General features: G+C 55.7%; 51 protein-coding genes, 1 other RNA gene and 5 pseudogenes (2 of these 57 only partly in view). 20 read left to right on the forward strand and 37 right to left on the reverse strand.

Annotated elements, in window-relative coordinates:
- Both thrC and JTM80_RS05980 read left to right on the forward strand, forming a co-directional pair.
- On the forward strand, window positions 1-600 hold the final stretch of the coding sequence (gene thrC, locus JTM80_RS05975; RefSeq protein ID WP_172357579.1) for a threonine synthase. Its footprint begins 708 nt before the window's first position; 600 of the gene's 1,308 nt are visible here — the last part of the coding sequence; the start codon falls outside the window, past its left edge; its stop codon occupies window positions 598-600.
- 108 nt (window positions 601-708) lie between these two features.
- Window positions 709-984: a ubiquitin-like small modifier protein 1 gene (locus JTM80_RS05980; protein WP_172357578.1), complete on the forward strand. Its 276-nt coding sequence runs from the start codon at window positions 709-711 to the stop codon at window positions 982-984.
- Between the two features lie 81 nt (window positions 985-1,065).
- Here the strand turns inward: JTM80_RS05980 and rnhA are convergent.
- The 3 genes and pseudogenes from rnhA to JTM80_RS05995 form a co-directional block, all read right to left on the reverse strand.
- Window positions 1,066-1,524: pseudogene (gene rnhA / locus JTM80_RS05985) on the reverse strand (ribonuclease HI); the annotation flags it as partial.
- 131 nt (window positions 1,525-1,655) lie between these two features.
- Window positions 1,656-1,949, reverse strand: coding sequence for an Asp-tRNA(Asn)/Glu-tRNA(Gln) amidotransferase subunit GatC (gatC, locus tag JTM80_RS05990; RefSeq protein WP_172357576.1), 294 nt, complete (start codon window positions 1,947-1,949; stop codon window positions 1,656-1,658).
- A gap of 41 nt (window positions 1,950-1,990) precedes the next feature.
- Complete coding sequence (locus JTM80_RS05995; protein WP_068511273.1) at window positions 1,991-2,512, reverse strand: photosystem I assembly protein Ycf3; 522 nt, start codon at window positions 2,510-2,512, stop codon at window positions 1,991-1,993.
- Window positions 2,513-2,759: 247 nt separating this feature from the next.
- Between JTM80_RS05995 and JTM80_RS06000 the strand changes: the two genes are divergently transcribed.
- On the forward strand, window positions 2,760-4,058 hold the full coding sequence (locus JTM80_RS06000; RefSeq protein WP_172357575.1) for a hypothetical protein: 1,299 nt from the start codon (window positions 2,760-2,762) through the stop codon (window positions 4,056-4,058).
- A 120-nt stretch (window positions 4,059-4,178) separates the two neighbouring features.
- On the opposite strand, the gene JTM80_RS06005 is transcribed toward JTM80_RS06000, so the two are convergent.
- The 7 genes from JTM80_RS06005 to JTM80_RS06035 all read right to left on the reverse strand — a co-directional run bounded on the left by JTM80_RS06005 (window position 4,179) and on the right by JTM80_RS06035 (window position 13,057).
- Window positions 4,179-4,964 (reverse strand): tryptophan-rich sensory protein, encoded by a 786-nt coding sequence (locus tag JTM80_RS06005; RefSeq protein ID WP_172357574.1) that lies wholly within the window; start codon window positions 4,962-4,964, stop codon window positions 4,179-4,181.
- Between the two features lie 5 nt (window positions 4,965-4,969).
- The gene (locus tag JTM80_RS06010) at window positions 4,970-6,865 is read right to left on the reverse strand and encodes a R3H domain-containing nucleic acid-binding protein (RefSeq protein WP_172357572.1); all 1,896 of its coding nucleotides are present in this window, start codon (window positions 6,863-6,865) and stop codon (window positions 4,970-4,972) included.
- Between the two features lie 265 nt (window positions 6,866-7,130).
- Window positions 7,131-8,540, reverse strand: a complete 1,410-nt coding sequence (ldpA, locus tag JTM80_RS06015) for a circadian clock protein LdpA (protein WP_172357570.1) — start codon at window positions 8,538-8,540, stop codon at window positions 7,131-7,133.
- A gap of 322 nt (window positions 8,541-8,862) precedes the next feature.
- Window positions 8,863-9,360, reverse strand: a complete 498-nt coding sequence (gene ndhN, locus JTM80_RS06020; RefSeq protein WP_172357568.1) for an NAD(P)H-quinone oxidoreductase subunit N — start codon at window positions 9,358-9,360, stop codon at window positions 8,863-8,865.
- Window positions 9,361-9,630: 270 nt separating this feature from the next.
- Window positions 9,631-10,938, reverse strand: coding sequence for an aminopeptidase P N-terminal domain-containing protein (locus JTM80_RS06025; RefSeq protein WP_172357566.1), 1,308 nt, complete (start codon window positions 10,936-10,938; stop codon window positions 9,631-9,633).
- Window positions 10,939-11,034: 96 nt separating this feature from the next.
- A complete protein-coding gene (locus tag JTM80_RS06030) occupies window positions 11,035-11,808 on the reverse strand; it encodes an MBL fold metallo-hydrolase (RefSeq protein ID WP_205370773.1) in 774 nt (257 codons plus the stop codon).
- Between the two features lie 223 nt (window positions 11,809-12,031).
- Complete coding sequence (locus JTM80_RS06035; protein WP_172357562.1) at window positions 12,032-13,057, reverse strand: long-chain acyl-[acyl-carrier-protein] reductase; 1,026 nt, start codon at window positions 13,055-13,057, stop codon at window positions 12,032-12,034.
- Window positions 13,058-13,532: 475 nt separating this feature from the next.
- Between JTM80_RS06035 and JTM80_RS06040 the strand changes: the two genes are divergently transcribed.
- A complete protein-coding gene (locus JTM80_RS06040) occupies window positions 13,533-14,147 on the forward strand; it encodes a ClpP family protease (protein WP_172357560.1) in 615 nt (204 codons plus the stop codon).
- Window positions 14,148-14,190: 43 nt separating this feature from the next.
- Here JTM80_RS06040 and JTM80_RS06045 read toward each other — a convergent pair whose 3' ends face one another.
- On the reverse strand, window positions 14,191-15,864 hold the full coding sequence (locus JTM80_RS06045; RefSeq protein WP_172359005.1) for an ABC transporter ATP-binding protein: 1,674 nt from the start codon (window positions 15,862-15,864) through the stop codon (window positions 14,191-14,193).
- 549 nt (window positions 15,865-16,413) lie between these two features.
- Here JTM80_RS06045 and JTM80_RS06050 point away from each other — a divergent pair.
- Complete coding sequence (locus JTM80_RS06050; RefSeq protein WP_205370775.1) at window positions 16,414-16,710, forward strand: hypothetical protein; 297 nt, start codon at window positions 16,414-16,416, stop codon at window positions 16,708-16,710.
- Between the two features lie 394 nt (window positions 16,711-17,104).
- Window positions 17,105-17,371, forward strand: coding sequence for a hypothetical protein (locus JTM80_RS06055; protein WP_205370776.1), 267 nt, complete (start codon window positions 17,105-17,107; stop codon window positions 17,369-17,371).
- A 107-nt stretch (window positions 17,372-17,478) separates the two neighbouring features.
- Here the strand turns inward: JTM80_RS06055 and JTM80_RS06060 are convergent, their stop codons facing one another.
- Window positions 17,479-18,453 (reverse strand): transposase, encoded by a 975-nt coding sequence (locus JTM80_RS06060; protein ID WP_205371237.1) that lies wholly within the window; start codon window positions 18,451-18,453, stop codon window positions 17,479-17,481.
- A 217-nt stretch (window positions 18,454-18,670) separates the two neighbouring features.
- Between JTM80_RS06060 and JTM80_RS06065 the strand changes: the two are divergent.
- Window positions 18,671-18,769 (forward strand): annotated as a pseudogene (locus JTM80_RS06065) (BrnT family toxin); the annotation flags it as partial.
- Between the two features lie 309 nt (window positions 18,770-19,078).
- On the opposite strand, the pseudogene JTM80_RS06070 reads toward JTM80_RS06065, so the two are convergent.
- The 8 genes and pseudogenes from JTM80_RS06070 to JTM80_RS06105 all read right to left on the reverse strand — a co-directional run bounded on the left by JTM80_RS06070 (window position 19,079) and on the right by JTM80_RS06105 (window position 26,780).
- Window positions 19,079-20,114, reverse strand: a pseudogene (locus JTM80_RS06070) (ISKra4 family transposase).
- Between the two features lie 131 nt (window positions 20,115-20,245).
- Window positions 20,246-21,370 (reverse strand): transposase, encoded by a 1,125-nt coding sequence (locus JTM80_RS06075; RefSeq protein ID WP_225906774.1) that lies wholly within the window; start codon window positions 21,368-21,370, stop codon window positions 20,246-20,248.
- Between the two features lie 488 nt (window positions 21,371-21,858).
- Window positions 21,859-22,110, reverse strand: a complete 252-nt coding sequence (locus JTM80_RS06080) for a hypothetical protein (RefSeq protein ID WP_172357556.1) — start codon at window positions 22,108-22,110, stop codon at window positions 21,859-21,861.
- Between the two features lie 245 nt (window positions 22,111-22,355).
- Window positions 22,356-22,556: non-coding RNA, 6S RNA (gene ssrS / locus JTM80_RS06085), on the reverse strand.
- Window positions 22,557-22,767: 211 nt separating this feature from the next.
- A complete protein-coding gene (locus JTM80_RS06090; protein ID WP_172357554.1) occupies window positions 22,768-23,364 on the reverse strand; it encodes a thioredoxin family protein in 597 nt (198 codons plus the stop codon).
- 143 nt (window positions 23,365-23,507) lie between these two features.
- Window positions 23,508-24,230, reverse strand: coding sequence for a bifunctional demethylmenaquinone methyltransferase/2-methoxy-6-polyprenyl-1,4-benzoquinol methylase UbiE (gene ubiE / locus JTM80_RS06095; protein ID WP_172357552.1), 723 nt, complete (start codon window positions 24,228-24,230; stop codon window positions 23,508-23,510).
- Between the two features lie 167 nt (window positions 24,231-24,397).
- Window positions 24,398-25,801 carry a TldD/PmbA family protein gene (locus JTM80_RS06100; protein ID WP_172357550.1) on the reverse strand — a complete coding sequence of 468 codons (1,404 nt, stop codon included), beginning with the start codon at window positions 25,799-25,801 and terminating at the stop codon, window positions 24,398-24,400.
- Window positions 25,802-26,267: 466 nt separating this feature from the next.
- Entirely contained in the window at window positions 26,268-26,780 is a 513-nt protein-coding gene (locus JTM80_RS06105; RefSeq protein ID WP_205371512.1) for a hypothetical protein, read from the reverse strand.
- 822 nt (window positions 26,781-27,602) lie between these two features.
- Here JTM80_RS06105 and ccsB point away from each other — a divergent pair.
- From ccsB to JTM80_RS06130, 5 genes are all read left to right on the forward strand, one after another.
- Window positions 27,603-28,601 (forward strand): c-type cytochrome biogenesis protein CcsB, encoded by a 999-nt coding sequence (gene ccsB / locus JTM80_RS06110; protein WP_172357548.1) that lies wholly within the window; start codon window positions 27,603-27,605, stop codon window positions 28,599-28,601.
- 125 nt (window positions 28,602-28,726) lie between these two features.
- Complete coding sequence (locus JTM80_RS06115; RefSeq protein ID WP_172357546.1) at window positions 28,727-29,125, forward strand: KGK domain-containing protein; 399 nt, start codon at window positions 28,727-28,729, stop codon at window positions 29,123-29,125.
- Window positions 29,126-29,176: 51 nt separating this feature from the next.
- On the forward strand, window positions 29,177-30,190 hold the full coding sequence (gene tilS, locus JTM80_RS06120) for a tRNA lysidine(34) synthetase TilS (protein ID WP_172357544.1): 1,014 nt from the start codon (window positions 29,177-29,179) through the stop codon (window positions 30,188-30,190).
- Window positions 30,191-30,367: 177 nt separating this feature from the next.
- The gene (gene ureA, locus JTM80_RS06125) at window positions 30,368-30,670 is read left to right on the forward strand and encodes an urease subunit gamma (RefSeq protein ID WP_068516556.1); all 303 of its coding nucleotides are present in this window, start codon (window positions 30,368-30,370) and stop codon (window positions 30,668-30,670) included.
- An 87-nt stretch (window positions 30,671-30,757) separates the two neighbouring features.
- Window positions 30,758-31,066 carry an urease subunit beta gene (locus tag JTM80_RS06130; protein WP_172357542.1) on the forward strand — a complete coding sequence of 103 codons (309 nt, stop codon included), beginning with the start codon at window positions 30,758-30,760 and terminating at the stop codon, window positions 31,064-31,066.
- A gap of 97 nt (window positions 31,067-31,163) precedes the next feature.
- Here the strand turns inward: JTM80_RS06130 and JTM80_RS06135 are convergent, their stop codons facing one another.
- The 3 genes from JTM80_RS06135 to JTM80_RS06145 all read right to left on the reverse strand — a co-directional run bounded on the left by JTM80_RS06135 (window position 31,164) and on the right by JTM80_RS06145 (window position 35,103).
- On the reverse strand, window positions 31,164-31,340 hold the full coding sequence (locus JTM80_RS06135) for a hypothetical protein (protein WP_172357540.1): 177 nt from the start codon (window positions 31,338-31,340) through the stop codon (window positions 31,164-31,166).
- Window positions 31,341-31,608: 268 nt separating this feature from the next.
- Window positions 31,609-34,326 carry an S-layer family protein gene (locus JTM80_RS06140; protein ID WP_205370777.1) on the reverse strand — a complete coding sequence of 906 codons (2,718 nt, stop codon included), beginning with the start codon at window positions 34,324-34,326 and terminating at the stop codon, window positions 31,609-31,611.
- Window positions 34,327-34,464: 138 nt separating this feature from the next.
- The gene (locus JTM80_RS06145) at window positions 34,465-35,103 is read right to left on the reverse strand and encodes a DUF1997 domain-containing protein (RefSeq protein WP_225906775.1); all 639 of its coding nucleotides are present in this window, start codon (window positions 35,101-35,103) and stop codon (window positions 34,465-34,467) included.
- Window positions 35,104-36,138: 1,035 nt separating this feature from the next.
- Here JTM80_RS06145 and JTM80_RS06150 point away from each other — a divergent pair.
- Window positions 36,139-36,741 (forward strand): 2OG-Fe(II) oxygenase, encoded by a 603-nt coding sequence (locus tag JTM80_RS06150; RefSeq protein ID WP_205370779.1) that lies wholly within the window; start codon window positions 36,139-36,141, stop codon window positions 36,739-36,741.
- Window positions 36,742-36,767: 26 nt separating this feature from the next.
- Here JTM80_RS06150 and JTM80_RS06155 read toward each other — a convergent pair whose 3' ends face one another.
- Both JTM80_RS06155 and nblR read right to left on the reverse strand, forming a co-directional pair.
- On the reverse strand, window positions 36,768-37,352 hold the full coding sequence (locus tag JTM80_RS06155) for a DUF192 domain-containing protein (RefSeq protein WP_225906776.1): 585 nt from the start codon (window positions 37,350-37,352) through the stop codon (window positions 36,768-36,770).
- A 19-nt stretch (window positions 37,353-37,371) separates the two neighbouring features.
- On the reverse strand, window positions 37,372-38,058 hold the full coding sequence (gene nblR / locus JTM80_RS06160) for a response regulator transcription factor NblR (RefSeq protein ID WP_172357530.1): 687 nt from the start codon (window positions 38,056-38,058) through the stop codon (window positions 37,372-37,374).
- A gap of 329 nt (window positions 38,059-38,387) precedes the next feature.
- Here nblR and JTM80_RS06165 point away from each other — a divergent pair, with 329 nt between their 5' ends.
- From JTM80_RS06165 to JTM80_RS06175, 3 genes are all read left to right on the forward strand, one after another.
- Window positions 38,388-38,987 (forward strand): hypothetical protein, encoded by a 600-nt coding sequence (locus JTM80_RS06165; protein WP_205370781.1) that lies wholly within the window; start codon window positions 38,388-38,390, stop codon window positions 38,985-38,987.
- Window positions 38,988-39,089: 102 nt separating this feature from the next.
- Window positions 39,090-39,773, forward strand: a complete 684-nt coding sequence (locus JTM80_RS06170) for a phosphatase PAP2 family protein (protein ID WP_205370783.1) — start codon at window positions 39,090-39,092, stop codon at window positions 39,771-39,773.
- A gap of 1,150 nt (window positions 39,774-40,923) precedes the next feature.
- A complete protein-coding gene (locus JTM80_RS06175; protein WP_205370785.1) occupies window positions 40,924-41,742 on the forward strand; it encodes a late competence development ComFB family protein in 819 nt (272 codons plus the stop codon).
- Here JTM80_RS06175 and JTM80_RS06180 read toward each other — a convergent pair.
- Together JTM80_RS06180 and JTM80_RS06185 are read right to left on the reverse strand one after the other, a co-directional pair.
- Window positions 41,739-42,680: a DMT family transporter gene (locus tag JTM80_RS06180; RefSeq protein ID WP_399367870.1), complete on the reverse strand. Its 942-nt coding sequence runs from the start codon at window positions 42,678-42,680 to the stop codon at window positions 41,739-41,741. The two genes, JTM80_RS06175 and JTM80_RS06180, sit on opposite strands and share 4 nt — an antisense overlap.
- 437 nt (window positions 42,681-43,117) lie before the next feature.
- Complete coding sequence (locus JTM80_RS06185) at window positions 43,118-43,828, reverse strand: cytochrome b/b6 domain-containing protein (RefSeq protein WP_172357520.1); 711 nt, start codon at window positions 43,826-43,828, stop codon at window positions 43,118-43,120.
- A gap of 510 nt (window positions 43,829-44,338) precedes the next feature.
- Here JTM80_RS06185 and JTM80_RS06190 point away from each other — a divergent pair.
- Window positions 44,339-44,860, forward strand: coding sequence for a pentapeptide repeat-containing protein (locus tag JTM80_RS06190; RefSeq protein WP_255548881.1), 522 nt, complete (start codon window positions 44,339-44,341; stop codon window positions 44,858-44,860).
- Window positions 44,861-44,922: 62 nt separating this feature from the next.
- On the opposite strand, the gene JTM80_RS06195 is transcribed toward JTM80_RS06190, so the two are convergent.
- Complete coding sequence (locus JTM80_RS06195) at window positions 44,923-45,369, reverse strand: hypothetical protein (RefSeq protein WP_172357518.1); 447 nt, start codon at window positions 45,367-45,369, stop codon at window positions 44,923-44,925.
- 203 nt (window positions 45,370-45,572) lie between these two features.
- Window positions 45,573-46,647 (reverse strand): annotated as a pseudogene (locus JTM80_RS06200) (IS4 family transposase).
- A 508-nt stretch (window positions 46,648-47,155) separates the two neighbouring features.
- On the opposite strand from JTM80_RS06200, the gene JTM80_RS06205 reads away from it, so the two are divergent.
- Together JTM80_RS06205 and JTM80_RS06210 are read left to right on the forward strand one after the other, a co-directional pair.
- Window positions 47,156-48,481, forward strand: coding sequence for an IS110 family transposase (locus JTM80_RS06205; protein WP_225906777.1), 1,326 nt, complete (start codon window positions 47,156-47,158; stop codon window positions 48,479-48,481).
- A gap of 154 nt (window positions 48,482-48,635) precedes the next feature.
- Window positions 48,636-49,250 (forward strand): transposase, encoded by a 615-nt coding sequence (locus JTM80_RS06210; RefSeq protein WP_225906778.1) that lies wholly within the window; start codon window positions 48,636-48,638, stop codon window positions 49,248-49,250.
- Window positions 49,251-49,255: 5 nt separating this feature from the next.
- Here the strand turns inward: JTM80_RS06210 and JTM80_RS06215 are convergent, their stop codons facing one another.
- From JTM80_RS06215 to JTM80_RS06250, 8 genes and pseudogenes are all read right to left on the reverse strand, one after another.
- The gene (locus JTM80_RS06215) at window positions 49,256-50,428 is read right to left on the reverse strand and encodes a transposase (protein WP_205370787.1); all 1,173 of its coding nucleotides are present in this window, start codon (window positions 50,426-50,428) and stop codon (window positions 49,256-49,258) included.
- A 245-nt stretch (window positions 50,429-50,673) separates the two neighbouring features.
- Window positions 50,674-51,798, reverse strand: a complete 1,125-nt coding sequence (locus tag JTM80_RS06220; RefSeq protein WP_225906779.1) for a transposase — start codon at window positions 51,796-51,798, stop codon at window positions 50,674-50,676.
- 257 nt (window positions 51,799-52,055) lie between these two features.
- Window positions 52,056-52,628, reverse strand: coding sequence for an IS630 family transposase (locus JTM80_RS06225; protein ID WP_205370789.1), 573 nt, complete (start codon window positions 52,626-52,628; stop codon window positions 52,056-52,058).
- Between the two features lie 120 nt (window positions 52,629-52,748).
- Window positions 52,749-53,809, reverse strand: a protein-coding gene (locus JTM80_RS06230; protein WP_172353248.1) for an ISKra4 family transposase whose coding sequence is annotated in 2 segments (ribosomal slippage) — window positions 52,749-53,653 and window positions 53,653-53,809 — 1,062 coding nt in all. Because the reading frame shifts where the segments join, the coding sequence is not laid out codon by codon here.
- Window positions 53,810-53,882: 73 nt separating this feature from the next.
- On the reverse strand, window positions 53,883-54,200 hold the full coding sequence (locus JTM80_RS23440) for a helix-turn-helix domain-containing protein (RefSeq protein ID WP_205370791.1): 318 nt from the start codon (window positions 54,198-54,200) through the stop codon (window positions 53,883-53,885).
- Window positions 54,201-54,396: 196 nt separating this feature from the next.
- A protein-coding gene (locus JTM80_RS06240) for an IS630 family transposase (RefSeq protein ID WP_205370793.1) occupies window positions 54,397-55,256 on the reverse strand; the annotation gives its coding sequence in 2 pieces (ribosomal slippage) (window positions 54,397-54,951 and window positions 54,954-55,256; 858 coding nt in all).
- A 65-nt stretch (window positions 55,257-55,321) separates the two neighbouring features.
- The gene (locus JTM80_RS06245) at window positions 55,322-55,909 is read right to left on the reverse strand and encodes a DEAD/DEAH box helicase (protein ID WP_172357516.1); all 588 of its coding nucleotides are present in this window, start codon (window positions 55,907-55,909) and stop codon (window positions 55,322-55,324) included.
- Window positions 55,910-56,026: 117 nt separating this feature from the next.
- Window positions 56,027-56,215 (reverse strand): annotated as a pseudogene (locus JTM80_RS06250) (transposase); the annotation flags it as partial.
- Window positions 56,216-56,319: 104 nt separating this feature from the next.
- Between JTM80_RS06250 and JTM80_RS06255 the strand changes: the two are divergent.
- On the forward strand, window positions 56,320-57,277 hold the 5' portion of the coding sequence (locus tag JTM80_RS06255; protein WP_205371237.1) for a transposase. 17 nt of this gene lie beyond the right edge of the window; only the first 958 of its 975 coding nucleotides appear in the window; its start codon is at window positions 56,320-56,322; the stop codon falls past the right edge of the window.

The following is a 57,277-nucleotide window of genomic DNA, read 5'->3' on the forward strand; positions in this document are numbered from 1 at the left end:
CTTGGCTGGCAACTGCCGGACCACATCGTTGCGCCGCTGGCCTCTGGCTCTCTGTTCACGAAAATATACAAAGGCTTCCAAGAATTTACCAAAGTTGGCTTGGTGGAGGAGAAAGCGGTGCGTTTCAGCGGCGCTCAGGCAGACGGCTGCTCGCCTATTGCCCAGGCCTACCGCGAAGACCGCGACTTCATCACACCCGTCAAACCCAATACCATTGCCAAATCCATCGCGATTGGCAATCCGGCAGATGGGGTATATGCACTGGACATTGCCCGCAAGACCAATGGCAATATTGAATCAGTCAGCGATCCGGAAGTGGTCGAAGGCATCAAACTACTGGCCGAAACCGAAGGCATCTTCACCGAAACCGCAGGCGGCACTACGATCGCCGTTCTGAAAAAACTGGCTGAAGCAGGCAAAATCAACCCCGACGAAACCACCGTCGCCTACATCACGGGCAACGGGCTGAAGACCCAGGAAGCTGTCCAGGGCTACATTGGCGAACCCCTCACTATCGAACCCAAGCTGGAAAGCTTTGAACGGGCGCTGGAGCGGGCGCAGACGCTGGGCCGCCTGGAATGGCAGCAGGTCACGGTTTAAGAGACCCAAATTCCTAGGGGCAGGGGCTAGACTGCTTGCTTCTCAGCTTCGATAACCCTCTGTTACCCCGTCAATCCGTTTACTCCTTCCACCCCAATTTTCTCAGCTATGTCTGTCAAAGTTCTCATTCCCACGCCGCTGCAACAGTTCACTGCCAATCAGGCGACTGTAGAAGTCGAAGGCGCGACGATCGCCGAATTGCTGGATAAGCTCGATGCGTCTTTTCCTGGGATTAAGGCCCGTCTGTGCGACGACCAGGGCAAACTCCGCCGCTTTGTGAACTTCTATGTGAATAGCGAAGACATCCGGTTTTTGGACGGCGCAAACACGGTGCTGAATGCAGGCGATGAAGTGAGCATTGTGCCTGCTGTGGCGGGCGGCTAGCTGGTCTAGCCAGTCTGTGCGGGGGCGATGGCGCTCTGCGTAGGTGCTAAGAATTCGACACAGCACTCAAGAGACGGGGCCGATTTGCTGCAAGTGGGGCACTTGTCCTTGGGCAAAGGCACGGGCGATCGCATCACAGCGTTCGTTCCCGGCGTTGCCCGCGTGGCCGCGCACGTAAGTCCACTGGATCTGACGAGAATTCAGCGCGTCGAGCCGCTGCCAGAGTTCCTGGTTTAATACTGCGCCACCGCTAGAGGTTGTCCAGCCTTTGCGCTTCCAGCCATTCATCCATTGCGTGATGCCGTTGATCAGGTATTGGCTATCGGTGTAGAGCGGGATGGGCTGCGTTTGTCCGGTGGCTTTCAGGTATTCCAGCGCTGCGATCGCCGCCTGCATTTCCATGCGGTTGTTGGTGGTTTGGCGATCGCCCCCGCCCATTTCATGAACGCTGCCGTCTTCAAACACGACGAGCGTTCCCCAGCCACCCGGGCCAGGGTTTCCCGAACAGGCCCCATCGGTGTAAATCGCTTGAATTTTCATGGTTTGTCCTGACGACTGGTGCTGTAGCGACTCGTGTTGTGACTATTCAGGGTTTAGCTGACCAGGACATAACTGGATCAGGACATAACTGTTCAGAACCGTTTAGAGCAAAACTGATGATCGGATCGGGGCTAATCGCCCCCGCCCATAATCTGCGGCACTTTAAAGAACTCGCCGTCGCGATCGGGGGCGCTATCGAGAATCGCCTCGCGGTTGGGATAGGGCTGGAGCGCATCAGGACGCACGACATTGCTCACGTCGATGGCGCGAGTCGTCGGCGGCACGTCGCGGGTATCCAGCTCATTCAGTTGCTCAAAATATTCCAAAATACTGCCAAGCTGCGTGGTGAACTGCTCCTCCTCGGCGGGTGTCAGCGCCAAACGAGCGAGGTGGGCAACTTTGTGAACCTGTTCGCGATCGAGCATTTTTAGGAAAAAGGAAAAACAAAGAGACGAGGGGGGAAATCTTAGAAAAATACGTCGATCTTCATGCGGCCGGTGGTTTTCAGCCAGTTTTGGGCTTCGATGTAGTTGTTGGGCGCAAGGCGGATGGCTCGCTCCCAGTATTCCGCCGCCTGGTCATAGTTCTTGTCGGCTTCGCTGGTGTTGTTCGCCAGTTCGGCCTGTTCGCCCAGGTAGTGGTAGATCACCGCAATATTGTTGAGCGCCTGCGGCATTCGAGGGTTAAGTTCCAGCGCTTGGTGGTAGCTTTCCAGGGCGCGATCGTGTTCGCCGTTGCTGGCGTAGATTAGCCCCATGTTATATAGCACAAAGCTGCGATCGTAGGGGTCTTGCTCCAGCTTCAGCGCTTCCTCGTAGTTTGCCAGAGCTTCGGCATATTCCCCATCCGCCTGAGCCGACATGCCATCTCGATAGTAGGCAAAGGCTTCTTTGGCGGCCTTGTTCGTCGGCAGTACCTTGAGAATCAGGTCTGCCATGACGGTAAAGGTCTTATCAATGAAGTTGTCGTTGCGTTGAGATCTGGGCATAGCTGCGTTTGGGAAAAGCCTGGAAAATCCTATTTGCTACTTTATCGCTGATTTGCAACCTTTGGCCGGAGCGTTGGCAGGGGTTCCGAAAATCTACGGATTTGTCGATGATGGGCATCACGACCGGAGGGGGAAGTGAGTCACGCCGCAGGGCAAAGTGCAACCTCTCAGCCTTGGCTCCGAAACATTGTCACTTTGCTTCAAAAATTTCTAGAGTGAAGATAGTTTCTGGCTTAAGGGAAACGCTATGGCACTGGATGCCGAATTGATGAAAGCCGTCGAGCGGCTTAATTATCGAGTCACCGCAGGCGACCTGGCTTCGCTGGCAGGGCTGGACGTGAAGCGGGCCGAGCAAGGTCTGCTGGCGCTGGCATCTGAGGCGGGCGGGCACATGCAGGTGTCGGACGCGGGCGATATTGCCTATGTCTTTCCGCGCAATTTTCGCCAAGTGTTGCAAAATAAATACTTCCGGCTGCGGCTACAGGCCTGGTGGAGCAAGGTCTGGCGGGTGATGTTCTACTTGATTCGCATCAGCTTTGGGATTGCGCTGGTGGCCTCGATTGTCCTGATTGCGATCGCCATTATTGCCGCCATGCTGGCCCTCAGCGCCGCCCAGGGCGACAACGACCGCGACTTTGACGGCGGCGGCATGGTGATGCTGCCCCGCATGTGGATTGGCCCCGACTGGTACTGGATTTTTCTGCCGGACACCGATCGTCGCCATCGCCGCGAACAGGCAGAAAACGCCAGCGATCCCAAAAATCAAATGAGTTTCCTGGAATCGGTGTTTTCGTTCCTGTTTGGCGATGGCAATCCGAATGCAAATCTGGAGGAGCGGCGCTGGCGGGCGATCGCCAATGTCATCCGCAACCAGCGGGGCGTAGTGGTTGCCGAGCAAGTCACCCCTTACCTCGACCAGATCAACACCGCAACCACCGACCTAGAAGACTACATGCTGCCTGTGCTGACCCGCTTCAACGGCCGCCCAGAGGTCAGCCCCACGGGCGAACTGGTCTACCACTTCCCCGAACTGCAAGTCACCGCCCAGCAGCAAAATCGCCTCTCGGTGGCGGCATACCTGAAGGAATTGCCCTGGCGCTTTAGCCAAGCGACATCTGGGCAACTGATGATGGCGGCTGGGCTGGGCGTGGTGAATATTGTCGGCGCGCTGATGCTGGGTTCCCTGCTGCGGGGCGGCGCGGCATCGCTGGGCGGCATCGTCGGCTTGGTCGGCGGTATTTATGGGCTGCTGCTGGCCTACGCGGCGGGTTTTCTAATTGTGCCGCTGGTGCGCTATCTGTGGATTCAGGGACGCAACAAGGCGATCGCCGCCCGCAACGAAATGCGCCAGCGTCGCGCCGAAGCGCTGAATCGCCTCGGGCCGAAAATTCAGGAAAAACTCGCCTTTGCCCAGCAGTTTGCGCTGGAATCTGTCGTGGATGAAGCCAACCTGGCCTACAGCACTCAGGAAGACCTGACCCCGCAGGAACTCGCCCAGGTAGACAAAATCGATGCGGAATGGCGCAGGCGGCTGGAGGGGCATTAGGGGTGATGGGGAGGGGCGGAAAAAGGAAGAGAGAAGAACGAAGAACGAAAAGCGAAAAAAGGAAAACCAGAACCTCTTCGTTCTTCTCTCTTCGTTCTTCTCTCTTCGTTCTTCCCTCCATCACTCAAACCGCTGCCTTGGCTGCCACAGGCTCCAGAGGACGACCCCTGCCAGCAGAACTGCGCCGCCGATCGCCCCAATTTGTACCAGCGGAAAGGCGGACTGTCGCACGGCGATCGCCCCATACGCCCAGATAAACACCAGCAGAAACGCGATGTCTCGCCGCTGGAAAAAGACGACAAGGGCGATCGCCGTTCCAATGACCAGCAGCAGCAGCGCCCACAGGTCTGGGGCAAGGCCGCCGCTCCAGTTGTTGGCAAACAGGGCCGAGGCAATGTTCACAATCGTCGCGACAGAAATCCACGCCAGGTAGATGCTGAAGGGAAGGTGGGCATTCCAGCGGCGATCGCGCCCCACCCGATCGCGCCCAATGCCCAGCCGCAGATAGGCAAAAATGAGCGACCCCAGGATGATCAGCATAGCCAAGACCGAGGCCCAAAACTGCCGAAATGTAAACAGATAAATCCACGCGATTTGGGCAACACAGGCGACGATCAACAGCGCGTCTGCCTGCACAATGGCAGTATCGCCAGTCTGGGCCGGGCGAATTTGGTAAATGCCGTAGGCAATCAGCCCGACGTAAATCACGCCCCAGATGATGAAGGCGTAGTTTGCAGGCAAGACCCGCACGTCCCTCAGCAGCGTGTTGGCTAGTTCGCCCACGTTCACGCCGCCGGGGGGGTTGGTGTTGGACAGGGTGTTTACCGCCAGGGTAGCCAAGATGGCAATCGGGGTGGCGATCGCCAGCACCGTTCCCCCCGTTGATTTCTGCGTTGATGATTTCATAGTGCCTACGCTGGATAAATCCGCAGCCGTCGGTTTGGCTCTTCGCCAAAACTGGAGGACTTCAGGTGATAGTGTTCCACCAGTTCATGCTGCATCTTGCGAACCTTGGCGGAGCGAGGCAGCAGTTCCACAGGTTGCCCTTTGGGAATCACAATCTGCTCCACAGCCAGCCGCGCTTCTTCCAGCGCCTCGATCTCGTCTTCGTCGCCGCTGCGCGAAAACAGGTTGAGGTTGATCGGCTCCTCCAAAAACGCATCTTCCATCTTTAGCATCCGCTGGAGGGCGCGGATAATCTGCGGCATACTATTTGACTTGACTGTAAAGATCGAAAGCTGGCGACTCTTGGCAATTTGCCGCAGTTTGGAGTGGTTCTTGATGTGCGATCGCAGCGCCAGCACCGCATCCGCCCCGTCTAGATCCTTCGTCAGCACGATGGGCAGGTTCATCGTGTGAATCACCTGTTCTACCAGATGCCGACTGACGGCGTAGGGGTAGATGTGCAGCGGCAAATCTTCGCCGTTGGGCCCTGCCGTGGGCACCTCACCGAAGGGGTCCGCTTCCTCGCTCATGAGCGATCGCTCTAGCGAGTCGTTCAGCATCTGGTCAAAGGACTGGCGCTCCGGCGACATCAGGCCGCTGAACGAATCCGTATCACGGGGAAACCGCGCTACCCGGTCATAGCGGGGCGACGGCAGCGGCATCATCTGTCCCGACGAGCGCCAGCCCGCCACCCGCGCCGCGCCCGTATCGCGCAAGGCCGTGCTGCTGTCGCCAAAGGGGAGCGATCGGACGGGTTTTGGGTCCAGCCCTTTGCCGCTCTGCTCATGGGTAATGGTGACTTCGCCTGCGTCGTTGACCTGGCGCACCTGGGGATTGGGCACGCGCCCGCGCAGCAGCGCATCCACCGTGTCTGCCACCGACTCATGCACCACCCACTTTTGCCGCTCCAGCATTTCCACCGCAATGTCGAAGGTCGGCGGCGCTTTGCGCTCCAGCACGCTCTTTTGGCTGCCCCGACGGCGGGCCTCTTCGTCGCCCAGCGTCACAGACTGAATGCCGCCCACCAGGTCGGAAAGGGTGGGGTTTTTCATCAGGTTCTCAATCTGGTTGCCGTGGGCCGTACCGATCAGTTGCACACCGCGTTCGGCAATCGTGCGGGCGGCCTGCGCTTCTAGCTCCGTACCGATTTCGTCAATGATGATCACTTCTGGCATGTGGTTTTCCACTGCCTCGATCATCACCTGATGCTGGTTTTCGGGATGGGCCACCTGCATCCGCCGGGCCCGACCGATGGCGGGATGGGGAATGTCGCCGTCGCCGGCCACTTCGTTGGAGGTGTCGATGATGACGACGCGCTTTTCTAGCTCATCTGCCAGCACGCGGGCGATTTCGCGCAGGGCCGTGGTCTTGCCCACGCCTGGACGCCCCAGCATCAGGATCGATCGCCCCGATTCTACTAGGTCACGAATCATGCCAATCGTGCCGTAGACCGCCCGCCCGACGCGACAGGTGAGGCCGATAATTTCGCCAGCGCGGTTGCGGATGGCGCTGATGCGGTGCAGGGTTTTTTCAATGCCCGCCCGGTTGTCGCCGCTAAAGATGCCCACGCGGTCGATACAGTGCTGCAAGTCTGCTTTAGTGATGGCATCTTCGGAGAGATACTCAGACGTGCCAGGAAAGCGGGCTTCGGGGCGGCGACCCAGATCTAGCACCACTTCCACCAGCACGTTGCGCTGGGGATGCTGTTCTAGGCGATCGCGAATTGGGTCAGGCAAAATCGCCAGCAGTTGATCCAGGTCGTCGGTGATTTGCAGCGGCTGGGCGGGCTTGGCATCCGCGCTGGCCGCAGCGGGGGTAACGGAGGGGCGATATTCGGCAGAATCGTTCCCGTTGAATGTCATAGGTGGTTGCTAATAAATAACGAACAACGTTGGGGGAAAAAGCGCAGGTCGCGAATTGGACACTGCTTCAAAACGAGAGCCAATAAAACGAGAGGCAATAAATTGAACAGGAAATTGAACAGGATTAAATCGAAACTGCTTGACGCTCATGGCCGGGTACCAAAGGATGTAAGAGGTTGGAAATCTAGGGGTAGCGCTGAACGTTAAAAAAACTTGTCAGGGCTGGAGGGGGATCGCGACACTTGTGGAAGCAGAATGCCAGTATTCATCCAGGCTTTAGCAAGACTGGCTCGACGGCAGGCGGGTGATGGAGGGAAAACTGCGAAGGAGGGGCTGATTCAGTTGCTAAATGCAGGTCGGCGGCGGGGGCAGGGGCGATCGCCAAGTCAGGCTGGGGCTTGAGTTGCGACACTAGGGCGATCGCCCGTGCTACGGCCTGCGTGAGTAAGTCTGGGTCACGTTCTAGATGTGCAACGTGTGCAACGTGTGCAACGTGTGCAACATGTGCAACATGTGCGACATGGGCAGGAGGGGGAGCAATTGATTCTGGCGGCGAACCTGAAAGCGGGTCATACCCCGCAGAATCCGGAGCAAAGTGAGGGAGAGCATCGGCGTGGGGAGGCGGGGAAGAAGCGCCAAGCAACTGGGGGGCGATCGCATCTAGCTGGTCGAGGATGGGCGACAGCAGCACCCTGGCATAGCTGCCGTAGGCCACGCCTGCAATGAAGGTGGAAGCAGCGGGTTGGGGCAGATCCTCAGCGCGAGGTGCGGAGTGATCCCGCCGGGCATCGCCCAGGGTAGATTCCTCAGACAACAAGCCCAGCGCCCGCAATTTCGGAACGGTGTGGTGATTCGTCCCGCCGGCCAACTGCACATAGCCCGGTAGCCCCGCCGCCAGCACCTTTTGTCCCAGCTTGACGGTGGCGCGAGTGGCTCCGGCGCCGATGTCGCCGCTCATGGGTCGCCCATCTGTCTGCCAGATCAGCGGACAGGGCAGCGGGCTATCCTCTGGTGAAATGTGCTGGTAGAGCGATCGCAGATAGTCGATCAGCCCGTCGCCGTCGGGACAGCTAATCGCCACTAGCTTGAGCCTGTGAACCACGGGGGCGATCGCCCGCCACAGTTGCCGAAATTCTGCCAGCCGCCCGACCTGCGTATGGATTTCCAGCGCGTCCACCTGCGCCAGCAGGTCCGGAATCATTTCTGGCGTAATGGTGGTGGACTGGGTGGCAATTTGCTGAATTGGGCACAGCGGCAGACAGCGCCCACAGCCATAGCAGCGGCTCTCGATCACGCCAGAGTAGCCGCCAGAATATCCCTCAGTGGGGCGATCGAAGGTAATCGCCTGGGCAGGGCAAATGGTTTCGCAGGGGCGGGGACAGTCTGCCGGACAGCGGGCCGGGTCGAAGACCGCTTTGCGGAAGTGGGGATCTTCGCCGTCGTTGAGGCTGACCATGAGCCAGGGGAGGCGATCGCACCCCAGCCCTGCCGCAGCGGCTAGCCCTTCCTTTGCCGCATGAATGACCGCCGGGTCTGCCGCCACATCCACACAGTCGGCACCCGCCAGCGCATAGGCCAGAGTTAAATTCCGAATTGCAGGGAGGTGCTGAAAGCTGGCTCCACAAATTAACTTGAACCAGCGACCCTCCCTTAAGGACTGCAAGGGAGTGTACAAATTGGTTGCCCTGACTCAGACCGCAGGGAAGCAAAGAACGAGGATAGCACCCTCTGGCGATGAACCCAGAGCTTGCTGTTAAACCATGCACCCGGATGGGGATCACCCACCTTGGCCCTCAGTGTACACCAAAAATGCCGTTTGCAAAGAGCGTCAAAACCTTTTGCAGCAAACTTTCTGGGTGGATTGACCCCAGCGATCCCCAAATCTAGAGGCGATCGCCCTAAAGCATCCCCAAAATGGCCACATATCGCGGCTCGATAGCAGCCTGGTCAGGTTCGAGAAACGATTGCTTTCGAGAAACAGTTGCTAAAGAATCTGGCTAAGCAGCCGCCAGAATGTCCTTCAGCGGTTTCCAGGTAAACTGGCGATCGCCCCCCATCTCCAGCACCACCTTGATGCGAGAGTCGGTCTGGGGCAGGGTCACCAAAAATTCTAGCTCGGAGCGCGACAGGATGTGCCCCTCCAGCATCCAGATCACCAGCCCCTTTGCGCCCTTGGGCAGCACCTCAGCCTCGTAGGTAGCCACGGGTGGCACGAAGTAGCGATAGCCGACGGCCCCTTCACGTCCCAGGTTCTTTTTGCCCAGGTGGGGCGGGCGTACCCCGTGGACATCTAGTAGGTAGGACGACAAATCGCCCAGCCCCCGCGCCGTAATGTTGAGAACCTTGTAGCCTGCGCCTCGCAGCCGTCGCTGATACCGCCCCTCCAGGCCGCCCTCCAGCGGCACGTATACGCCCAGCGTCCCGGCTGCTTCTAAAGCACGAATGAAGGGCTTGCCAGAGGTAATTAGCGTGAGCGGATTGCCGAGGATAGACATGGAAGGAATCGGGGGTAAGGACTGTGGATCAAAGGACTGTGGATCAAAGGAGGATCAAAGAATCAAACGCAGAGCGGGCCAAACGCAACGCTGACCCTAACGAAACTTGACTAAACAAAACTTTAGCATGGGCCCGATCTGCGGTGCGTGGGGCAGCGATTAGATTTTGCTAGAGTCATGGCAGGCGATCGCTTATCGATGCAAGTATCGGTTCAAGTCAAGTAGCGGTTCAAGTGTCGATTCAAATCCCCCCGCAATATTTCATGCCCGTCAAGATTCCAGATCTTCGATCAGCTTGGGAACGCCTGCCGTCAGCACCTCATGGCCAGTCGGCGTGACCAGCACATCGTCCTCAATGCGGATGCCGATGCCGCGCCAGCGTTCGGGCACGTCGGGCTGTCCTTCGGCGGGGGTGATGCCGGGGCCGATGTAGATGCCCGGTTCAACCGTCGTGACGTGGCCCGGCTCCAGGTTGTGGGCCGTGTCGCCGTGGGCATAGACCCCCACGTCATGCACATCTAGCCCTAGCCAGTGCCCGGTTTTGTGCATGTAGAAGGGCTTGTATTTCTCTTCTTTGATAATTTCTTCGATATCGCCCTGGAGCAGCCCCAAGTCCATCAGCCCCTCCACAATGACGCGCACGGCGGTATCGTGCATCTGGCTGTAGGGATTGCCGGGGGCTACTTGGGCGATCGCCGCGAGTTGGGCCCGCAGCACAATGTCGTAGAGGATACGCTGCTCCTCGGTGAACCTGCCGCTAATGGGGAAGGTGCGCGTAATGTCCGAGTTGTAATATTCGTAGGCGCAGCCCGCGTCGATTAGCAGCAGGTCGTGTTCCTGCATCTGGCGCGTGTTTTCGGTGTAGTGCAGGATGCAGGCGTTGGCTCCGGAGGCGACGATGGAGGGATAGGCCGGGCCCAGTGCGCCGCTGATCCGAAAGGTATGCTCGATTTCGGCCTGCACCTGGTATTCATAAACACCGGGTTTGGCGTAGGCCATTGCCCGGTTGTGGGCGGCGACGGCAATCTCGGCGGCTTTCCGCATCCGCTCTAGCTCTGCGGGCGACTTGGTCTGGCGGAGGGAGTGCAGCGTCGGGGCCGGATCTTCGATGGCGATGGGGCCCGTGCCGCGCCGGGGATAGCCGCGCATCAGCCGCTGCCACAGTCCAAGGATTTTGTCGTTAAAGCGGCGATCGCGCCCCAGTCGGTAGTAAATCCGGTCGGCTTTTTCGACGTATTGCGTCAGCTTTTCGTCCAGTTCCTCAATCGGATACACCGCGTCGGCCCCAAAGCGCTCCTGGGCAGCCTCCACGCCCACGCGATAGCCCGACCAGGTTTCTTTTTCTGGGTCTTTGGGTCGCACAAACAGCACAAAGCGATGCTCTTCATGGTGCGGAGCCAGCACGGCCACGGCTTCTGGCTCGTCGAACCCGGTCAGGTAGAAAAAGTCGCTGTCTTGCCGAAAGTTGTATTCGACATCATTGTGCATCACGGCCTGGGGCGCACTGCGGAAAATCGCCGTGCCCTTGCCAATTTTGTCCATCAACTGCTGGCGACGCTGGGCAAATTCTGTCTGCATGGGAAGGGGGGAACGGAGGGATAACTGGCTGAGCCGCCCGACGCGGCGACCGGGACAACTCAGCCGCTGATAAATCCATGCTAACGAGCGATCGCCCTAAAATCTGTAGCTCAGCAGTTCAATTCGGGCCCCTTCCGACGGCAGTTCCGAGCGACGCAGCGTGATCGTGTCACCGGGTCGCCGCACGGGTACGCCGTCCATCAGCGACAGAAATTCATCTACTGGCGAAATATCGCAGGCATTGGCATCAGCAGCCGCCGTCCGAAAGTGCGTCGGCACAATGATGCGCGGGTTCAGCGCCAGCACGGCCTGTCGGGCTTCCGTCGCGTTGTAGGCCTTGGGGCCGCCGCCCACAGGCACAAACAGTACGTCCGGGCGACCAATCAGGATTTGCTGCTCCACCTCAATCGGAGCCGCCGCGCCGCCCATGTGCGCCAGGATCAGCCCGCTCTGGTTCCAGCGCCAGGTGACGTTAAACCCAAAGCGCCGCCCGCCCTGGCGATCGTGGGGCGATCGCACGCCTTGGATCTGCACACCGCGATACTCATAGATGCCCGGTTCTGCCAGCAGGCGCGGACTGCCGGGGAGTCCCTCCAGGGAACCCTCGTCAAACAGACGGCTGCTAATCATCACCAGGTCCGCAGGAACACGGGGGGGGCGATATCCCTTGGTGCAGCCAATCGGGCGAAACGGGTTAACCAAAATTCGCAGACCGCCGCTTGTAAACAAAAAGCAGGTATGTCCCAACGCCTGAATCGTCACCGCGTTGCTGGTCTGGGCTTGGGCTTGCTGGCTCTGGGATAGGCCGACGGTGGCGGCCGCCGCTGCCAATCCGCTGCCTGCATATTGAATCAACGTGCGCCGCTTCATGGTCTCCTCAGGGAAATGGGTAAGGCGTAGGGTGAGGGCGAGGGGATTAGGCTGTAGGTGAGGCCCGGCTCTTGGGTCTGGCTGGTGCAGCCTAATATTCCTGGGCGATCGCCCCAGCCCATCCTCGCCGCAAAATTTGCATCTTTAAGCTTACAGTGATTGAGGCGATCGCCCAAAAGTTCCAATCGACAAGCAATTTGCCCCAGATCCCCGGCCCTTTACCTCAGCCTTCCATCAGCAGCGGTCGGAAGCCGTGCTTCAGCGACACCTGCCCAATCAAATCCATCTTTTCCAGCGTGATCTGGTTTCGCCCCCAGGAAAAATTGGTGTAGAGCTTCTCAAACTCCAGCAGCATGGACTCGGCAAAGCAGGCAAACAACTGGCGGGCCGGCACGTCCATGTTGACGATGTTCATGATTTTCCAGTCGATATCCAGCGAATGCTCCACGATGCCGCCGTTCAGCACATGCACGCCAGGATGCTGAATCTTCGTACCTAGGTTTTTGGGATAACCGCCGTCGATCAGCAGGCAGGGCTGCTTCAGCGTGGTCGGGTCGATCTCCACGCCCTTGGGCATACTAGCCACCCACACGATAATGTCGGCTTCGGGCAGCGCCTCTTCTAGCGCCATGATTTTGCCGCGCCCCAGTTCTGCTTGCAGATTTTGCAGCCGCTCCTGATCTCGCGCAATCAGCAGCAGTTCTTTCACATCTGCACGTCCATTCAGCCAGCGGCACACCGCACTGCCAATGTCGCCCGTCGCGCCGCAAACCGCCACCGTCGCCTCCGATAAGTGAATCCCCACTTGCTTAGAAGCCTGCTCGACCTGGCGGCAGATGATGTAAGCGGTGTGGGTGTTGCCAGTGGTGAAGCGGGCAAAATCTAGCGTCACATCACGCACCTGCTGAATTTGCGACAGGTTAAAATTCTCAAAAATAATCGAGGAAAAGCCGCCCAGTGCCGTAATGTTAATGCCGTGCTTTTGGGCGTGAGCCATGGCATTAATCACTTTTCGAGTGGCGGCTTTGATGCGGCGCGTTGCCAGCATTTCCGGCAAAAAGCAGGATTCCACATACTTGCCCTCGATCACCTGCCCGGTGGCGCTGGTGACCTTGATGTGATCGACGATTTGCGGCGGCGCGCTGCACCAAAAATCAAGCCCCTGATCGGCGTATTCGGGATAGCCCAGATCGCGGGCGACGGCTTGAGCGTGTTCCAGACTTGTCAGATGACCAATTAGACCAAACATTCAATATGCTCTAGGTTGCGAAAGGTAGGGCCCGGTGGGGCGAGAGAGGGGAAGATTGCGCCTGCGGCAAAGGGTGATTCCCGTAGGGAGTGCTTCGAGAATCGCCCTTTTTACAGACACGCCAAACAGACAGGACTGACGCACTTGCAATCAGTTTCCTAGATTTTTCTAGATTCTGGACGATGTCTCTTGGGCTGTGCCTGCGAGAAGTCGTCCAACTGCGTAAGTCCTAACAGAAATCAGGGGACTTAACGTTCAGTGTCAAGCTAGGATGCACCGTCGCGCCAAAAAACAAACTGAAGGTTAAGAAATCTCAAAGAGAATACTACACAAAAATGATTCCCACTGGCAGGGGCCAAAGGATAGAGTCGGCCATCAACTCAGATCAATCGGTTCAGATTGGTCAACCCAGATCAATCAACCCAGATCAAGCTGTCTGTAGATTAGGATAGGGACACATTTTAGTCTCTCGTCAATGCGTATCCAGTACACCACCAATGCTCGCGCAGAGCGTGAAGCGTTAGAAAAACTTGCCCCTCCCCCAGCCGTCGTCTGGGTAAACGAATTTAAGTCCGAAGCCGTCAAGCCTTTTTTGGAGCAATTTAACCGAGCAGTAGAATCCCTCCAGCCAGTGGTTCCGGTGTTGATCGATTCCTATGGCGGCGAAATCGACACCCTGATGGCGATGGTCGATATTTGTCGCTCGTCGCCCAAGCCGATCGCCACGGTTGTCATGGGCAAGGCCATGAGCGCGGGAGCGATTCTCCTTTCTTGCGGCTGGCACGGCTACCGCTATGCCGCTCCCAATAGTCGAATCATGATCCACGACTGCCTCACCGTCACCTTTGGCAAAGCTGGCGAGATCATTGCCGATGCCGACGAAGTGAAACGGCTGAATGCCCTGCTGTATCAAATCCTGGATGAAAACTGCCAGAAGCCGCCGGGCTACTTTGTCGAGCAGGTGCATCAGCGGGGCCATGCCGACTGGTATCTCACCCCAGAGCAAGCCCTGGCGCATAACCTGGTGAATCACGTAAAAATTCCGACGCTCCAGGTGAATTTGTCCACGACCTATGAGTTTTTGGGGTAGAGAGTTTGAGATGATGAGCGCGTTGCGCTCGTCATCTCAAGTTTTAAGCGCCCACCCGACTGAGCAGTGGTGCAGCGTTCAGGAGCGTTTGCGTGTAGGGGTGCTGCGGGTTGGCAAATAGCTCAGCGGTGGGGCCGAGTTCGACGATTTTGCCTGCGTTCATGACGGCAATGCGATCGCACAAAAATCGTGCCAGCCAGAGGTCGTGTGTGATGAACAGGTACGTCAGGTCAAATTCCTGCTTCAGGTGCAGCATCAGCTCTAGCACTTGCGACTGGACGCTGGCATCGAGCATACTTACGGGTTCGTCGCAGATCAGTAGCCGGGGGCGGGTAATTAGGGCACGGGCGATCGCCACTCGCTGCTGCTGCCCACCTGACAAATCGCCCGGATAGCGCTGGGCATAGTCTTCTGGCGGCGTTAGCCCCACCCGCTCCAGCATTTGCAACACCTGCTGCCTTGCGCCTACTGTGTCTGCCAGATCGTGAATCAGCAGCGGGTCGGCGATGCTCTCGCCCACCGTCATCAGCGGATTCAGGCAGGCGTGGGGGTCTTGAAACACCATCTGCATCTGCCGTCGCTGTTTTCGCAGATCTTCCCGCGAGAGGTGCGTCAGGTCTTGACCCAAAAACTCAATCCGACCGCCCGTCGGCTCCACCAGCCGCAGGATCGTTCGCGACAAGGTGCTTTTGCCGCAGCCCGACTCGCCCACCAGTCCCAAAATTTCTCCCGGATACAGATCGAGCGAGATGCCGTCTACGGCGCGGATGACGGTGTCTTGCTTGCCTGCTAGGAGTTTGGCAACGAGGTTAGATTCCAGGGTGTAGTGTTTTTGGAGGTTTTCGAGCTTGAGGAGGGGCGCTTCTGTGGGTTCGGGGGTAAGCGGTTTGGAGGATTGGGGGGTTGCCTGGATGTGGAGGGCAGACTGGAGGAGGGACTGGGTGTAGGGGTGCTGGGGCTGGGTGAGGACGGTGGCGGTGGGGCCTGTTTCCACCACCTTGCCGTCGTACATGACGGCGATGCGATCGCAGTATTCGCCCACCAGCGCCAAGTCGTGGGAAATCAGCAGCAGCGCCATATCGCGTTCCTGGCAGAGGCGGGTGAGTTCCTGCAAAATTTGGGCAGACACGGTAACATCCAGGCTGGTCGTGGGTTCGTCGGCGACGATCAGCTTGGGGTTGAGCAAGAGCGCCAGGGCGATCGCCACGCGCTGCCGCATCCCGCCGCTAAATTCGTGGGGATATTGGCTCCAGCGGCTGGGGGGAATGTTGACGGCTTCTAGCGTGGCGATCGCCCGTTCTCTGGCCGCCGCCCGCGAGAGGTCTGGGACGTGCGATCGCAGCGTTTCCACACAGTGGTCGCCGATGGTCATCAGCGGATCGAGCCGGGTCATCGGGTCTTGAAACACAATGGACACGACCTCGCCGCGAAATTTCCGCAGTTCCGCCGGGTTTAGCTCGAAGACATTGCGTCCCTGAAACAAGACGCGCCCCTCGATGCGCGTATCCGTCGGCAGCAGGCGAACAGCGGCCCGCCCCAGCGTCGATTTGCCGCAGCCCGACTCGCCCACCAGCCCAAGGCGATCGCCCGCCTTCAGCACCAGCGACACATCATCCACCGCCCAGTCCAGCGCGTCTGCCTCCGTCGCAACCTGCTGCCCCCGCTGAAACGGATAGGCCACGCGCAGACGCTCAATTTCAAACAAAGACTCACCCACCGAGGATAGCTGTACCAGGGTGTCACTCATTTCGCCAAACTCGCCTCACCAGAAGACACGCCGACCCGCATCAGGGTCATTATACGCGCAACAGAATAGGGCTATGGGTCGAATCTTTCTTGCCTGTAGCTGTGGATCGCAAGTACGTAATTCCTGTGGAGCGATTGCCACCCATGAAAGCGGCGGCCGTTGTGGAATTGTACTACCGGATGATTGAACATTCGCACCGGGCGATCGTCAGGATAAATAAGATTGCAAGCGTAAGTCATCAGGACAATTGACGGGGGCGATCGCATCCAGTACAATCGTCCATCAAGCTGCCCGTTGGTTCCCTTCGACGCAGCCCACTTTCCCCCGAAATTTTGGTCGTTTAGTCACCTACGGTGTCGGTAGATGCGGCAAACATCTACCAACACCTGACCCCTCGACAGTCCTAGCCTGTCTCAGGGCTGCGTCCATTGTAGGCCGCCCTGTCCCAGCGCTTCACGTCCGTGGGCGGCCAACATTTCGGGGTTTCCTACCCCACTCGTTTCCAGGAGGAAACCCCAAATGCTGACAATTCAATACACCTGGTCGTCCCCACGCTCGGAGGCGACCCAGTTTTCGCTGCCCCCGCTCACCTGCGAACTGCCCCACCGTCGCCGCCTGCGCCACTGCATCATCGGCCTCCCTGAAGATGCCCAGATGGCGATTGACCGGCTCCACCTGCTCCGCTATGCCGAACGCTTCGAGTGGACGCACGCCCTGGATTTCCCGCCCCACGGCATCGTCCTCGACGGTCGCCCTGGCGAAGTGCTGCGCTATCTGCACCGCGACATCCGCAGCAATCCTGGTGCAAACGAGTAAGAACAGATAAGGAGGATTTTGGGTTTTGGATTTTAGCAGGGCATCCCTTCAATCCAAAATCCAAAATCCCCACTCCAAAATCCCCCATTCCTAACCAAAGACCTCGCAGCCTCGCTTGTCTAAAGCCTTTGTGAACCCATCTGCCTAACTCCCCAAAACAGAGATATTATGCAGACAACTGTCAGTCTATTTCCCCGATTTGGGATCTTAGACAGACAATCGTCAGCCTATTTCCCCGATTCGGGATCTTAGACAGACGGCTGTCAGCCTAATTCCCCTCCTAGATGTAGATAGGCAGACGGGATCAGTCTAATTAGTAGTTAGCCTGTCAATGTGGGAATCCTTTGGGTGCAAGAGTGTTGTTTTTGGCTCATTACTAAAGGAAATAGAGAGTATGGATCAACTTGTTGATAAGATTGCTGCACTTGGTGTACCTGGTTTAGTGCTCATAGTTGCTATGGCAGTTACAGGTTGGGCAGGTGCTGCTGCATTAACTGCGGCTTTAGCCTTTCTTGGCGGTTCATTTGGGATGCTTGGAGGAATCGCAGTACTTGGAATACTTGGACTAATCTCAAAGGGTTTGTCAGACTATGGATTTGAAGCTATTTTTAAGGCAACTGTAGAGGAGCTAAGGAGAAAAGGTAATCCAAAGTCGATATAGAACGGGAGGTTGAATCATATCCAATTTCACGAGAGCTAAAGCTGAAGATCAAGGATTACCTTCGGACCAGAAGTGTTGAATTGAGACATAAAACTTTACATTCAACCCTACGAAGCTCCTACGAGTGTCTCTGGCAGCAGATCGTAGCTCCAATGGACAATCGAACAACGACGACTCAATTCAAGTTGCAAATAGCGCAACTTATCTAGTAATTGATGACCATAAAACTCTGGAATTTCTATCAATTGCAGAATCAGATAGGCAATCAACACCATGTAGATTTGAATGGTGACTCCATTGACACTCTTAGAGATTAGTTTATCTAGCTTCAAGTGCATCTTTAGAAACTTCCACAGCACTTCTATCTGCCACCGATGGCGATAGACTTCACTAATCTCTTCATTCGTCATCAGTTCTACATTGGTCGCCAGCCGAAACTCCGTTTGGCTCTCTAAGTCACAAAACCAAACCACTCGATATCGCTCATGCTCAAACTCGGTCTTCATCGTGTTCTTAAGGCGGACAACAAAGCGAGTCTGATCCTGGCTTAATTGGTCAAGGAAATCCCAACTGGCAAAGCCTCTATCCATGACGCCGATGGCATCTTCAGGAATCATTCCTGTCACTCTGTCAGCAAATTTTGCGTCATGTCCTTGACCAAAATGAATCAGGCATTCACTGGGATTACCTTGCGTTAAGTTGACTCCATTAAGCAATTTGACTTGATGATAGCCTTGCATCCAGAACAACTTGCTTGTCAATGTGATGACCGTTGAATCAATGGGAAACAGCATCTGTGCTGTCGCTGGATTTTTTTGTTTTAGCTGTCTTATGAGCTCAGCGTAGATGCGACAAAAGTGTTCATCCTGTCGAGTCTTGCAGGCTTTAGAAAAGGTGGAAATATCAACCTTGATTCCTGCTTTGTTGAGACGATAAAACAGGCTTCTCATGCTCGTTAAACCCTGGTCTAAAACGAAGGTCAACCAGATTTCAAAGAATAAGCGAGAGTTCAAAACAGGATAGTTATGTGGGCACAACTGCTTGAGTATCGGTTTGACAAGCGCAGGAAATGACACTAGCATCTTAAACATTGTTTTTGTTTGCTGGGGGCTAGAATACAATATTCTGCCCCCATTTTTTGTATGTTGAGCTATCTTTCAACACTTCTGCCTTCGGACAATGGCATAGTTATAGATTTAGGGCTGCTGGATAGTATTATCAAACTTAGTGGGTTGGGCTTTGCAGTGATACCCAACCCATAGGATTGGAGGCTAATAAAGGCAGTGGTATAATCAATGTATGCAGTTTGAGTGGAACAACGACAAAGCGGCGAGTAATCTATCGAAGCATAAAGTTTCGTTTGAGAAAGCAAAAACTGTTTTTGATGATCCTCTTTATTCATAATCAACTTCTCAACCAGTCTCCATAATTAATGGAAATCCTAGGGTGGACAATTACACGATGAGTAAACCTTACAAATTAATTACTGCGACAAAAACCACAAAATCTTACAGTTTTGACTGCTACCTACTAAACTTGAGGTATAGGGCTTTAAGTTTGGAGACCCCATATGACTTTGTCTGAAGTTCTTCCATCTGTTCGCCAACTTTCTACTACTGAAAAGCTAAAGCTAATTCGGATTCTGGCAGAAGACCTAGAAACAGCCAAGGAGATCTCACCAGGAGCATCCCACTTTCGATGAAACAGTCAACTGGCGAGCTGTCCATTGAGGTAGGCACAGCGCAGACTCAACATGGCATTAACGGAGGCCGTATTCCAGCGAGCACCCGAAATTTGGAGGCGTCGCCCAATCTGTTTGACAGCCGATTCTACGGCTCCTGATCCAATAGAACAGAGTTGCTCAGCCTGGTAGAACCCATAATTCACGATGCGAGAGCGATGGGTGCTCAGATAGGCTTCAAAATTGCGGGCTTGCTCGCGCCGACAGTCGGCAAAGAGGGCCCTGGCGGCTTCCACTTGACCTTGCCATAACAGCATTTCCGCCGCTGCTAAGCGCTTGAGCGACCCACCGACTTTGTAGAGGTTTTCTTTGAGATGGTACCAATCGAGGATTTCCCAACGGGTCTCAACGGTAGTGAGTTGAGCAAACAGATTCCACACCCCAGCGTGACCATCGCCCAGACAGACCAGTGGGGAGAGCAAGCGTTGAGCGCTGAGATAATCAATCAAGCTGTCATTGTCTTGGAAGAAGGCGTTGTAATAAATCCCCTCCACCCGCACCGCTTTGTAGTCTCGCCACGGGCTATCGGACTCTAGCAGGTCACGCAGACGGACTTTGCCGCCATCAATGCTGACCTCACTGACGCCTTGTTTAGCCTCGGCAGACTCGAACGACTGACGCCCCACCAGACGTTGTTGGGTCGAGTGCCCGACCCGCATCCCGGTCAGGGCTACGATGTCATCCTCTGCATCTTGAAACGATTCGTTGGCACTTAAGCGTAGGTTGGCTTTCTCTAGGCCACCACTGAGACGGCTGTAAGCCTTTACGCCTAACCGTTCTGCCTGACTTTGACGAATCGGACCCCTACCAAACTCTTCAATCGGCGAACCCGGCCTCGGGCGGGGTAGGCTTTCTGGTTGACAAAAAAAGGGCAACTCGAGGGCTCACCTCCTCTAGCATTTGCCGTCGTACAGTCTGCTCGATGCCTTCTAGACTATCGAGCCCCTCTCGGTTGCTATTGCGATACAAAATCTCGGCGATCTCTGCTGTACAAGTTTCCAATCGCTTTTGGTCTTCAGGTGTCCTGGTGAGTCATCCCTGGGGCTACCCTCCCATTCTCACCCTTCGCACTGTTTTCGCGAAAGTGGGATGCTCCCGATCTCACCTCTAGAACCCCTGGTTGACTGACAAAACTAATCGGCGACATAGCAGTACGTGTGTACTTTGAATTCGATTCGATAGGTGCGTTGCTCATGCTGTTTGCGAGATGCCATCGCGGGTTCAGGATCGCGGTTATGAGTGAAACAGACATGACGGATGAGTGGCCACCCGTTCTCTAGGGCGGCTTTCAGCCAATCCCATCCAATGCGGAAGTAGCTATTGCCACGAAACCAATGGGGGTCAACCCATCGCCGTTTGCCTGTTGCGACGACCTCGAGACCTTGAGCGGTGACGTAGAGCGTCGCGACGGCCAAAAGGAACCAAAGCCGGGATAGGGCGCAGAGAGAGCGAATTTCAGACTTCTGGAGATTCCATCCGTTGGATTGGTCATCGAGAAACGCCTCTTCTATATCAAAGCGGAGACCGTATTCCTCGAAGGTGTGCAGGTTGGTGGGTTCATCGCTGACGATAGCCCAAAACTCACCATTGACGTTGTTGTAGCCAAAGGTGATATGCACCGGACCATACCACTCCCCTGTGTGGAGCTTAACGGTGTGCCAACAGCGGGCTTCCCCACGCTGAAGGTGAATGTCCTTCAATTGACACCATCCATGACCCGCCCGCCAAATCCAGCTATCCCGCTTGATGCGGATGCGGTAGTGCCACCCGAGTTCAGCCGTGATAGCGGTCATGGCATCGGTGTGAATGAAGCCCCGGTCGGCCAACACGACCACCTTCACCCCCTGAGGCAATCGATGGGCGGCTTGGTGGAGCATTTCCCGATACGCATCGAAGGTTACAGACGCACTGCGGTGCTTCAGGACTCGCCACACCACGGGCAACGCCCGGCCTCGATGCACCACTGCCAGACGGATCAAGCAATACTCATCCCAGAACAGCGAGGTGTCCAAGCTTAGGTACAGACACTCCTCATCCCAATGGGCTAATGCCGCTTGAATCAGGGGCTTGTACAGGCGATGGACGTTCAGGCGACTGTTGTGCAGCCAGCGGCTTAGCCGTCGTTGTTTGCTTTGTGCCTGCACCCCTCGACACGGCACATAGGGCAGCCAGCGAGTCAGGTTGATTTCTCCGCGCTGGAGCAAAGCCACCACCATCCACAGGCAGGTCGTCAGATGGCTACGATGAGCCCAGGGCACCGATTGACCCAGCCAAGCGTTCAAGGCATTGTAGAGGGGGGAGTTTTTTTCACAGCATCTACGCTTTTGAGTGGTATCTAAGCTTAGAACGTTGGTGCGGACGGAACAGAGGTTATCTGTGAGAGTTAGAGGTTATCTGCCGCCGCACAACTTCATCGTTAGACCGCTTTGCCCCTTGGTGGTGGAACAGTTAAAGTCCTATCAACAAGCTATGAGTACCAAATGGCTAAAATCTTTTATGTATAATTTGTCTTGACAAGACGGGCACCTCGAAAAATTCAGATCCTCTTGAGAATGGCTACGAGAAAACAAGGGTTTTAGGCTCCTAAAATTCTCAATAAGGCAATTGATCGAGGTGCCCCTATCTTATAACTTTTCCTGTCTAGCTACTTATTGCCGCACAATATGGATTTGAAATTGTTCTCAAATCATTGCCCAGCTTGACTTATTGGGAAAGGTGCAAGATCTGAGTTTTCCTTGCTTTTTCCCTATCGCCAGCGCAGATAAGGCACGCCGCGATAGGTCAGCCGCATGGCGGTGTCCGGTGCTGTTGTCGGCGTTGCTGTTTCTTCTTGAAGCGATGCGCCAGTTTGCAAGTCCGGATGGCTTGCGGCTTCGCCCAAAGGAGCCGAAGAAACGCGGGCACTCCAGCGAGCGATATTGCGCCGCGAGGCCAGCGCCAACGCCCCCAGCACCAGCCCCACCAGCGTCACCGCTGACCATTGCAGCACATCATCCATCCCAAAACGCTCCCCAGCCCTGCATACAAAAATTCCCCCGCCCAACAGACAGAGGAATTTTGATTGAAAATTGCTTAAAAGTTTTTGGGCATTGCTTTAAAACTTCCTAGGTCGGTGATTGCCCTGAGTCGATCCCCCTAAATCCCCCTTGAAAAGGGGGACTTCCGGAGCGGCTTGGCCCAGTTCCCCCCTTGTTAAGGGGGGCTAGGGGGGATCAAAGGATTCTAAAACATGCCCTAGCTTAAAAGTTCCCCACAACGCCGTCTTACCTCAGTTTTTGACCTGGATAAATCCAGGTGGGACTCTCGGCCTCGATTTAAAGTTTCTGAGTACACGCTTGTTGCCAAGACAGGCTCAGTCTACTGCCATCGAGACATCACGACTCCCGTTTAGTCGAAGCATAGATCATAAAACGTTATTGGCAGTCACCAACGCCGCAGTAGAACTAAGCCCCATTGTAGCGATATTCGACACGCCGCTGGCAAGACGGAAAACCGAAACTCTACCTGTGGGCTGAGTTCTTTGGGCTGAGTTTTGGGGCTGAGTTTTGGGGCTGAGTTTTGCAAATTACGGGCTTTCCTTGAGCGGCAACGCCTCTAGCCCCATACCGCTAGGGCAGTGCCTTCTAAATTCTTAACCCCGTCCTTAACCCTGCTCTTAACCCCGATTTACCTGGCTGCCGTGGCTACGCGGGTCGTCGGGTGTAGCTTTGGCAGCGGCAGTGTTCACTTTAGAAACCTGACCGCTGGCGGGCGCGTAGGGCAGGGGGGTATTGTTCGACAGCGCCTCTAGGTTCGCAGCCATCACGGCGCGGGGCTGTTCGCCGATGATGCTGGCGATCGCCTCTCCCTGCCGATCTAAATACACAAAATGGGGAATGCCATCGACTCGATAGGCCAGCATCTCTGGCAGCCAGCGGTCGTTGTCTACATTCAGCATGACAAAATTGACGCGATCGCCATACTCTTCTTTCAGTTCGCCCAGGTCTTGCGCCATCGCCTGACAGCTTGTACACCAGTTGGCATAAAACTCCATCAGCGTGGGTTTGTCATTGGCCAGCGCTTCCTCCAGGGGCACCGCAGATTCGGCCAACAGCGCCAAGTTGCCCGATCCGTTGGAAGATTGCAAGCCGAAGAAGATCGAGGTGCTGAGGGCGATCGCCACCATTGCAATCAGGAAATTCCGAATGCGGGCAGCATTTCCTGGCTCAGACGGCGGCAGGGGGGAGGCGGGTTTGGGAGATTGGGCGGTCATAGTGGGTTGGGGGAGATAGCGATTTTGGATTTTGGGTTTTGGATTTTGGATCGCGGGTTTTGGATTGCGGGTCTAGCCTGCCCGGTTCAGGCGGTGTCAATCGCGTTTCTTCTATCCTACCCTCAGGGCTGCGATCGCCCAGATCACCAGTCGCGGGCTTTGGTGGCAACCAGCACGCCCATCATCCCTCCGGCGATCGCGTGGTGTTCGGCGTAGGGGAACCCGGCTTGTTTCGCCAGGCGCACTTGCTCCGGCCCCTGGGGAAACCGCTCCAGGCTGGGAAAGATGTAGGCATACTCATCCTTCATGCCCAGTCGGGCGGCAGTAGGCACGACGAGCGTATCCAGATACCACTGCTGGAAGGCTTGCAGTTGAGGAGAGTCGGGGCGGTGAAAGTCGAGAATGGCGACCGACGCACCCGGTTTGAGGACGCGATGCAGTTCCGCCAGCGCCCTGGGAATATCCACCACGTTCCGCAGGCCGTAGCCCATCGTCGCCGCGTCAAACTCGTTGTCACCAAAGGGCAAATTCAGTGCGTCGCCTTCGACCCAGGTAACGTTGAGGGGAATGGTCGATTGGGCGGTGCGTTCCTGGGCGATCGCCAACTGGTTTGCCGAAAAATCTAGCCCCACGACTTCGCCAGTCGTGCCCGCCCGCCACGCCAGCAGCCGCGCCAGATCGCCACTGCCACAGCACACATCCAAACAGCGATCGCCCGGTTTTGCGCCGCTCCAGCCGACGGTCATACGCTTCCAGACCCGATGAAACATCAGGCTCAGCCCATCGTTCAGCAGGTCATAAACGGGCGCGATGCGGTTAAAGATGGCTTGAATTTCGGAAGATTGAGAGTTGGAAGATTGAGACACAGCGAAGGGAGGTTACGAGAGACGGTGAACCGGGTATCCGTCGTTTGGGATTGAGGGACTGGATTGACTGGCTAGGTTGACTTGCTAGGTTGGCTGATTGGGTTGGCTTGCTGAATTGGCGGACTGGGTTAGCTTGTTGAGTTGGCGGATTGGGTTAGTGTGCAGGCCTATTCTTCGGGCACTTCGCCGCCGACGACGATATTGCGAATGCGGAGACTAGGGCCGCCGCAGCCCACGGGTAGCCCGCTCTGACCGCCCTTGCCGCAGCCGCCCGACTCGTCCCACAGAAAATCATCGGCGATCGCCTCAATATCTGCCAGCGTAGTGAATACGTTGCCCGATAGCGTCACATCGCGCACGGGTTCCGCCAGTTCCCCATTGCGGATCATCCAGGCTTCGCCTGCGGTAAAGGTAAACATTTCGCCGTTGGTCATGCCGCCAATCCAATTGCGAGCGTAGACCCCTTCCTGAATATCGGCACAGAGGTCGGCGACAGGCGTGGTGCCAGGGGCAATCCAGGTGTTGGTCATGCGGACAATGGGCGGATAGTGATAGTCCAGACAGCGGGCGTTTCCGGTAGCCGCTTCACCCAGCTTGCCCGCCGTTTCGCGGGAGTGCAGCCGCCCGACCAGCACACCGTCCTGAATCAATTGCGTCGTGGTCGCAGGCACGCCCTCATCGTCGTAGGCATAGCTGCCGCGATGTCCCTCTGGGGCCGCGCCGTCAAAAATTTGTAGCTCTGGCGAGCCAAACCGTCGCCCCAGCGTCATCACTTCCATTAGATCGGGGTTTTCGTAGGTCATGTCGGCTTCCGACAGATGCCCAAACGCCTCATGCACAAACAGCCCCGTCAGGATGGGATCAATGACGACGGTATAGGTATTGCCCTTGACGGGGGGCAGCGAAAGGGCGTGAACGGCCCGCTGGGCTGCGCCACGCACCTGTTCATCCAGGTTTTCCAGGTCTTCATAGCCCTTGCGGGAACCTGTGGTTTCGCGACCTGTTTGCACGGTTTCGCCGTTCCGGGCAGTGGCAGCAAAGCGCATTTCCATATCCGCCCAAGACTGCTCGATCAGCGTTCCGTCGGAGGTGGCCAGCAGCATGTGCTGAATGCTGTCGCCATAGCGGACGGAGGTGGTGGTAATGCGATCGTCTACGCTGCGAAGAATGTCGGCGTAGTGGCTACAGAGTTCCTTTTTGCGGGCGAGGGGAACATGGCGCGGGTCTGTGCCTGCTAGCACGAGGGAACGGATATCGCGGACAGGATCGACCGGGGCCAGCAGGGTTTCATCGTCGCCGACAAGCCGGGCCGCGGCGATCGCCTCTTCAATTCGCTCCACCAGCGTTTCCAGCCGATTGAAGCTGGCAAAGCCCCAGCCGCCCCGATAGCAAGCCCGCACTTGCCCGCCCACGGCAATGCCTTCGCTGAGGGTTTCCACCTTGCCCCCCCGCAGCAAAATGTCGGTGGCTTCCGATTCTTCTAGCCGAATCGAAAGATAGTCCACACGGGGACTGTAGCGGGCGATCAGGTCGCTCAACAGGTTTTGGGCATCGGGGAGACGGAGAGACATAGGAATGGAAGGTGAGGGGCTGGGGGTTGGAGGAGTGCCAGCACGCCTTACCTTGCAGCATAACTCGGACTGAGTTCGGTGTACCGATTTTGGATTAGGACTTACGCAGTTGGATGATTTCTCGCGGGCGCAGCCCGCGAGAAATCATCCAAAACCTAGAACACTTATTGCCAGTGCGTAAGTCCTGTGGATTTTGATTGCGCTTGGATTGCTCTTGGATTGCGCTTGGATTGCTCTTGGATTGCGCTTGGATTGCCAGTCCAATGCCTGAATTCTGCTACAAAAGCTAAACCCCGATTGACACGAGCAGGCAATCGGGGTTACGGGGAGATCGGGAGATTGTTGGTATAGCGTGGGTAGACCGTGTTGCAGGGTGCAGCAAGGCGTAGTCGTAATGCACCCCCCTATCAGGCTTGGATGCAATACGCTGACGCGAAACACATCCTCCGAAAATCGTAGCGCGGCTCTACCACAAACCAGGAATGGGCGCAGGGGCAGGGGCGGGGGCGGGCGCAGGAGCGGGCGCAGGCCGTGGGACGGGCTGTGCCTGGGGTTGCTGCACCAGCGTCGGTCGGTTAAAGCGGGGCACGTTGGCGGGGCGGGTGGTCACTTCGACTTCGCTCACTTCGATCACTTCGGCAACCCCAATGAGGCGAGCCACGCAGCGTGTGGAGTCAGTTCCGCCTTCGACATCTATAGACGCAGATTCCAAATCGTCCCCGGTCGATAGGGTATAGGTGCCATCGCTGTAGGTGTCGTTGCTAGTTTGAGGTAGCTCGATAATGTCGCCATAGATGCCGTCTGTAACGGGATCGACGAAGGCAATCCGAGCGCGATCGCTGTAGTATTCTGCTCGGAAGCTCTGCCCTCTGGCACAGTCGTAGCGGACAGTGGTGACGGTTTCCGCCTGAGCGGGCACAGCGGCGATCGCCGCCAGGGTCAATATTGAAAAACCAGTACCGATCAGATGTTTTTTCATGAGGCTCACACCTATAGTTTCAAGGAATTCCAAGGAACGTCTACAAGTCACGTTTGGGTAACGTCTTGGTTACGTTTCATGGGTTATATTTCGTGGGTCATGTTTCAATGGGGCGGTCGATGCTTAGCCAACTCTAATGAACTAGCCTATCCCCCTGAGGCAATCCGGCAAGCTCGAACGGGCTGCATTGCTGCTGCATTGTAGCTGCATTGATTCAATGAAATGCCACCTTTTCAATTGAATGCCCTCTATGCAGCTAGCCGCTTGTCTGATGAAGCTTGCGGAACAATACCGGATGATTATAGAAGAGATGTCTTGTTTCGCAACCCTGTGCTGAAATTCTGTCGTAATTCTTAAGTAGACGGCGGTTGACTGGGGTTATGGGGTGCGATCGCCCGTTTCCATTTCCCCATCTACGATCTCTGCGCGATTCCTGAAAGCCTGGAATTCTGGAATCTCTGGAATCTGTAGACGCAACGAGTGGCTTTGCAGGCTTTTCGGGCGATTGCCCCGCTAGTTCGGTAGGATAGAGAACGGAAGCGATGGAGCGCAAAACCCTAAGCGCGATGCCATTCAGAGCAATGCTGTGAGCAATGCCGTTCGGAGCAATGCCGTTCGGAGCAATACCGTTCGGAGCAATACCGTTCGGAGCAATACCGTTCGGAGCAATAGTCTGAACCGCTGTTTCCACCACTTGGAGAGCAGATTGGCGAATTCAACGCTGCCTCTGCTTCCATCTGTGGGTCGTCTGGGTCGTCCTTTCGCTCACTGGCATCTGTCTTGCTGGAGCTTGTTGGATCTGTGTTTGGAGAGGTTTGCTGAATGAATCTGGTTTCACTCCAGGGCTGGCTGGATAATGCCGCCTTTGCGGTGTTGTTTGTGACGATGCTGGTGTATTGGGCAGGCGCGGCGTTTCCCACCGTGCCCTACCTGCAAACGGCGGGAACGACGGGGATGGCGATCGCCAATCTCTGCATCGCGGGGCTATTGGGCGCTCGCTGGATCGAGGGCGGCTATTTTCCCCTCAGCAATCTTTACGAATCACTGTTTTTCGTTGCCTGGGGCATTACTGCGATGCACCTGCTGGCGGAAAACATGAGCCGCAGCCGCCTAGTGGGAGCCGTCACTGCACCCGTGGCGATGGGCATCGCGGCCTTTGCGGCGCTGTCTCTGCCCGATGCCATGCAGCATTCCGAGCCGCTGGTGCCTGCGCTCAAGTCCAACTGGCTGATGATGCATGTCAGTGTCATGCTGCTGAGCTACGCTGCGCTGATGGTGGGGGCGTTGATGGCGATCGCCTTTTTGATTGTGACGCGGGGGCAGGAGGTCGAGTTACGCGGCAGTTCTGTGGGCACAGGGGGCTTCCGGGATGCCCGGTATCGCATCAAGCGGGCAGGCCAAGCGGTGGACACCCTAGAGCCACTTACTGCCAGCACTGGCAACACCGCTGTCTTGGAAACTGCGCCTGCCGTTGCCGCCGCGCCCTTGTCGCCCCAGCGCCTCAGCCTAGCCGACACCCTCGACAATATCAGCTATCGCATCATTGGGCTGGGCTTCCCGCTGCTCACCATCGGCATCATCGCCGGAGCCGTCTGGGCCAACGAAGCCTGGGGTTCTTACTGGAGTTGGGACCCCAAAGAAACCTGGGCGCTAATTACCTGGCTGGTCTTTGCGGCCTATCTCCACGCCCGCATCACACGCGGCTGGCAGGGTCGTCGTCCGGCGATTCTGGCGGCATCGGGCTTTTTGGTGGTGTGGGTGTGCTACCTTGGCGTGAACCTGCTGGGCAAGGGACTGCACAGCTACGGCTGGTTTCTGTAGCAAGACTCCTGCCAGACGAGTCCATCTGCCAAACCCTGCCCGCAAAGCCCTGCCACCAAAACCCTGTAAGCAAAACCCCTTAAGCAAAACCCTGTAAGCGAAGTTCTATAGAAACTCCAAAACCTATGAATCAACTGCCAACGCCGCTGAGTGACGACGAAGTAATCTACATCAGCGTGGGACGAGTGCTGATGAGCAATCCCACGTTTAAGGTGGGCGAATTTTTGGACGCGCTGGCGCAGGCGGTCAGCGAGCAGCAGGGCGAATGGTCGGACGAGTGCGAAGACTGGTTTGGAGATGGCGCTCGCTGCGAAGTGCTGCGGTTTGGCAATCAGGGCTGGCAGCGCGGCCGCATCCGGATTCGCCTAGAGTTTTTCCCCGAAAACCAAAAGCTGCTCCAGGCAGAACGACCCCGGCAAGAGCGCAGCGGCGGGCCGCGAGAACGGGCCGGTCGCCCCCCCCGCGACGAAATCTACAGCCGCCGGGATGAGGTGTACGAGGTGTATCGAGAGGACGATTATTAGAGAACTCAGGGGAATTCAGGGAAATTCCCGGCTCTGCTTCCTGCTACACCCATGACTCTTTCCCCCTGGACACCGCTTCATGCTCAGTTGCACCGGGGCATCCGGCAGCGGCAGTTGTTTTGCAGGGGCGATCGCCTCTTGATGGCGGTGTCGGGCGGCCAAGACTCGCTGTGTCTGGCGCAACTGCTGATGGACTTGCAGCCCAAGTGGGGGTGGGAACTGGCGATCGCCCACTGCAACCACCGCTGGCGACCGGATGCCGGGGCAAATGCCGACTACGTGCGATTGCTGGCGGAATCCTGGGGCGTTCCGGTGTTCATTGAAACGGCAGCAGATATTCCGGCGAGCGAGGCGGCGGCGCGGGCGTGGCGCTATGACGTGCTAGGGGCGATCGCCCGTGCCCACGGCTATTCCCGCGTTGCAACCGGCCACACAATGAGCGATCGCGCCGAAACGCTGCTGTATAACCTGGTGCGCGGCAGCGGAGCCGACGGACTGCAATCCCTCACCTGGCGGCGCGAACTGTGCCCCGGCGTGGCGCTGGTGCGGCCGCTGCTGGACGTGCGCCGGGTAGAAACCGCCGAGTTTTGCCAGTCGCGGGGCTTGCGCGTGTGGGAAGACAGCACCAATCAGGATTTGCGCCATCCCCGCAACCGCATCCGCCAGGACATCTTGCCCGCCCTGAAAGCGCACTTGAATCCCCAGGCAGAGGCGGCTCTGGCCCACACCGCCGAACTGCTCCGCGCCGACGTGGACTACCTGGAATCAGCCGCTGCCGATCTGCTGCACCGGGCACTGCCACCCGCCGCCCCGCCAGACGAACATCCCCAACTCCATCGACCCACGCTGCAAATTGCGCCCCTCGCTCTCCAGCGCCGCGCCCTGCGCCAGTTTCTCGCCCGCCATCTGCCGGAAGCCCCCGGCTTTGAGCCAGTGGAAAAACTGCTGGCCCTGCTCGACGCACCCAACCGCAGCCAAACCGATCCGTTTGCTGGTGGGGCGATCGCCCGTGTCGCTGGAGACTGGATCGAACTCGTTGATCCTGCCAACCGCGCAAAGCAATAAACCGCAAAGAAATAAACAATTTCTCGCGGTTTAGATTGCGTATAATGCCGTAGAATCTGGCTGGGCTGGGCGCTGGTCTGCTAGGTGGAGCCTGGTTATGCCCGCATCCCCCTGACCCGCGCTGCTGCCCGATGATCCGATGCTTTTGATGATGCTGACGCTGCGATCGCCCACACCATGCAATTGACTCCCCAGGAAAAAGACAAACTCCTCATCTTTACTGCCGCCCTGCTGGCCGAGCGCCGCAAAGCCAAAGGCCTGAAGCTCAACTATCCCGAATCTGTTGCCTACATTTCCGCCGCCATCCTGGAAGGCGCACGGGAAGGGCGCACCGTCGCCGATCTGATGACCTACGGCACCACCCTCCTCAGCCGCAGCGACGTGATGGACGGCATCGCCGAAATGCTTCACGAAGTACAAGTCGAAGCGACCTTCCCCGACGGGACGAAGCTAGTGACCGTGCATGATCCGATTCGATAATGCTCGATGAGGGTGGATGAAGTGGTGGCATCGCTTCATCGCTCTCATCCATCGCGCCCTGCTATCCCAACCCCACAACTCCTGCCCATGATTCCTGGCGAACTCTTCATCGAACCTGGCGACATCGAACTCAACGCGGGCCGTCCGACGGTGACGCTGATGGTGGCAAATACGGGCGATCGCCCCATCCAGGTCGGCTCCCATTTCCACTTTTTTGAGGTGAACGCAGCGCTCTCGTTTGACCGCAACCAGGCGCGGGGAATGCGGCTAGACATTCCCGCAGGAACGGCAGTGCGCTTTGAACCGGGCGACGAAAAAGAAGTGACGCTAGTGGCGCTGGTGGGCAGCCGTCAGGTCTATGGGCTGAATGCACAAATAAACGGGCCGCTGGATTAGAACGGCCCGTTTGTGCCCGGTCGAAATTGGGTCGAAACTGGGTCGAATATTGGGGCGAAATTGGGGCGAAACTGGGCTGAATTCGCCCATTTCTGGATTAGCCCTTCAGCGCCCGTCTGAAGTTCTGCCGATAGGATGCATTGAACAGCATCACCGGCCAGAATAGCGTCAGCATCAGACGATTTTGGTTGAAATTCGTGCGGTTAAACCCGGTCCAAAATTTCCACGCGCCCCCGATGTAAATCACCAGCGCAAGAAACGTAAAAAGGCTCATCTTGACCTCTCAATAATGCTCAATAACTTAGGACAATAACTTAGGACGTTGAACGAACGAACGTAAACCCGGATTGCGCTTGACCTGAATTGCATCAACGCGATCCCTGCTAAGGATTACAACACCACAAGAAACCTTTTCTCCAGTCTAATTCGCGGCTTTGGGGTTGAAGCGGTTCGGTTTTACGGATATCCCAGAGATCAGGCAGGACGGGCGATCGCCCCACCCCAGTTTCCCCAACTTTCTGCGTGAACCCCAGCACCGTTCCCTAGCCCGGTGCAGCGCATCCCGGCGGCAACGGCTGAACATCCTGAAACCTCGATGGTTCCGGCAGGTTCGCCAGCAGAATCACTTCGCCCGTTGCGGTCTGCCGCCAGCCCCGCGCTTCTTGCAGCGGCCTGGACGCTACCGACAAGGCAGCATCCGATGGCTCTCGCAAGGTCAGCGGCGAGGTTCGGGAATCTGGGTCATCGGGCGGGGGCAAGACCGTCAGATTGGCGGTGTGTAAGCTGGCAGCATCCTGATTATTAGCAGCGTCCCGATTGGCAGCATCCAGATTGGCAGCATCCAGAGCCGCTGCCTGTGCCGGAGGGCGGGCATGAATCGGTGCGTTCATGCTGCTGGCCGGCGCGGACTCTGCCCAGGGAACCCGAACCGATGGGAGATTGAACGCATGATTGGGGCCGGGGGGCAGACCGCCGCGACCTGTGGCTACGAAGGCGCTGCGATCGGCGGCGATCGCCGAACTGGCCGCACACCGCTGGGCAATCAGCCGCGACGCATCCACGGGTGCAGCAGGCAACTCGGTTACACCCTGCGTCGGATCGGTGCTAGGCGGCGTGGTAATGGTAATCGTGCCGCTGTTGCCCCGCTCGGAGGTTGCCGTAATGTCGCTCTGGGGCGTGAGTTGCGGCTGCGGCAGAATGCCCGTAATGCCCCTGGTAAAAATATTGACCGCGCCACCATCGCCCGTAAAGGCATTGGCCGTGATGTCATTGTTCTCCGTCAGCACCGACAGAATGAAATCTGCTTGCAGCGTGATGTTGCCGCCATCGCCCCCCTGCCCTGCAATGCCCGCCGAAGTGCTGATCTGGCTGTTGCGCCGCAGCAAGAGATAGTCTTGCGCCGTCAGGCTCAGGTTGCCGCCCACACCAGAGTTGGTATTGGCGACGATGTTGCCCTGGTTTTCTAGCGTTGCGGAGCGAGTCGCTAGGGTCAGATTTCCCGCTCCCAGGGCATTTGGGTTGGCATCAAAGCTGCCCGTGGCGATGTAGGCTCCGTCTCGCACTACGAGTTCCCCCGTGGCGATGGACAGGTCGCCCCCCCGTCCCGTCGCCCCCGGCGCAAAGATGTAAGGAGTTCCCGGTGTGCCGCCCGACTGACTAAAGATTCCTGCGGGCACGGCTCTCGTATCTGGCGTTGCCGGAGAGAGTCCCTGCACCTCGACCCGCTCACTCGCCCAAATGCTCAGGTTGCCTGCATCCGCAACGCCAAAGGTCGAGGTCTGAATCGTCGCGCCGTCTTGCACCCGCAGCCGTCGCGTTTGAATCTCGATCTGGCTGGGAATTGCGTCGGTGGATTGAAACGACTGGGAGCCAAAAATCGCTGCCGACAGCGTGCTGGGAACCGGAAAATTTAGATCACCCGCAAGATCGCCCGCAATCGGATTGCCCTGCCCATCGAGCGCTACGCCTGCAATGTTGATCTCATCGGCCAGGATTTGCAAACTTCCCGGACGGCCGTTGCCAATCGTGTCGAGGCTGATCTGCCCGCCGTCCAGCAGGTTTAGCTGCCTGGTCGTCAGCACGATGCGCCCGCCGTTGCCAGTCGCGCCGTCCTGCACTCGCACGAATACACCGCTGCTTTCCGGGCCGTCGCTGCCCACCACTGCCCCTAGGATTTGGATTTGACTCGTCGCCAGAAGGTCAATGCGTCCAGCCGGGCCGCTGCTTCGGGTATTGGCAAAGATCTGGGAGCCGTTGAGCAGGGTGAGGCGATCGCCCCGAATCGTGATGCGCCCGCCTGCCAAACTGCCCAGCGTGTCGGCGCTGATGTAGGATGCCTCATCCAGTCGAATCTCGCTGGCCCGCAGGCGGACTGTGCCGCCGCGATCGCCATTGGCGCTGATATCGGCAAAGCCCGCCAGGTGAATCTGCCCAAACGCCCGCACATTGGAATAATCCACCGACCAGCCCTGTGCTGTGGGAACCAGCCCGACCGTGCCCGCCTGGGCCACGCTGCCCAACTCGATGCGCCCGCCCGGTGCGGTGATTTCGCCGCCTGGAAAATCCAGATTGCCGCCGATCAGGGCGATCGCCCGATCCGGCAACACGCTTAGCCCAGCGTATCTAGATGCCCCGAAATAGCCCGTTCTCCGCAGCGGACGCGAAAAATTTGCCGCAAGACTAAACGAAGCATTCACAATTGGCGCAGGCGCAGGGCCAAATTGTAGCCCAGTGGGAATGCTGACGGTCAGCAGCGGCGACGCTTGCGGATTGCGGGCGCTGAACTGAGTGCCATCGGCAAAGCGAATTCGTTCGGCGGTGCTGAAAATGACGGAGCCACCCACGTCTAGGCGAGCGTTTTCTCCAAATAAAATGCCGCTGGGGTTGATCAGAAAAAAATCGGCAGGGCTGATCTGCCCGTCGCTCTGCAACAGGCGGAGGATGCTGTTAATCTCCGAGGGAGTACCGCCCGTGACGCGGGTGATCAGCCGCTCTACAGTGTCCACATTGCGAAACGTCACCGTGCGATCGCCCGGCGAAAACCGCTCGAAGCTGTGGAACAGGTTACCGCCCTGCTGCGTGCCGCCCGTAATCTCAAACTCGTTGCCCTGGCGCTGCACCTGGGTCGGTGTGGGCAGCGTGGTGTCGCCGCGCACCTGGGCAGTGGTGGGCAGGGCAGCGCTGAGCCATAGCCCAAGGCACAGCCCAAGGCGAAGCGGCTGAACCGCAGAGGATTTCAGGAAAGAGAAGAAACGTGACATGATCCCCAGCACTGAATCCAGCCCTGTCAGGGCGGACGTTCCACACCATAGTATGGCAAGAGGGAAGCGGGGATCAGGGTGGGAGTCGGAATTCGCTTGCCTCAGAAGCAGCACCGTGAGAAGGGCAGGACTTTACCCCTAGCTCCACTTCCGCTTGCGGCTAAAGGGGATGCCGTGGCTGCTGTGAAAATCGTCCTGCACTTTGTGGGTGAGGCGGCGAGAAACCTGGCGCACAATCTGGTTCAGCAGGCGATCGCCCGTTGTTTGCACCAGCGCCTTGGGAAGCGCCTGGATAAAGCGAGGGAACTGAATCGAAACCGCCAGGTCAAGCTCCCACTCTACGCGGGTTAGCACGGGTTCCGCAAGATTGTCCGTCGCTGCATCTGCGGGCTGAACCATGTGCAGCGCGGCCTGAAAATCCACCTCGTAGCCCGGTGCAACGTAGTCCGGAATGTCGATCGTCTCAATCCGATAGAAGCCGCGTTGATCCTGAGGCAGCAGGTTCAGGCCAATTTTGGGTTCCACCTCATAGCCAAATGCGCCAAAGCGACCGATTGTTAGGGCATAGCCATTGTCTCCCAGAGGAGCCGCGTCCATCGGCTGGGCACAGCGGCGAAACCAGGTGCGGTGATCATCCAGGTAAGCGACAACCGTCGGCGCGTCAGCCAGCATTTCCATGCAGCTTGCGTAATGCCCGCGAAAATGAGTCGGTTCCATCGTATCGAGCGTTTCTTCGGTCGCCGACAGGCTGGCGCTGTCCACGAAGGCAGATGTCATCCCTAAAAGAGGGTTAGAAGCGTCGATGGACTGGTTGGTGGACCTTGCCTGCATAACGTGTGCGGATTGGTGAAAAAGTTGGCGAGGATCTGCCTGGGCACCCTGAGGGCGGCAAGCCGACGAGTCTACGGCAACTGTGCCAACGATTTTGCGGTTGGCGCGATCGCCAGGGCTGTTACCAAACTTAACCTAAACTGACCTAAAGTGCCAAAGCGAAAGCTGGAAATTAACGCTGGCTCTATAGTTCTGATCTCTTTAGATCTTTAGATCTTTATTTAGATTTCTATATGCTTAGAAGCTGACCAGATATCTACGATGATGGACATTTGTTTGCTGTCTAGGCTCAGCATAGCGGAAGGTTTTCGATGGCTACCATGATTGATTTACGGAAAGGTGTGCCGCTTTTGGGGACAAAGACAGGGGCGATCGCCCGAAATGCGGCAAACTCCAGCGGATCTACGCAAAGCCCACATAACGTTGGTTTAACATGAGTTCGATCGCTTAGAAGGCTGCCGGAAGGTTTGGCAAAAGTCATCAAGGTCATAGAAAACAGGACTTACGCAGTTGGACAATTTCTCGCGGGCGTAGCCCGCGAGAAATTGTCCGAAACCCAGAAAGCTTATTGCAAGTGCGTAAGTCCTGGAAGATTTGAGTGATTCATAGAAGATTTGGGTGATATGGAGGCGCGATACGACGGAGGTGATAGCTGATCTGTTTTAACTTCTTTAACTTCAGATTTAACTTTTTTAACTTCAGATCCAGTCTCAGAGGGTGTTTGAAAAGGTATCGCCTGTAATGTTAAGCACTCAGAGATCCCCCCTAGCCCCCCTTAAAAAGAGATCCCCCCTAGCCTCCCTTAACAAGGGGGGAAACCGCCTTAAAGTCCCCCTTTTTAAGGGGGACCTAGGGGGATCTTGCACGCTTTGCTACAAACAGTAGGACTTTTCAAACATCCTCTCAGCTTTTCCTTATAGACTTTTTCACCTTGTCGAACTCAGTTTATTTATTCCCCGCCGCCAATCCCACAGCCCTACCATGTCCTACTTCCGCCAGCAGCAAAACGTATTCTCCGACGACTATCTCACCGAGTTGCGGGGGCAGATTCGCGCCTGCCGCTATTTTGCAGTGAATAATTTGAACCGGGATTTTGTCGGCACGAAGGGGTTCTCGGTCGTGTTTCGCGGCGAAGGGCGATCGCACGTCGAAGCACAGTTTCCCTATTTCAAACCCTATCTGGACATCGCGCTCCAGCCCGACTGCAACGCCTTTTATCTGAATCCGCTGCTGCTCAAGGGCGGCTCGCGGGTCGATCCGCATATTGACCGATCGCTGCGATCCTATTGCAAGACCATCGAGCCGCCCGTCTGCGTCAGCGTGCTATATGTGCAAGTGCCGGAGCCGCTGCAGGGCGGGGAGTTGGTGCTGCGAAACCACCGCCAGCAGGTGGGGCAGATTCGCCCACGGGTGAATAGGCTGGTGTGGTTTCAGGGCAACCTGACGCATTCTATCAACGGTCTGAAAACCGAGGGCGATCGCCTCAGTTTGGTCTGCGAGCAGTACGCGCTGGAGGCGGACGAACTGCACAATATTCCCAAATTCACCATCGAGTCGCGGGCAAAGCTGGTGAAGCAGGCCTAATCCCGTATCTAGAATCAGGAGCCTTGCTAAGGGGTAGCATTGGCCGGACGCGGCGTGTCTAGAAAGCGGATATCGAGGCGATCGCCCACCTGCAAGCCCAGTTCCGCCGCTCGTCCTCCGGCTAGTTCAATCACCTGGTTTACCCGCTGACTCGTCGGGCCGTAGGTCGGACAGGGCTGGCTTTCACAGGGCGGCGCACTGGCGACAATTTCCTTCACCTCGCCATCCAGCAAAAACACCATATCCAGCGGAATCAGCGTGTTCTGCATCCAAAACTGAACGGGCCGCGCAAACTCAAACGGAAACAGCATTCCCCGATCGGGCGGCAGTTCGGTGCGAAACATCAGCCCCATCGCCTGCTCTTGGGGCGTGCGGGCCACCTCTAGCTGAATCTGCTCATCGCCAATTTCCACTTCTGCCGAAATCGGCAAAACCTGCCCCCGAAAGGGTTGGGTCGCCGTTTCCTGTGGGCCACCGCCGGAGGGCACCTCTGGCATCGACACCTCCGATGGGCTAGGGCTACAGCCCAGCAGCAGGGCGCTCAATCCGACTGCACTTGTCATACAGATCACGCGAAATCCCCGCTTCAGCCAGCGATTCATATCACTCATTTCCAACCTTTCCAACCTTTCACGCTTCTCGTAAAACATAACCAACGCCGCGCACCGTCTGGATCAACCGTTTTTCGCCTTCGTCTTCGATCTTGAGCCGCAGATAGCGCACATACACCTCAATTACGTTCGACTCCCCCATAAAGTCGTAGCCCCAGACGTTTTCTAGAATTTGCTCCCGTGTTAACACTTCTCGCGGATGCTCCATGAGGTATTTCAGCAGTTCAAACTCTTTCATGGTGAGGTCAATCACCCGATCTCGCCGCAGGGCGCAGCGGGTAGACAGATCCAAGACCAGATCGGCAAACCGCAGCTGCTCGCTGCCGGAGGTGTCTGGCTTCAGGTAAAGCTGAACCAGGCGCAGAAAATCTTCACTGCGATAGGGCTTGAGAAAATAGTCGTCGGCTCCGGCCTCTAGACAGGCTACCCGATCATCCACCAGATCCCGCGCCATCAGCAGCACCACAGGAACTCGCGCTCCACTGGCCCGTAGCTGCTGGCAGAGCGATAGACCCGACTCGCCGCCCAGCATCCGGTCAATCACAATCAGCGATGGCTGAAATTCGGTGGCCTGGCGAATCCCCGTGGTGTAGTCGTGGGCGATGGCGGTTTCGTAGCCCGATTCGCGCAGGTCATTGCTCAAGCTGTGGGCCAGGATCTCATCTGGCTCGACGAGCAAGACGCGGGGAGTAGGAGTTTGAGCCATAGGTAGCGCTATTTAGGTTGAGAGATTTTGGTAGAAGACTAGATTGAAGCGTAAGTGTTAGTGCCTATGAAAACAGCGGCGATTCTCATCCGTTTTAGCATGTGGGGCGATCGCCCGGTGCGTTTGGGGGATTTGGGTCATCCTGGGGCGATCGCCCCAAACTTTTAGCATTTATCTAGCATTTTGCCGTCCGCAAACCCACCGTGACTGATTAGATTAGAGGAGAAAGTTTACATAGCCCGTTACACATCCTGTTACGCATCAGGTTCGTGCATCCTACTGGGCATCTATTGGGCATTCATCGAGAGCAGGGACGGAAGATGAAAATCATGACGAAGCGAGGTGTTTACCCTGCTGCCATTGGCGTTGTGCTGTTGGGGTTGACGGTTTGGTTCCTGAGTCAGTTCCAAATTTCCATTCAGTATGAAGGCGTGCCGTCTCCGGTCGTCCCGTCTCCGGCTGAAGACGAACCTAGCTCGTCCGCCGTGCCCAGCCCTGCCCCCGCTGCCTCCCCTAGTGCTGCCTCCCCTAGTGCTGCCCCCACAGCCACACCCATTGCTGCGCCCGCTGCCCCCGCTCCTCAGAATGCGATCGCCCAGGCAGGGGCCCTGCGAGTCGGCAACCAGACCGACCATCCCGTGCGGGTCGCGCTGCTCTCTCGCCAGACGAAGACCCGCAGCGCAGATGGCTCCGAGCGTTATCTTGACCCTATCCATTGGGACTTTGCGCCGCAAGAAGGCAGCACCAAAGGTCTGCTGCTGGCGCTGCCCGAAGGCGAAGCGGATTTGCGGGTGCAGCCGGGTGACGTGATCACCGCCTTTGCCCAGGATGGATCGCGCCGCTACTGGGGCCCCTATGTGGTAGGTGAAACAGTGGCTCCAGTGTGGAATGCCACCAGCCAGGAGTGGGAGCTAGTGCTGTCCAAGTAGGCTGGATTAGATTTAGATAAGGAATTACGAAGTGCAAACTACTTCTTGGGGAACACCCAAAATGCCACACTCGGATCAGCCAGATGACGTGAGGAACGAGGCATGGTCGAGGAAGTCAAAGAGGCACTAGTTCAGGATAAAACGATCCAGGATAAAACCGCTTTAGCCGTGTCTCTGGCGACGAGCCTGTGGATTTTGGGCGTGGGGCTGCCGCTGGCGGGCTTTGGGCTGCTGGGCTTTGGCGTTTGGAAATTGGGTAATTTTCTCTGGGATGAGCCGATTTTGCAGGCCGTTCATGGGGCTAGTACGCCTGCGCTCGATCGGATTGCCCAGGGGATGACGCGGTTGGGGTCGCCCTGGATCTTGCCGCCGCTGGCGGGGCTGATGGCCATCGCCCTAGTTCCGCTGCAACGCTGGCGATCGCTCCTCTACGTGGTGCTGTCCCTGGCTGGCAGCACCCTGATCAACATTAGCCTCAAGGACTTGTGGAAGCGCGCTCGCCCCTTTTTGTGGGAGTCTGGCGCACCCCGTCCGCATGATTTCTCGTTTCCCAGCGGCCACGCCATGACGAGCGTTGCCATCGGGGTCGTGCTGCTGATCTTGCTGGGGGCATCGCGCTGGCGGCCGTGGGCTGCGTTGTTTGGGGTGCTATTCGTCTTAGCAATCGGCTGGACGCGGCTCTATCTGGGCGTGCATTATCCCAGCGATATTCTGGGGGGCTGGCTGATGGCGATCGCCTGGACGGTTGGCCTATCCCTGCTGATCCAGCCGCAGCGCGAAAAGTAGTTTAATTCCTCAGCCAATTTCTCAGCCAATTTCTCGGCTTTTGAGTCAACACCGCAGATTTTTACACGATTGGACAACTTACAGCATTTCCTTACCGATGGAAGCACGCGCTACGCCAGAGGCATAGCAGTTTCCCGGTCGCTCGCGCGCCTCCCTGGCTTTGGAAACACTGCAACGCAATTTTTATTGGACAGAAATCAGAAACAATCCGGAAAGCGTCTATTTTCTTGCCTTGGGGGTGTAAAGCAGTCCCGTAGATTCGCAGAAAGTTCGCAGGATTTTACGTGTTCATGCGTAGACTTTCATTTTTTGTGCATCTTATAATGCAAGCAAATCGAGATTTACTACGTGTAAGTACTGCTGTAGCCCGCCGCTTGTTGTTGCTATGTCGTAACTGTGGATTAGGGGCTAAAGCTCTGGAATCGCTATCAGCGCTGCCAAAAGTTTGGCCAGCAGGCCTTCTAGCATCTAAATCTGCCGTATTTCGGATAACACTGCCGGATTAAGGGTAACCATGTCAGGGATTTCCTCAGGGGCTTCTGGGCTAGATAAGGCGATCGCGGGTTATACTGAGAAGACTCAGATTAGTCTGCGTTTGTTTGGTAAGGGTGCCTGCTTTCAGACCAGCGAGTCTGGGAGCGCTAAGCAGATCTACTGCTGGTTGCGGGTTAAACGTGTCGGTCTACGACGGCTTGCAGCTTGTGGTCAAGGAAGGCCGCTAAGAACTTTTCTCACTCGCGCTGGTATTTCGTTTACTAGCCTTGCTCATTCTGCTCTCTGTGGTTTGCATGGAGGGCATCAGGCTCCTAGCCGGAGGGCGCTGAACGGGTTAGCCACTTCTCAGCGTCAACCGTTTAGCCTCGGCATTCCGATCGGTCATGGTCGCCTTGTGGGTTGCGGCAAAGTCTGCATCCTTGAACATTCGCAAACCCAAGTTGTCTCTTCAGGGGCTTCCTCAAAGCGCCAGCCCTGGTCTATTTCAAATCCATTCTTGAATTAGCTTGCTTTTTGTACAGCGCTGCTTCCTGACTTAGCTGGCTGGATCTGAACTAAATTAAGAGCTTGCCACCGCAGCGCAAGCGCAGAACCGCCCCTAGACAACCCAAAATCACCGCAGTTAATCATCGCCGTTTAAATTACTGAAAACGTCATGAACATTTACCAAAACGCAATGGAGTCGCTGGTCGAGCAGGAGGTCGATCGTCAGCTCAAAGCTTTGCCGCCCAAGGTTGCCTCTTATATCAATCGGCTGGAGCTGATCGCCTATGCGCTGAACCAACTGCCCGCCCTCTACGCTACATCTGAGCAAGGATTGCAGCATCAGATTCGTCGGGGCATGGCAACCCACGGCGCACAGGTTGCTCAGGCGGTGCAACGGGCGATCGCCACGATTCGTCGTGATCCGCTGCGCTCCTATCGGCCGCTCCGGGCCAAGCAGTCCCCCATGCTGCAAGACGTACTCTGCCAACTGCGGCGCGTTCTGAAAAACGAGCGGCTCAGTTGGGAAACGCTGCCGATTGCTGTGGAGGAAGCGTTGACTGCACCGCAGGGCCGGTTTGCGCCCGGTGCGTATCGCGCTGCCTCCAGGGAAACTGTGACGGCTAGTGTTTCGGCCCATGCTCCAGCCCCTATTCCAGACAGCGCTCCGTCTTCGGTTGGAGCCAGCAGCTACGCTGCTCATCGTCTGCACGTTAGACCAGAGCGATCGCTCTCTCCATTTCCCGATCCCGCTGGAGTCTCTGTGCCACCCGCTGCGCCTTCGGCCCCGCCACCGCAAATGCCGCCCCGGCAGTCTGGCCGACCGGCCGTTCGTCCTGCTAGCCCGCCTGCTCCCCAGCCGACCAATCGCTTCCAAGGCGGCCGTCCGGCAGTCCAGCAGCGCCCGACACAGCCGCCTGCCCGTCAGTCAGAGCAGCGGTCTGAGAATATCGAACCGCCTTCGGGATGGGATAGCTGCTTTTTCCGCTAGGGGGCAGATGGTTTGGGAGCATTGCCCACAGCGGCGATCGCCACCCCCAGCAAAATCACCGCTGCCCCCAGCAGCACGGAGCGCCCTGGGTTTTCCTGAAAGACTAGAAATCCCAAAATGCTAGAACCAACGGGTTCTGCCAGAATCGTTAGTGTCACCAGCGTCGGCGACACCCAGCGGACTGCCCAGTTGAGGCTGGTATGCCCGATTGCCTGAGGAAACAGCGCCATCAGCAGCGTGTAGCCATACACCGCAGGCGGGTAGCCCATGTATCCCTGACCTGCCAGCAGCGGCAGCGGCAGCAGCACCAGCGCCGCCACGCTGTAGGCCAGGGCTGCGTGATGCCCAATGCCCAACCCTTTGCGCTGCGCCTCGCGCCCCAGCAAGAAATAGAAGCTCACGGCCCAAGACCCCACCAGCGCCAGCCCATTGCCCAGCAGCGGATCGCTACCCGCCGCGCTACCTGTGCTGCTTCCTAGCCCGATCAAGAGACTGCCTACGAGGGCGATCGCAATGCCCAGACTGGTTAGTCCAGAAGGCTTTTCCTTGAACCAGATCCACGACAGCAGCGCTACCCACACCGGATTCGTGGTTACGAGCGTCGTCGAGGCCGCAATCGACGTGTAGGACAGCGACGTAATCCAGGCGGCAAAATGCAGCGCCAGAAACACGCCTGCTCCGGCGGAATACAAGAGCGATCGCCATACGGTTTTGCCCTCCTTACCAGGGTTGCCCGTGCTGCTAGGGTTGCTAGTAGATTTCTCAGCGCTATCTCGTCGCAGCGCCTCCACTGGAAACCCACGCCACGCCGGTAGCAAAATCAGCGCCGCCATCAACAGCCGCGTCGCCGCCAAAAACAGGCTAAACCCCGCACCCTCTGCACCTGCCGCTTGCAGCGCCAGCCGAATAAACAGCGCTGCCGTGGACACCGAAAGAATTCCAATCGTGAGAATCAACCAGACAAGCCAGCCAGTCGGTCGAGAAGAAGCGTTTTGCAATTCAGGAGGGGGGGTAAGGGGCGACCTTGAAAGCGATTGTTAACGGGCTATCGCGAGCAATCGCTTTTCAATAAAGCCCTTAAATTCTATAGGACTTACTCAGTTGGACAATTTCTCGCGGGCGCGGCCCGCGAGAAATTGTCCAAAATCCAGAAAGCTTATTGCAAGTGCGTAAGTCCTGTTCTAATTTCACAGAGATGTGTTTGGGATGTCACTTTGTCGTCATAGCCTGCTCTTAAACTTTTAACTATGCATGCTCCTCACCTACCATCCCGGCCTCCCTGCCGGGATTTTTCATAGATTTCCTATAACGAATAGCGAAGAATGAAGAGCGAAGGGCGAAAAGCGAAGAACGAAGGAGGCTTTTCGCCCTTGGATTAGTGCTTGAAGATTGGAATGATCCAGGACAGGGCGATCGCCACTAGAATCAGCGCTTCCAGGAGCCTGACGCTGTGGACCCAGGCTAGCCAGCCGCGCAGCGTACTGAACTGACGCTGCTGCCAGGTCTGGGCAATGTGCCCTGGCCAGTGTCGGGGGTGATCTTTTGCTCGAAATCGCCAGTCCAGCATCGACAGCAGCAGCAGTTGCCCGCCGACCTTAGCCGACATCAGCAAATGCAGCCCCAAAGCAAGCACCAGCACCACCCAAGACACCAGATGCGTCAAATACCAGGCGTGGTGTGTTTCGCCGCGTGGTAGCCAGCCAGAGTCCATCATTTTGCCGGAAAACAGCGCAAACGTCATCGCCAGCAGCATAACGGTATTCGTGCAGCGATGCAGCGCGTACCACCACCCGGGTCGCGCTGGAGACATGCGAGTCAGCGTGGTCAGCGAATCGAGCTGGGCCAGGCGGCGATCGCCCTGACGAAAGGCATACAGCACCAGCAGCGGAAACGCCAGCAGTGCATATAGCCCAAAGGTGCCGTGAATGCCTTCAATGTCGGGCCAGTGCGGCAGGGGCAGGTCGATCCACCGGGCATCGTAGGTGTCGAACGTCCAGGCGGCGGTGAGGATGGCGGCGATCGCCGAAGCTCCGGTCACGCCGTGCAAAATGCGGAGCAGCAGGGGTTGATAAGGACGGGCAGGCATGGATAATTCAACATCCAAGAATCACAACGACGAATCACAACAGGCAAAATTTGGAACTGCGTTCCAAGGGCGATCGTAGCAAGCTGCTCAGGAGCATCAACAGACCCAAGCCATAGAAGATTTCAATGAACACCCTACAGAAACGTTCCTGAACGTAACATGCGACTTTCAATCTGTCCTCATCCCCCAACCGCTTCTCCCAACCTGGGAGAAGGAGAGCAAGAGAGGCTTGAAGTCCCTCTCCCGCTCCGTGGGAGGGCTGAAAGCCTTCGGCATACCAGAAAAGGGGGAAGGGGTCGGCAAAGTTGTACATTACGTCTTCTGAAATACTTCTTTCTGTCTTGTCAGTCCGTCGTGTGAGTCTGTCGTGTGAGTCTGTCGTTTGATTGATAGATATGCCGTGGGTCTGCTGTGCCCTGTCCCCTAACCTGTCAAGATAGAAAGAGTTGCTCTTAAAAGAATTGCCCGCAAAGAGCGACTGACTCCGTTCTGAAATTGCAGGAGGTACCCATGCGCTGGAACACTCGAATCGCAGCAGGACTGGGAATGGCGATCGCCCTCTTGATCGGCACCATTTTGGGCTGGAGTATGCCTGCCTATGCCCAGGCTGCAAAATATGCGCCGCCACCGTCCTATAGCAATGCGGAACTGCGGAAACACGATTTTTCAGGACAGGAACTCCGTTCCGCCGAGTTTTCCAACGCCAATCTCGATCAGGCAAATTTTACGGGTGCAAATGTGCGCGGTGGCGTGTTCAGCGCGTCGGTTCTTACGGATGCAATTTTGCATGGCGCAGACTTGAGCAATGCTATGCTCGATCAGGTGAAATTTAAAGGTGCCGATCTGAGCGATGCAGTGTTGACAGAAACGATCCTTTTGCGTTCCACCTTTCAGGATGTCAATATCACGGGCGCTGATTTTACCGATGCCATTTTGGATGGCGCTCAGGTGAAAGAACTGTGCAAAATTGCCGACGGGGTGAACCCTACAACGGGCGTGGAAACGCGATACTCGCTGGGGTGTCGAGATTAGGGCGATCGCACGTGAGCATAATACAGGAGGGCGAGCGCCCGTTAATCACCTAATCAACTGGCTTACCGAACCTGGAGGCGGAAGCTATAGTTAATGCGATTGCCGTCGGTCACGATTTTGGTGTAGTACGTGCCAGCCTTTAGCTTAATCGAAAAGCGATCAGATTCCAGCGGGGCCCGCAGCGTATCGGATACCTTGAGGGCCCGTTTTTTGTTGTCTAAAATAGCGCCCCGAATGTAGCGTCGGCTGATGAGTTCCTGAATGGTGACATTCAGAGACACTGTGCGCTGGCGAGTAATTTTGAACTTAAAGAAATCCGGGCTTTTTTTACCCACATTTCCCGCAGCCGATCGGCTACTGCCCGCGTTTAGCGTACCAAAGTTGCGTTCGCTGGAGGCTCGTACCGTCCGGGTGGAACGGAGGCTGTCGAACGTGGTCGCTGCTCGCAACCCGGAGGGCTGTACACCCCCAGCAGCGCGGAGTTCGGTTCCCAAAGCGGCTTGGTTCAAAGATCTGGCATCAGAAAACATATATTAAATGACAGAGAGGATAAGGCAGTTATAGACCAACCGCTGCCGAATTCTCGGTTTGCTGGGCTGCTCTGGTTGCAAAACGTATCATGGCTTAACAGGTGGCGATCGCCCCAGCCTATCGCTCGTTCCCAGTGTTACTTCGATGGCTCCAGACGATGCAACAATCGCGTGATTGCGTCCTAAGTACAGGACAAAAGTTGTAGGGATTGCAGGAAGTTGGGCGCATTGGACGGGGACGGATTGAGCACCAAATGGCGCAAGTAATCGAGACCAAGGCAAAACAGACTTTTGGCCCGACGACCGTGCTTTTAATCTCGATAGGTTGCCATTGATGTAACCATAACCCGGTTCACATGGTCCAACATAACGCCAAGGTCAACAAAGCAAACAACTTACTCAAACGCTCAGGCTCAGTGAAGTGAGTGGATTCTAGACAGAATCCACGAGTTTTGAAAATGCCAAACAAGGTTTCGATGCCCCAACGTAAAGCATAATCTTGAACTAATCCCTGCGCCTTCACAGGGGCAATCACCACCAGCAACTCGCCATCGTCAAGGCGCAACGCTTCCACCGCAACCGGGTAGCCCCAGATCCGGCAAGTCCCCGTCAGTCGCTCGGCTTGACCGACTTGCAGATGGGCAAAGACGACTCGCGCTGCCAACACTTTGCCATCGTGTTCAATCTGGTCACTGCTGCGAATCCGTAGGCGAAAGGCGGCTGATGGTTCGAGCAGGAGATAGCGCACCCAAGCTTGCCCAATGAACTCTCGGTCGGCACACAAGTAGTTCACCTTAGCTGTGAGAAACCGTTTGTGGAATTCCTCCATCAACCGCATTCGCTCGTCGCTGTTGGAATTCCCTTTCTTGTCCAGCAGCCACCACACAACCAGGAAAGCCACCCCCTCATGCACAATCCCTAAAGTCAGAATGTTGTACCACTGAGTGCCAAATTTCCAGGTGGTGCGATCTAGGCTCAACACCCACTCCCCCTAATTTGCATCCAACTGATGACGAGAGTGGCGAGTTGGGTGCAATCCAGGTCAATCTCCCGAAAAAAGCGCTGCAATCGCTTGTAGCTCGATTGGGGCAATGCTCTGCCACCAAACCCTAAACATAGCTCACTTAGGTTCACTGTTTTGACTTTCAGCAGCGCCAGCAGAAACAACGCTAGAAATGAAATTCTCGCTCCATGCCAGCTTAAATGCGCTTGGGGGACTCGCCTTAATTCGCTATATTGGCTCGTAGGGTTTCTCAAGAGTGGGGTAATTCTGATGAAACCCTACTCGCCTCTTCTTTTCAAGCTTTTTGTCCCGTACTGAGCAACAGCCCAGCTTTCGGTTACGCCCCACCGATAATTCAGCGGCATAACGACTCAAATCAGCGGCGGCAGACAACCTTAAACTCAGCACCGATAGCTCTTAGTCGTCCGCACCAACGAAGTTATGGGGAGACAGAACCGCAACAGAGAGGAGACGACCATGCATTGAGCGACAGTCAGATGTCTACTAACATATCGCTTCGCTCCTCTCATACAGCTCACTAAGAGCCAGAGAAATGGTAATAGGAAAAGGAACTGGGCTAGGGATTGAGGACGACCATCCAACGTCAGACATCTCGATGTCTACTAACATATTGCATCGCCTCAACCTTGACCAGCTTCCTTCAACGAATTCTCAGGGAGTGGTGACAGACACCTTCCATAATCTCTTCGCTCAGAAGCAGGCAGCCCAGTTCCAGACAACAAACTATCCCCAACTTAGCTGATGGAAAGAACCTTTGTCGCCTACATCGGCATTGACTGGTCAGATCGCAAACACGACATCTGTCTGTACGACCCCGAGAGCGCACAGCGAGAATACAGCGTGATTGGCGCTCAACCGCAAGAGATTGCCAACTGGGTTGCGACCTTGCAACAGCGATACGGCAACAGCCCAATTGCCATCTGCCTGGAGCAAAAGCGAGGACCCCTGATTTACGCGCTGTGCCAGTACGACAACCTAGTGCTGTTTCCCATCAATCCGCGCACGGTTTCTAACTATCGACGAGCCTTTCAGCCCTCACGAGCAAAATCAGACCCCGTAGATGCCCAGATTTTGATTGAGCTGCTGCTCAAGCACCCAGACAAGATCCCCCCGTGGCAAGCCGCATCTTGTGAACTGCGAGCGTTGCGGCAGTGGAGTGAATCCCGCCGCATGCTGGTGGGAGAGAAGGTACGACTGACCAATCGCATCACCGCTGCTTTGAAGAACTTTTATCCTCAAGTGCTGGAGTGGTTTGAGGATAAAGACACCCAAGTGTTTTGTGACTTTATCACTCAATACCCTGACCTCCACTCTGCCCAAGCGGTTTCGGCTGAGGAATTGACTCTGTTCTTCCAGTCTCATCGAGTCATCCGCCGGAGCGCCATTGAGCGGCGCATTCACCAAATCCAAACCGCTGGCATCCCCCTGACAGAAGACCCAGGGATTGTTGAACCGATGCAATGGCTGGTGCAAACGCTGGTGATTCAGCTCAAGGCGCTGTTGCATCGACTCGATGAGTTAAATCAAACGATTGAGCAATTGTTTCAGTCTTTGCCAGATGCGGCGTTTTTCGATGCTTTACCCGGAGCAGGACCCCATCTTGCGCCCCGGCTACTGATTGCGTTTGGCGATGACCGCAGTCGCTTCGGCAGCGCCCAGGCGTTTATGAGCTATATCGGCATTGCACCGGTCAAAGAGGAGAGTGGCAAGAAACGCTGGACGCATTGGCGCTGGAGTTGTCCAAAGTTCTTGCGGCAGTCCTTTGTAGAGTGGGCTGACCAGTCGCGGCGGCACTCATCGTGGGCCAATGCGTTCTATCAGCAGCAGCGGCGATCGGGCAAAAGTCATCCCAAAGCGATTCGCGCTCTGGCGTATAAGTGGGGACGGATTCTCTGGCGCTGCTGGCAAGACCGAGTGCCCTATGACGAAGACCGCTATCTGGCGGCGCTCCAGCGCAAGAGGTCACCACTGGCGGTAATGCTAGTTCAAAGCGCTGCTGAAGTGACGACGAGTGCAGGAGGTGAGTGCAGTAATTCTAGGGTTCAAGTTACGCTAAAAGACACATGACAGTTCAACAAATGGAACGTATTTAGGAATGAAACATTTAATGCAATGTAGCCAACCTCGGGCTGGCTTATGGTTTGCTGCGTTTAGAGTCTGTGCATCAATTTACTCAGTACCTTTTCACGGTTGACTGTTGACTCCGTCTCCCTCAGGGCCTATGTTAGCCGACCGCGGGTTTGCTAACCATGACCTGCTGGAGTGGCTAAGCCAAAGTCGCTGGCACTATTGTTTACGCTTGCCCAGTGACGTAGTGGTGCAGGGTCCGCGCCGTCATCCTGTTAAGGTAGGCTATCTGTGGCCTCCCAAAGGTGAAGCTCGACTCTATGAAGGGGTGGGAATCTGGAGCGAGGGGCGCTGGCGCTGCAATTTGGTGCTGGCTCATGTCAAAGGCGTCGAGGAACCCTGGGCGGTCATCACTGATGAGTCTCCCTCCCTCAATACCCTGTGGCAATATGCTCTCCGCTTTCGAGTCGAGGAGCTTTTCCTCGATTCTAAATCTGGTGTCTTTGAGTTAGAAGCTTCCGGCATCCGCTCCGCTCCGGCTCTCGAACGCCTCTATCTGGTCGCGGCGATCGCTATCCTTGATGGCACGACCCAGGGCATGGCGGTGCAACTCGATGGGCTACGCTGCCAGGTTGACCCGCACTGGAGGCGAGGGATTAGCTATCTCAACATAGGTTTGCGCTGGCTCAAGGGTGCCGTCAATAAAGGGCGAACACTGCTTCAGCCGATTGCCCTATTTACCGTTGACCCTGAACCCCTGCTTGACTGACAAAACTAAGAAGCTGGAATACGGCTGAGGACAGTGAATTCACGCTTTAGGGAGTCATCGTGTTGTCGCCTTGATGCGATGGCAGGTTGAGGGTCAGGTGAACAGGAGAGGAACTGATAAACGTGAATCTTCCACTGGTGAGTGATAGCCAGCCGAATCCAATTCCAGCCCAGCTTGAGATAACTCATGCCGCGCTTCCAGTGAGCATCGACTTGGCGACGCTTGCCGGATGCGACCACTTGCACCCCTTGGAGAACTAAGAACAGCATCGTCAAGGCGATTACCCCACACAACTGGGAAAGGGCAACCTTGTCTCTGAGTCTGGAGGCTTCGAGATTAAACCCGTTGGACTTCAAATCCAAACACGACTCCTCCACCTGAAATCTCAGTCGATATTGGGCAAACGTCTGCAAGTTCGTCGGCTCATCACTCACAATTGTCCAATTCTCGCTGCTGAGTTTGTCGTGGGCAAAGGCAAGGTAAACATTGTCGTAGGGCTTTGTTCTACCCACCGACACTGCAGGCGTAAAGTAAGCTTGTCCTGGTTGCAATTGAACCGACGATACCTGGCGCCACTGCCCTTGGTGCTGAAATTGGAAGGAGCGTTTGATGCGGATGCGGAAATGCCAACCCAGATTCTCCCGGAGGTATTTCATCAACTTGCCATCGGCAAACCCTCGGTCTGCCAAATGGACAATCGCGACACCCTCGGGCATCAGCCGTTGCGCTTGCCGCAGTACCCGTTGAATCGTCCACAACCTGACGGTGCTGCTTGATTGCGCCACCACTTTCCAAGCGACCGGAACCGTTCTTCCTCGGTACACCACTGCGACCCAGACGATGCAGAAACAATTCCATACGACCGTTGTATCGAGGCTTAAGTAGAGTCGTTGGGTCTGCCAGTTGGACAGAGCCTGCCCAATCAGCGCATGATGAGCGGACGCGACATTGATCCGCCGATTCGACAACCAGCGGCGAAACCGGCGTTGGTGGGATTGAGCCATTTGAGCGCGACTCCTCACATACACCCCAAATCCATTGAGATGAACGTTTTGGCTTCCAATCATGCCAATGATCATCCAGCACAGTGTTTGCAGATGGCGAGCATCCTGCCACTGAATGTCGCATTGACGCAGAAAATCATTCAACGCATCATAAAGACGGGAAGTCGGTGACATTGATTTGACTGGTTTGTGTGGTTACTTCTCAGCCTAAATCATGCTCTGCTTCCCGCATGGCTTTCGTTCCAGCTTTAACCTGTTTTGTCAGTCAAGCAGCCCTGAACCCTGTTTTGCCTCTAAAAAAGCTGAAGCCCACTATTATGACCGCATTTGGTTTTCTAGAATTCAATCCTTGTGCTGCCAGCCGACACCCGGGCAGTCCGCATAAAAAGATGTGTCAGGCAGCTGGTTGACTGACAAAACTAATCGGCGACATAGCAGTACGTGTGTACTTTGAATTCGATTCGATAGGTGCGTTGCTCATGCTGTTTGCGAGATGCCATCGCGGGTTCAGGATCGCGGTTATGAGTGAAACAGACATGACGGATGAGTGGCCACCCGTTCTCTAGGGCGGCTTTCAGCCAATCCCATCCAATGCGGAAGTAGCTATTGCCACGAAACCAATGGGGGTCAACCCATCGCCGTTTGCCTGTTGCGACGACCTCGAGACCTTGAGCGGTGACGTAGAGCGTCGCGACGGCCAAAAGGAACCAAAGCCGGGATAGGGCGCAGAGGGAGCGAATTTCAGATTTCTGGAGATTCCAGCCGTTGGATTGGTCATCGAGAAACGCCTCCTCAATGTCGAAGCGCAAGCCGTATTCCTCGAAGGTGCGCAGGTGGGTGGGTTCATCGCTGACGATGGTCCAAAACTCGCCGTTGAGGCTGTTATGACCAAAGGCGATATGCACCGGCCCGTACCACTCGCCTTTGTGGAGCTTCACGGTGTGCCAACAGAGAGCCTCCCCGCGCTGAAGGTGAATGTCCTTCAATTGACACCATCCATGGCCCGCCCGCCAAATCCAAGTATTCCGCTTGATGCGGATGCGGTAGTGCCACCCGAGTTCAGCGGTTATGGCGCTCATGGCCTCGGTGTGAATGAAGCCCCGGTCGGCTAAGACGACCACTTTTACCCCCGCCGGCAAGCGATGGGCGGCTTGGTGGAGCATCTCCCGGTAGTCACTGAAGGCGACGGACGCACTGCGGTGCTGGAGCACCCGCCAGACCACAGGCAACGCCCGGCCTCGATGCACCACCGCTAGGCGAATCAAGCAATACTCATCCCAAAACAGCGAGGTGTCCAAGCTCAGGTACAAACAATCCTCATCCCAATGGGCTAATGCCGCTTGAATCAGGGGCTTGTACAGGCGATGGACGTTCAGGCGACTGTTGTGCAGCCAGCGGCTTAGCCGTCGTTGTTTGCTTTGTGCCTGCACCCCTCGACACGGCACATAGGGCAGCCAGCGAGTCAGGTTGATTTCTCCGCGCTGGAGCAAAGCCACCACCATCCACAGGCAGGTCGTCAGATGGCTACGATGAGCCCAGGGCACCGATTGACCCAGCCAAGCGTTCAAGGCATTGTAGAGGGGGGAGTTTTTTTCACAGCATCTACGCTTTTGAGTGGTATCTAAGCTTAGAACGTTGGCTCCCCACTTCTTCCTCCAATCCCTGAAACTACCGCGCCACAAGCTGTTCAGCAGATTTCAGGTAACTTTTGTCAGTCAACCAGGTCAGGCAGTCAGGGTGTAATGTTGAACTGTTTCCGAATGTCATCTAAATGATCCTTCCTGAAATAGTATAGCGTTTTTCATTCTGGCGAGGCATAGTAACAGCAATGGGAGAACCAATTCTGTAGGTCATTCAATGACACTTGGGAGAAGGACTCCTCAATGGCTTTGTCTAGATCAAGATAGCTCCGTGCCCCAAGGGAGCGCAGAATACTCTTAATCTTTGAAAAGCAATTCTCGATGGGTGAAAAGTCCGGCGAGTACGGCGGTAGAAACATCAGTTTAGCACCTGCATCCTCAATCAACCTCCTAACTTCTTCACCAAGATGAATCGAGCAGTTATCCATGATGACACATGCCCCTTTCCACAACTTAGGAACGAGTCTCTGGGAAATGAAGGCTTCAAAGGTAAGTCCATCGACTGAACCGATGAGATTGGAATAGGTAATTACCTTTTTAAGGCTAATTGCACCAAGAATCGAGACCCGTTTCCCTCGTTTGCTGGGACGCTTGCCATGGGCTCGTTTTCCTTTCGGGGCACGTGCCCGGAGTCGAGCCAAAGCCAGGTTCACTCCTGATTCGTCAATAAAGATTAAGTCTTGAGCCAGGAATCCTCGAACCAGTTGCCAAAATTTGACTCGTTCGATTTGCACCCGTTCAGTTTCCTTTTTGTCGGGATACAGCGTTTTTTTTAAGGGTTAAGTTCAGTTTCTCTAACATACGAAACATCGTCGAAACGCCAATCCGAAGGGTGCATCCCAGTCTTACAAGACTCAGGATGAGAATTGACCATTGAGATAAGCGCAGCGATGGCGAAGGACTTGTGGAACGTTGTCTTCCTTCCACTGAGCGCCTGAAATTTTCACCCGCCTACCAATTTGCTTGATAGTCGACTCCACGGCACCCGAGCCAATTGAAATCCCCTCAGCTTGGTAGTAGCTGTAGTTAACGATACGGAGCCGATGCTTAGCCAGATAGCCGATAAACTGGTCTACCCGCTCATGGGACCAGTCGTCGAATAGCCTAACCGCCCCATCCACATCCCCTTGCCACAAGCAGGCTTCGACGGCATCAAGACGCTGTTGAGACCCACCCACGTTACCCAAATTCTCCATCAGGTGGTACCAGTCCAAGATCTCAAGGCGCTCGCTGCGATGCCCGATCTGTGAAAACAGGTTCCAGATGCCGTCGTGACCATCCCCAAGACAAACGAGGGGATGCGCTAAGGGCTGCTGGTTGAGCCAGTTGACCAAGCTGTCGTTGTCTTTGTAGAAGGCGCTAATGCTGCACTGATGCAGGTTTACCCCCTTGTAATCGCGCCACTGGCAGGGCTGCCCCTGAGGAGTCCGCAGACGGACTTTGCCCCCGTCTAAGCTCATTTCCTTAACCCCGCTGTCCACCGCTGGTGGCTCTAGGTCTTGACGATGCACCAGCCGTTGCTGGGTACTCCCTGACACGCACACCCCGGTGAGCACAGCGATATCGTCGGCAGCTCGCGCATAGGCTTCGTTGGCACTCAGCAGCAAGCAGCACGTCTCAACCTGAGGACTCCACTGGGTGCGGGCCTTGACCTTAAGCCGCTGGCTCTGGCGCTGACTCAGACTTAAGCGTCCGACGATACTCTGGATGTGCCGCTTTCGCCCAGAGCTTGTGCCGCTGCTTGTGCAGATAAAAAATTTCCGATCTCAGGCCCCACATACTCCAGTAGGTGGTCACGAACGGCGACTTCGATCCCGGCCAATGTTTTGACTTGTTCAGGGTCTGTCTCGTCGTAAAGCAACTCCGCTAACGCCAGTGCATGGGCTTTGATTTGGGCTTCCTTGGTGGCATCCATCGCTTCAACTATCCTTAGAGCAACTGCTCTGAGCCTACGGCGTCTGCCCTTAATCTGCACTAAGCACTTCTACTCATTGCATAACTGGGATGCACCCAATCCGAACACCGACCCTTTGTTCCAGCAAGTCACACAACTCTGCCAATGTCGCGTCATGATTTGATTCAGCAATCGTTTTTAGGATCTCTAGTTGCTCATTACTTAATTTGGTTGGCGTTTGCTCAGTGCGGCGTTTGGGGGCAATCTCACCTGTTTCCCGATATTGTTTGATCAGCTTTCGCACGAAACTGTAAGCAACTCGAAATTGTTGAGCGATTTGACGTTGCGACGTATTCCCTTCAATGTAGACATCAATAATTTTTTGTCTAAGATCTAGTGAGTAGGGTCGCATTTGAGTTAAGGGTAAAGTAAATTCACTGAATAGATTATATCAAAATACGCCTCACTAGGCTAGAAATTGCTATAATAAATTTGATTCCCAATAGGAATGGTGTGATCGGGGATTAACTTTCCGGTCTGCACCCAGTTCTTCACCACGTTATCGCCAACGCCTAATTCAGACTCTAGCTCACGAGTTTGATATAGCCCTACGCAGTCACGTTAGGGCATTCTCTAAAAGCAGCATCAACACAATCGCGAAAGTTATCAAACTCATCCCAGCGTTGCCGCATCCAATTCTTCAGCACAAACCACCAATGCTCAATCTCGTTCAAGTCTGGGGAATAAGGGGGTAAATACCAAATCTCACACCCTGCTTGAGCCACGATCTCTTCAATGGTTTGAGAATGATGGAAACTGGCATTGTCAATCACAATCACATCTCCCGCTCGCAGTTGGGGGACTAAGCACTCCTCCAACCCCCTCTCCACTAAATCCCGGTTGCACGAGCCAGCAAAGGTCATTGGCGCAAAGAGGCTGTTCTCTCGTAAGGCCGCAATCCAACTGACTCGTTCGGTGCGTTTTCCTGATTTAAGCCCATAGAAGCGGTCTCCAACCTCGCAGTAGCCGTAGGGATACACGTCTCGATGATCAATGCCTGCTTCATCGACATAGACAACCTGATGCGGCAGCTTACTCCTCAAGCGCTCTTGAAACTCTTGTCGCTTCAGGTCGTCTCGTTCCCGATAGCCATAGGTCTTTTTTTTCGACTAAACCCAATCTTTCGCAAGGCTCGACTGATGTCCTGCTGTGTCACATTATCCCCCCACAGGGTTGCCAGTCTCGCTTGGGTCTGATCCCCATGCTGCTTGACAAACTCACGAAAGCGCGACCAGTCGGTAATCTTATGCCGATTTCCTCGCTGAAACCCAGTCATCGCTCGGCAATCTCCCGTTTCTTTTTCCCGTTTCAACCACAGGTCTAAGGTATTGCGACTGATGTTGAACATTCGACAGACATCAACTTTGCGGTGACCTTGTTTCACGGCTTCAATCGCTTTGCAACGCAAGTCGTAGCTGTAAGGGGGCGGGCATAGGTGTTCCTAAACTCTCCTGATGGCTCTATGATAACGTCCTAACCCAAATACGTAGTGCTATACATCTCCTTCACTTCGTCTTGCCAACGGAAGATATCGATCGCCTCATACTTATCAACCCAGAGATGTAGCCCTAAAACCGCCGACGGCTTTTCTCCTCTCGCGTAAGTGGCCTCCTCTTCTGCCAAAAGGTCAGAGGGAGCGGCAACCAGCCCTCCAGGTCGATAGTGAGGATTTTTGAACAGGCGATGAGTACTGAGGGATTGAGTGTATCGGCTGGCGTTATCAATAAAGTCAAAAACAAGTAAGTATTCTTTACCCGGAGCCGTGCGAGTACCCCGTCCTAACTGCTGGACGTACACCACTTTGCTGAGGGTCGGACGCGCCATTAATAGGACTTCTGTTTCGGGTGAGTCCCAGCCTTCGTTAAGAATGTCACAGGCACAAAGGACGTGAGTTTTGCCCGCTTGATAGTCTGCTAAAACCTGGTCTTTTTGCTTATCGGACATCCGCCCAGAAACATGAGCGGCTGCCACATTATTCTGCCGAAACAACTCTGCCATTCGTTCAGCATGATTCACATCAATGCAAAAGCAAACGGCTCGTTTACCAGAAGCGTGATTCACGTAGGTTTCTACAATCAGGCGATCGCGATCAGGTACCTGTAACGCTTTACCAAGATCACTGCTGCGATAATCAACCCCATTAAATCGAACCTTTGTTAGAGCTGATTTATAAAGTAGCTAAGCTGCCAAGCGCTTGAGCATCAATTGAATCATGGCACCGTAGATCATGGCTTCACTCATTTCGCAATACAATTCGTAGTCTTTGCTCAAGCGTCGATAGCGATTCAACCAGCCAAAAGTTCGCTCCACAATCCAGCGCTTAGGCAGAATTTCAAACGACTTGGAGGTTCGTTTGATGACTTCTACGCGGACAGGTTCCCCACCAGAAGTGTTGAAAGATAGCTCAACATACAAAAAATGGGGGCAGAATATTGTATTCTAGCCCCCAGCAAACAAAAACAATGTTTAAGATGCTAGTGTCATTTCCTGCGCTTGTCAAACCGATACTCAAGCAGTTGTGCCCACATAACTATCCTGTTTTGAACTCTCGCTTATTCTTTGAAATCTGGTTGACCTTCGTTTTAGACCAGGGTTTAACGAGCATGAGAAGCCTGTTTTATCGTCTCAACAAAGCAGGAATCAAGGTTGATATTTCCACCTTTTCTAAAGCCTGCAAGACTCGACAGGATGAACACTTTTGTCGCATCTACGCTGAGCTCATAAGACAGCTAAAACAAAAAAATCCAGCGACAGCACAGATGCTGTTTCCCATTGATTCAACGGTCATCACATTGACAAGCAAGTTGTTCTGGATGCAAGGCTATCATCAAGTCAAATTGCTTAATGGAGTCAACTTAACGCAAGGTAATCCCAGTGAATGCCTGATTCATTTTGGTCAAGGACATGACGCAAAATTTGCTGACAGAGTGACAGGAATGATTCCTGAAGATGCCATCGGCGTCATGGATAGAGGCTTTGCCAGTTGGGATTTCCTTGACCAATTAAGCCAGGATCAGACTCGCTTTGTTGTCCGCCTTAAGAACACGATGAAGACCGAGTTTGAGCATGAGCGATATCGAGTGGTTTGGTTTTGTGACTTAGAGAGCCAAACGGAGTTTCGGCTGGCGACCAATGTAGAACTGATGACGAATGAAGAGATTAGTGAAGTCTATCGCCATCGGTGGCAGATAGAAGTGCTGTGGAAGTTTCTAAAGATGCACTTGAAGCTAGATAAACTAATCTCTAAGAGTGTCAATGGAGTCACCATTCAAATCTACATGGTGTTGATTGCCTATCTGATTCTGCAATTGATAGAAATTCCAGAGTTTTATGGTCATCAATTACTAGATAAGTTGCGCTATTTGCAACTTGAATTGAGTCGTCGTTGTTCGATTGTCCATTGGAGCTACGATCTGCTGCCAGAGACAC

The organism is Thermoleptolyngbya sp. PKUAC-SCTB121 (assembly GCF_016919485.1).
GTDB classification, from domain to species: Bacteria; Cyanobacteriota; Cyanobacteriia; order Elainellales; family Elainellaceae; genus Thermoleptolyngbya; species Thermoleptolyngbya sichuanensis.

Bases quoted from the DNA above. Each gene is read 5' to 3' on its own strand.
- JTM80_RS06150 (WP_205370779.1), top strand. From the start codon at position 36,139: ATGTCCTACTTCCGCCAGCAGCAAAACGTATTCTCCGACGACTATCTC.
- JTM80_RS06215 (WP_205370787.1), bottom strand. From the start codon at position 50,428: ATGTCACCGACTTCCCGTCTTTATGATGCGTTGAATGATTTTCTGCGT.
- JTM80_RS06035 (WP_172357562.1), bottom strand. From the start codon at position 13,057: ATGTTTGGTCTAATTGGTCATCTGACAAGTCTGGAACACGCTCAAGCC.
- JTM80_RS23440 (WP_205370791.1), bottom strand. From the start codon at position 54,200: ATGCGACCCTACTCACTAGATCTTAGACAAAAAATTATTGATGTCTAC.
- JTM80_RS06135 (WP_172357540.1), bottom strand. From the start codon at position 31,340: ATGAGCCTTTTTACGTTTCTTGCGCTGGTGATTTACATCGGGGGCGCG.
- JTM80_RS05995 (WP_068511273.1), bottom strand. From the start codon at position 2,512: ATGCCCAGATCTCAACGCAACGACAACTTCATTGATAAGACCTTTACC.
- JTM80_RS06190 (WP_255548881.1), top strand. From the start codon at position 44,339: ATGCGCTGGAACACTCGAATCGCAGCAGGACTGGGAATGGCGATCGCC.
- JTM80_RS06050 (WP_205370775.1), top strand. From the start codon at position 16,414: ATGCTGACAATTCAATACACCTGGTCGTCCCCACGCTCGGAGGCGACC.
- JTM80_RS06010 (WP_172357572.1), bottom strand. From the start codon at position 6,865: ATGACATTCAACGGGAACGATTCTGCCGAATATCGCCCCTCCGTTACC.
- JTM80_RS06005 (WP_172357574.1), bottom strand. From the start codon at position 4,964: ATGAAATCATCAACGCAGAAATCAACGGGGGGAACGGTGCTGGCGATC.
- JTM80_RS06145 (WP_225906775.1), bottom strand. From the start codon at position 35,103: ATGACATCTGCCTTCGTGGACAGCGCCAGCCTGTCGGCGACCGAAGAA.
- JTM80_RS06025 (WP_172357566.1), bottom strand. From the start codon at position 10,938: ATGCAGACAGAATTTGCCCAGCGTCGCCAGCAGTTGATGGACAAAATT.
- JTM80_RS06080 (WP_172357556.1), bottom strand. From the start codon at position 22,110: ATGGATGATGTGCTGCAATGGTCAGCGGTGACGCTGGTGGGGCTGGTG.
- JTM80_RS06205 (WP_225906777.1), top strand. From the start codon at position 47,156: ATGGAAAGAACCTTTGTCGCCTACATCGGCATTGACTGGTCAGATCGC.
- JTM80_RS06040 (WP_172357560.1), top strand. From the start codon at position 13,533: ATGCGTATCCAGTACACCACCAATGCTCGCGCAGAGCGTGAAGCGTTA.
- JTM80_RS06210 (WP_225906778.1), top strand. From the start codon at position 48,636: ATGTTAGCCGACCGCGGGTTTGCTAACCATGACCTGCTGGAGTGGCTA.
- ccsB (WP_172357548.1), top strand. From the start codon at position 27,603: ATGAATCTGGTTTCACTCCAGGGCTGGCTGGATAATGCCGCCTTTGCG.
- JTM80_RS06000 (WP_172357575.1), top strand. From the start codon at position 2,760: ATGGCACTGGATGCCGAATTGATGAAAGCCGTCGAGCGGCTTAATTAT.
- JTM80_RS06130 (WP_172357542.1), top strand. From the start codon at position 30,758: ATGATTCCTGGCGAACTCTTCATCGAACCTGGCGACATCGAACTCAAC.
- JTM80_RS06090 (WP_172357554.1), bottom strand. From the start codon at position 23,364: ATGACCGCCCAATCTCCCAAACCCGCCTCCCCCCTGCCGCCGTCTGAG.
- JTM80_RS06185 (WP_172357520.1), bottom strand. From the start codon at position 43,828: ATGCCTGCCCGTCCTTATCAACCCCTGCTGCTCCGCATTTTGCACGGC.
- JTM80_RS05980 (WP_172357578.1), top strand. From the start codon at position 709: ATGTCTGTCAAAGTTCTCATTCCCACGCCGCTGCAACAGTTCACTGCC.
- JTM80_RS06105 (WP_205371512.1), bottom strand. From the start codon at position 26,780: ATGAAAAAACATCTGATCGGTACTGGTTTTTCAATATTGACCCTGGCG.
- JTM80_RS06055 (WP_205370776.1), top strand. From the start codon at position 17,105: ATGGATCAACTTGTTGATAAGATTGCTGCACTTGGTGTACCTGGTTTA.
- JTM80_RS06060 (WP_205371237.1), bottom strand. From the start codon at position 18,453: ATGCTAGTGTCATTTCCTGCGCTTGTCAAACCGATACTCAAGCAGTTG.
- gatC (WP_172357576.1), bottom strand. From the start codon at position 1,949: ATGCTCGATCGCGAACAGGTTCACAAAGTTGCCCACCTCGCTCGTTTG.
- nblR (WP_172357530.1), bottom strand. From the start codon at position 38,058: ATGGCTCAAACTCCTACTCCCCGCGTCTTGCTCGTCGAGCCAGATGAG.
- ureA (WP_068516556.1), top strand. From the start codon at position 30,368: ATGCAATTGACTCCCCAGGAAAAAGACAAACTCCTCATCTTTACTGCC.
- JTM80_RS06030 (WP_205370773.1), bottom strand. From the start codon at position 11,808: ATGAAGCGGCGCACGTTGATTCAATATGCAGGCAGCGGATTGGCAGCG.
- JTM80_RS06165 (WP_205370781.1), top strand. From the start codon at position 38,388: ATGACGAAGCGAGGTGTTTACCCTGCTGCCATTGGCGTTGTGCTGTTG.
- tilS (WP_172357544.1), top strand. From the start codon at position 29,177: ATGACTCTTTCCCCCTGGACACCGCTTCATGCTCAGTTGCACCGGGGC.
- JTM80_RS06140 (WP_205370777.1), bottom strand. From the start codon at position 34,326: ATGTCACGTTTCTTCTCTTTCCTGAAATCCTCTGCGGTTCAGCCGCTT.
- JTM80_RS06100 (WP_172357550.1), bottom strand. From the start codon at position 25,801: ATGTCTCTCCGTCTCCCCGATGCCCAAAACCTGTTGAGCGACCTGATC.
- JTM80_RS06115 (WP_172357546.1), top strand. From the start codon at position 28,727: ATGAATCAACTGCCAACGCCGCTGAGTGACGACGAAGTAATCTACATC.
- JTM80_RS06175 (WP_205370785.1), top strand. From the start codon at position 40,924: ATGAACATTTACCAAAACGCAATGGAGTCGCTGGTCGAGCAGGAGGTC.
- ndhN (WP_172357568.1), bottom strand. From the start codon at position 9,360: ATGTCTATCCTCGGCAATCCGCTCACGCTAATTACCTCTGGCAAGCCC.
- JTM80_RS06170 (WP_205370783.1), top strand. From the start codon at position 39,090: ATGGTCGAGGAAGTCAAAGAGGCACTAGTTCAGGATAAAACGATCCAG.
- JTM80_RS06155 (WP_225906776.1), bottom strand. From the start codon at position 37,352: ATGAGTGATATGAATCGCTGGCTGAAGCGGGGATTTCGCGTGATCTGT.